At 73.4% G+C, this 57,193-nt stretch carries 46 protein-coding genes (1 of these 46 only partly in view); 17 read left to right on the top strand and 29 right to left on the bottom strand.

Annotated features, from left to right (window positions below; genetic code table 11):
* Positions 1-58 precede the first annotated feature (58 nt).
* Complete coding sequence (gene def, locus E2B92_RS04280; protein WP_185923646.1) at positions 59-604, top strand: peptide deformylase; 546 nt, start codon at positions 59-61, stop codon at positions 602-604.
* A gap of 112 nt (positions 605-716) precedes the next feature.
* On the opposite strand, the gene E2B92_RS04275 is transcribed toward def, so the two are convergent.
* Positions 717-1,370, bottom strand: coding sequence for a TetR family transcriptional regulator (locus tag E2B92_RS04275; RefSeq protein ID WP_126887076.1), 654 nt, complete (start codon positions 1,368-1,370; stop codon positions 717-719).
* 135 nt (positions 1,371-1,505) lie between these two features.
* Here E2B92_RS04275 and E2B92_RS04270 point away from each other — a divergent pair, with 135 nt between their 5' ends.
* A complete protein-coding gene (locus E2B92_RS04270; protein WP_126887075.1) occupies positions 1,506-2,741 on the top strand; it encodes an acyl-CoA dehydrogenase family protein in 1,236 nt (411 codons plus the stop codon).
* Between the two features lie 65 nt (positions 2,742-2,806).
* Here the strand turns inward: E2B92_RS04270 and E2B92_RS04265 are convergent, their stop codons facing one another.
* From E2B92_RS04265 to E2B92_RS04245, 5 genes are all read right to left on the bottom strand, one after another.
* Positions 2,807-3,730, bottom strand: a complete 924-nt coding sequence (locus E2B92_RS04265; RefSeq protein WP_235023679.1) for a carbohydrate ABC transporter permease — start codon at positions 3,728-3,730, stop codon at positions 2,807-2,809.
* Entirely contained in the window at positions 3,727-5,058 is a 1,332-nt protein-coding gene (locus E2B92_RS04260; protein ID WP_126887074.1) for a carbohydrate ABC transporter permease, read from the bottom strand. The genes E2B92_RS04265 and E2B92_RS04260 overlap by 4 nt, the downstream gene beginning before the upstream one ends.
* A 5-nt stretch (positions 5,059-5,063) precedes the next feature.
* Positions 5,064-6,389 carry an ABC transporter substrate-binding protein gene (locus E2B92_RS04255; RefSeq protein WP_235023678.1) on the bottom strand — a complete coding sequence of 442 codons (1,326 nt, stop codon included), beginning with the start codon at positions 6,387-6,389 and terminating at the stop codon, positions 5,064-5,066.
* A complete protein-coding gene (locus E2B92_RS04250) occupies positions 6,386-8,077 on the bottom strand; it encodes a glycoside hydrolase family 13 protein (RefSeq protein ID WP_126887073.1) in 1,692 nt (563 codons plus the stop codon). The genes E2B92_RS04255 and E2B92_RS04250 overlap by 4 nt, the downstream gene beginning before the upstream one ends.
* A 201-nt stretch (positions 8,078-8,278) precedes the next feature.
* Complete coding sequence (locus tag E2B92_RS04245) at positions 8,279-9,553, bottom strand: ABC transporter substrate-binding protein (protein ID WP_126887072.1); 1,275 nt, start codon at positions 9,551-9,553, stop codon at positions 8,279-8,281.
* Positions 9,554-9,678: 125 nt separating this feature from the next.
* Between E2B92_RS04245 and E2B92_RS04240 the strand changes: the two genes are divergently transcribed.
* The 3 genes from E2B92_RS04240 to E2B92_RS04230 are packed head-to-tail and all read left to right on the top strand — an operon-like array spanning position 9,679 to position 13,241.
* Positions 9,679-10,194 carry a PadR family transcriptional regulator gene (locus E2B92_RS04240; RefSeq protein ID WP_126887071.1) on the top strand — a complete coding sequence of 172 codons (516 nt, stop codon included), beginning with the start codon at positions 9,679-9,681 and terminating at the stop codon, positions 10,192-10,194.
* Positions 10,191-10,949: an ABC transporter ATP-binding protein gene (locus tag E2B92_RS04235; protein ID WP_126887070.1), complete on the top strand. Its 759-nt coding sequence runs from the start codon at positions 10,191-10,193 to the stop codon at positions 10,947-10,949. The genes E2B92_RS04240 and E2B92_RS04235 overlap by 4 nt, the downstream gene beginning before the upstream one ends.
* A gap of 6 nt (positions 10,950-10,955) precedes the next feature.
* Positions 10,956-13,241, top strand: a complete 2,286-nt coding sequence (locus E2B92_RS04230) for an ABC transporter permease (protein WP_126887069.1) — start codon at positions 10,956-10,958, stop codon at positions 13,239-13,241.
* A gap of 31 nt (positions 13,242-13,272) precedes the next feature.
* On the opposite strand, the gene E2B92_RS04225 is transcribed toward E2B92_RS04230, so the two are convergent.
* On the bottom strand, positions 13,273-13,959 hold the full coding sequence (locus E2B92_RS04225) for an esterase/lipase family protein (protein ID WP_126888862.1): 687 nt from the start codon (positions 13,957-13,959) through the stop codon (positions 13,273-13,275).
* Positions 13,960-14,208: 249 nt separating this feature from the next.
* On the opposite strand from E2B92_RS04225, the gene E2B92_RS04220 reads away from it, so the two are divergent.
* A complete protein-coding gene (locus E2B92_RS04220; protein WP_126888861.1) occupies positions 14,209-14,742 on the top strand; it encodes a thermonuclease family protein in 534 nt (177 codons plus the stop codon).
* A 26-nt stretch (positions 14,743-14,768) separates the two neighbouring features.
* Here the strand turns inward: E2B92_RS04220 and E2B92_RS04215 are convergent, their stop codons facing one another.
* The 4 genes from E2B92_RS04215 to E2B92_RS04200 all read right to left on the bottom strand — a co-directional run bounded on the left by E2B92_RS04215 (position 14,769) and on the right by E2B92_RS04200 (position 19,528).
* On the bottom strand, positions 14,769-15,518 hold the full coding sequence (locus E2B92_RS04215) for an alpha/beta fold hydrolase (RefSeq protein ID WP_126888860.1): 750 nt from the start codon (positions 15,516-15,518) through the stop codon (positions 14,769-14,771).
* 43 nt (positions 15,519-15,561) lie between these two features.
* The gene (locus tag E2B92_RS04210; protein WP_126888859.1) at positions 15,562-16,047 is read right to left on the bottom strand and encodes a glutathione peroxidase; all 486 of its coding nucleotides are present in this window, start codon (positions 16,045-16,047) and stop codon (positions 15,562-15,564) included.
* Between the two features lie 76 nt (positions 16,048-16,123).
* Positions 16,124-16,990 (bottom strand): acyl-CoA thioesterase, encoded by an 867-nt coding sequence (locus E2B92_RS04205; protein ID WP_126888858.1) that lies wholly within the window; start codon positions 16,988-16,990, stop codon positions 16,124-16,126.
* A gap of 24 nt (positions 16,991-17,014) precedes the next feature.
* Complete coding sequence (locus E2B92_RS04200; RefSeq protein WP_126888857.1) at positions 17,015-19,528, bottom strand: DEAD/DEAH box helicase; 2,514 nt, start codon at positions 19,526-19,528, stop codon at positions 17,015-17,017.
* Between the two features lie 123 nt (positions 19,529-19,651).
* Between E2B92_RS04200 and E2B92_RS04195 the strand changes: the two genes are divergently transcribed.
* Together E2B92_RS04195 and E2B92_RS04190 are read left to right on the top strand one after the other, a co-directional pair.
* The gene (locus tag E2B92_RS04195) at positions 19,652-20,443 is read left to right on the top strand and encodes a metal-dependent hydrolase (protein WP_126888856.1); all 792 of its coding nucleotides are present in this window, start codon (positions 19,652-19,654) and stop codon (positions 20,441-20,443) included.
* Positions 20,444-20,490: 47 nt separating this feature from the next.
* Positions 20,491-22,500 carry a flavin monoamine oxidase family protein gene (locus E2B92_RS04190; RefSeq protein WP_133087390.1) on the top strand — a complete coding sequence of 670 codons (2,010 nt, stop codon included), beginning with the start codon at positions 20,491-20,493 and terminating at the stop codon, positions 22,498-22,500.
* 40 nt (positions 22,501-22,540) lie between these two features.
* Here the strand turns inward: E2B92_RS04190 and E2B92_RS04185 are convergent, their stop codons facing one another.
* Positions 22,541-24,331: an ABC transporter ATP-binding protein gene (locus tag E2B92_RS04185; protein ID WP_126887363.1), complete on the bottom strand. Its 1,791-nt coding sequence runs from the start codon at positions 24,329-24,331 to the stop codon at positions 22,541-22,543.
* Positions 24,328-26,103, bottom strand: coding sequence for an ABC transporter transmembrane domain-containing protein (locus E2B92_RS04180; protein ID WP_126887364.1), 1,776 nt, complete (start codon positions 26,101-26,103; stop codon positions 24,328-24,330). The genes E2B92_RS04185 and E2B92_RS04180 overlap by 4 nt, the downstream gene beginning before the upstream one ends.
* A gap of 189 nt (positions 26,104-26,292) precedes the next feature.
* On the opposite strand from E2B92_RS04180, the gene E2B92_RS04175 reads away from it, so the two are divergent.
* Positions 26,293-27,891 (top strand): peptide-N4-asparagine amidase, encoded by a 1,599-nt coding sequence (locus E2B92_RS04175; RefSeq protein WP_185923664.1) that lies wholly within the window; start codon positions 26,293-26,295, stop codon positions 27,889-27,891.
* Between the two features lie 52 nt (positions 27,892-27,943).
* Here E2B92_RS04175 and E2B92_RS04170 read toward each other — a convergent pair whose 3' ends face one another.
* A complete protein-coding gene (locus E2B92_RS04170) occupies positions 27,944-29,368 on the bottom strand; it encodes a Gfo/Idh/MocA family protein (RefSeq protein WP_126887366.1) in 1,425 nt (474 codons plus the stop codon).
* A gap of 329 nt (positions 29,369-29,697) precedes the next feature.
* Between E2B92_RS04170 and E2B92_RS04165 the strand changes: the two genes are divergently transcribed.
* Positions 29,698-30,690: a hypothetical protein gene (locus E2B92_RS04165; protein ID WP_126887367.1), complete on the top strand. Its 993-nt coding sequence runs from the start codon at positions 29,698-29,700 to the stop codon at positions 30,688-30,690.
* 9 nt (positions 30,691-30,699) lie between these two features.
* Here E2B92_RS04165 and E2B92_RS04160 read toward each other — a convergent pair whose 3' ends face one another.
* Together E2B92_RS04160 and E2B92_RS04155 are read right to left on the bottom strand one after the other, a co-directional pair.
* The gene (locus E2B92_RS04160; protein ID WP_126887368.1) at positions 30,700-33,621 is read right to left on the bottom strand and encodes an FAD-binding and (Fe-S)-binding domain-containing protein; all 2,922 of its coding nucleotides are present in this window, start codon (positions 33,619-33,621) and stop codon (positions 30,700-30,702) included.
* Positions 33,622-33,652: 31 nt separating this feature from the next.
* Positions 33,653-34,102, bottom strand: coding sequence for a MarR family winged helix-turn-helix transcriptional regulator (locus E2B92_RS04155; RefSeq protein WP_126887369.1), 450 nt, complete (start codon positions 34,100-34,102; stop codon positions 33,653-33,655).
* Between the two features lie 94 nt (positions 34,103-34,196).
* On the opposite strand from E2B92_RS04155, the gene E2B92_RS04150 reads away from it, so the two are divergent.
* Entirely contained in the window at positions 34,197-36,005 is a 1,809-nt protein-coding gene (locus E2B92_RS04150) for an ABC transporter ATP-binding protein (protein WP_126887370.1), read from the top strand.
* Between the two features lie 360 nt (positions 36,006-36,365).
* Positions 36,366-37,232, top strand: coding sequence for an endolytic transglycosylase MltG (mltG, locus tag E2B92_RS04145; RefSeq protein ID WP_126887371.1), 867 nt, complete (start codon positions 36,366-36,368; stop codon positions 37,230-37,232).
* 25 nt (positions 37,233-37,257) lie between these two features.
* Here mltG and E2B92_RS04140 read toward each other — a convergent pair whose 3' ends face one another.
* Positions 37,258-37,815, bottom strand: coding sequence for a TetR/AcrR family transcriptional regulator (locus E2B92_RS04140; protein WP_126887372.1), 558 nt, complete (start codon positions 37,813-37,815; stop codon positions 37,258-37,260).
* Between the two features lie 93 nt (positions 37,816-37,908).
* Between E2B92_RS04140 and E2B92_RS04135 the strand changes: the two genes are divergently transcribed.
* Positions 37,909-38,511, top strand: a complete 603-nt coding sequence (locus tag E2B92_RS04135; RefSeq protein ID WP_126887373.1) for a DUF2867 domain-containing protein — start codon at positions 37,909-37,911, stop codon at positions 38,509-38,511.
* A 193-nt stretch (positions 38,512-38,704) separates the two neighbouring features.
* Here the strand turns inward: E2B92_RS04135 and E2B92_RS04130 are convergent, their stop codons facing one another.
* Positions 38,705-39,793 carry an FAD-dependent oxidoreductase gene (locus E2B92_RS04130; protein WP_126887374.1) on the bottom strand — a complete coding sequence of 363 codons (1,089 nt, stop codon included), beginning with the start codon at positions 39,791-39,793 and terminating at the stop codon, positions 38,705-38,707.
* Positions 39,794-39,840: 47 nt separating this feature from the next.
* Positions 39,841-41,043 carry an NAD(P)/FAD-dependent oxidoreductase gene (locus E2B92_RS04125; protein ID WP_133087389.1) on the bottom strand — a complete coding sequence of 401 codons (1,203 nt, stop codon included), beginning with the start codon at positions 41,041-41,043 and terminating at the stop codon, positions 39,841-39,843.
* A 97-nt stretch (positions 41,044-41,140) separates the two neighbouring features.
* Between E2B92_RS04125 and E2B92_RS04120 the strand changes: the two genes are divergently transcribed.
* Positions 41,141-41,563, top strand: coding sequence for a YjbQ family protein (locus tag E2B92_RS04120; protein WP_126883410.1), 423 nt, complete (start codon positions 41,141-41,143; stop codon positions 41,561-41,563).
* On the opposite strand, the gene E2B92_RS04115 is transcribed toward E2B92_RS04120, so the two are convergent.
* Positions 41,536-43,806 (bottom strand): MMPL family transporter, encoded by a 2,271-nt coding sequence (locus E2B92_RS04115; RefSeq protein WP_126883409.1) that lies wholly within the window; start codon positions 43,804-43,806, stop codon positions 41,536-41,538. The two genes, E2B92_RS04120 and E2B92_RS04115, sit on opposite strands and share 28 nt — an antisense overlap.
* A gap of 326 nt (positions 43,807-44,132) precedes the next feature.
* Between E2B92_RS04115 and E2B92_RS04110 the strand changes: the two genes are divergently transcribed.
* Positions 44,133-45,395 (top strand): sensor histidine kinase, encoded by a 1,263-nt coding sequence (locus E2B92_RS04110; protein WP_160159734.1) that lies wholly within the window; start codon positions 44,133-44,135, stop codon positions 45,393-45,395.
* A complete protein-coding gene (locus E2B92_RS04105; protein ID WP_126883407.1) occupies positions 45,392-46,069 on the top strand; it encodes a response regulator in 678 nt (225 codons plus the stop codon). The genes E2B92_RS04110 and E2B92_RS04105 overlap by 4 nt, the downstream gene beginning before the upstream one ends.
* Positions 46,070-46,176: 107 nt before the next feature.
* Here the strand turns inward: E2B92_RS04105 and E2B92_RS04100 are convergent, their stop codons facing one another.
* The 5 genes from E2B92_RS04100 to E2B92_RS04080 form a co-directional block, all read right to left on the bottom strand.
* Positions 46,177-48,111 carry a phenylacetate--CoA ligase family protein gene (locus E2B92_RS04100; RefSeq protein ID WP_126883406.1) on the bottom strand — a complete coding sequence of 645 codons (1,935 nt, stop codon included), beginning with the start codon at positions 48,109-48,111 and terminating at the stop codon, positions 46,177-46,179.
* Entirely contained in the window at positions 48,108-48,527 is a 420-nt protein-coding gene (locus E2B92_RS04095) for a hypothetical protein (protein WP_126883405.1), read from the bottom strand. The genes E2B92_RS04100 and E2B92_RS04095 overlap by 4 nt, the downstream gene beginning before the upstream one ends.
* 41 nt (positions 48,528-48,568) lie before the next feature.
* On the bottom strand, positions 48,569-50,953 hold the full coding sequence (locus tag E2B92_RS04090) for a TIR domain-containing protein (RefSeq protein ID WP_126883404.1): 2,385 nt from the start codon (positions 50,951-50,953) through the stop codon (positions 48,569-48,571).
* Positions 50,954-51,142: 189 nt separating this feature from the next.
* Positions 51,143-52,120, bottom strand: coding sequence for a 2-hydroxyacid dehydrogenase (locus E2B92_RS04085; protein ID WP_126883403.1), 978 nt, complete (start codon positions 52,118-52,120; stop codon positions 51,143-51,145).
* The gene (locus tag E2B92_RS04080; protein WP_126883402.1) at positions 52,117-53,286 is read right to left on the bottom strand and encodes a lactate 2-monooxygenase; all 1,170 of its coding nucleotides are present in this window, start codon (positions 53,284-53,286) and stop codon (positions 52,117-52,119) included. Before E2B92_RS04080 ends, E2B92_RS04085 begins: the two co-directional genes overlap by 4 nt.
* A 200-nt stretch (positions 53,287-53,486) precedes the next feature.
* On the opposite strand from E2B92_RS04080, the gene E2B92_RS04075 reads away from it, so the two are divergent.
* Entirely contained in the window at positions 53,487-54,776 is a 1,290-nt protein-coding gene (locus tag E2B92_RS04075; protein ID WP_126883401.1) for an ATP-binding protein, read from the top strand.
* A gap of 22 nt (positions 54,777-54,798) precedes the next feature.
* On the opposite strand, the gene E2B92_RS04070 is transcribed toward E2B92_RS04075, so the two are convergent.
* The 4 genes from E2B92_RS04070 to E2B92_RS04055 form a co-directional block, all read right to left on the bottom strand.
* Positions 54,799-55,041 (bottom strand): DUF2087 domain-containing protein, encoded by a 243-nt coding sequence (locus E2B92_RS04070; RefSeq protein ID WP_235023698.1) that lies wholly within the window; start codon positions 55,039-55,041, stop codon positions 54,799-54,801.
* Between the two features lie 215 nt (positions 55,042-55,256).
* Positions 55,257-55,940 (bottom strand): HAD family hydrolase, encoded by a 684-nt coding sequence (locus E2B92_RS04065; RefSeq protein ID WP_126883399.1) that lies wholly within the window; start codon positions 55,938-55,940, stop codon positions 55,257-55,259.
* A 35-nt stretch (positions 55,941-55,975) separates the two neighbouring features.
* The gene (locus tag E2B92_RS04060; RefSeq protein ID WP_126883398.1) at positions 55,976-56,461 is read right to left on the bottom strand and encodes an Lrp/AsnC family transcriptional regulator; all 486 of its coding nucleotides are present in this window, start codon (positions 56,459-56,461) and stop codon (positions 55,976-55,978) included.
* A gap of 37 nt (positions 56,462-56,498) precedes the next feature.
* On the bottom strand, positions 56,499-57,193 hold the 3' end of the coding sequence (locus tag E2B92_RS04055; RefSeq protein ID WP_126883397.1) for an MMPL family transporter. 1,762 nt of this gene lie beyond the right edge of the window; 695 of the gene's 2,457 nt are visible here — the last part of the coding sequence; the start codon falls outside the window, past its right edge — the gene reads right to left on this strand; it ends in the stop codon at positions 56,499-56,501.

Here is a 57,193-nt window from a genome sequence, read left to right as displayed (position 1 = left end):
GCCCGAACCGCGCCACCTGCTGAAACCGTCCGGGGCGGTGGAACGTACGCTGGACGCCATGCGAAACCGGCCGATCCCCGGCAGTTCCGGCCATGTACGAGCCATGACCCTGCTCGGCGACCCGGTCCTGCACACCCCCTGCGAGCCCGTCACCGACTTCGGCCCCCGGCTGGCCCGGCTCATCGAGGACATGTTCGCCACGATGTACGCCGCCGAGGGCGTCGGCCTCGCGGCCAACCAGATCGGCGTGGCCTCGCGGGTCTTCGTCTACGACTGCCCCGACGACGAGGACGTCCGCCACCTCGGCCACATCGTCAACCCGCGCCTCGTGGAGGCGGACGGGGTGACCGTGCGCGGCGCCGAGGGGTGCCTGTCCCTGCCGGGCCTCGAGGCGGGTACGGAACGTTTCGACCGCGCGGTCGTGGAAGGCGTCGACCTGCTGGGCGCCCCGGTGCGGGTGGAGGGTACGGGTTTCTTCGCCCGCTGCCTCCAGCACGAGTGCGACCACCTGGACGGCACGGTGTACACGGACCGCCTCACCGGCTGGCGCCGCGCGAAGGCCCTGCGGGCGGCACGCCGCGCGAAGTGGGCCGCCCGCGCCTGACGCCCGCGCCCGGGCCTCCGGTCGTCCCGCGCTCCACGCGGCGCCCCGGACGTCACGCGCCCTGCGCGGCGTCCTCCGCCGGACGCCCCGGCGGTGCGCGGCGGCCCCGCCGTCAGAACCCCGGGCCGCCCGTCCTGTCGTCGACCTGCTCCAGCCGGCCCCACAGCAGGTCCGCCAGCCCGCGCACCAACTCCTCGCGCGTACAAGGGCGTTCGCCGAGCCACCAGTCGCCCGCCGCGTGCATCATGCCGACGATCCCGTGGCCCCAGACCCGGGCCAGCACCTCGCTGTTCGGGCCCAGGTCGACGCGCTCGGCGATGACCCGGGCCAGCTCCTCGCCCATGCGGCGCAGGACCGGCGCCGAATGGCGCCCTATGTCGAAACCCTGCTCCGACTGCTGGCCGGCGCCGGCGTCCTCCGACGGGTGCATCAGGAACCGGTACACCTGCGGGCGGGCCTCGATGGCGGCGAGATAGGTGTCGAGCGTCGCCTCCACCCGCTCCCGCCGGTCGGCCGGCGCGTCGAGCGCCGACTGGAGGGCGGACAGCAGGGCGTCCGTGTGGCGCTTGGCGAGCGCGCGGTACAGGCCGCCCTTGTCGCCGAAGTGGCGGTAGAGGATCGGTTTGGTGATGCCCGCCTCGGCGGCGATGGCGTTCATGGACGCCTGCGGTCCGTCGCGGAGGACCACGCGGTCGGCGGCCTCGAGCAGCTCGCGTCGCCGCTGGTCGGCCGACCGCTGCTGGTCGGTCCGGTGTGTGGTCTCCATAGCGTGTCTCCCCGCCCGTGCGATGTCCCTAAGACCTGCGCAACGTAACACCCGCCCCCTCGGCACTGCCGGTTGACAGCGGCTACTTACCGGTAACAGACTGCGGTTACCGCAAGTAACACGCCGGGAGGGAACATGGCCGAGTTCACGTTTGAACTCAACGACGACCAGAAGCAGGTCCGTGACTGGCTGCACGGCTTCGCCAAGGACGTGATCCGACCGGCCGCCTCCGAGTGGGACGAGCGGGAGGAGACCCCCTGGCCGATCATCCAGGAGGCCGCCAAGGTCGGCATCTACTCCCTCGACTTCTACGCCCAGCAGTTCTTCGACCCCACCGGTCTCGGCATCCCCCTGACGATGGAGGAGCTGTTCTGGGGCGACGCCGGCATCGCCCTGTCCATCGTCGGCACCGGCCTGGCGGCGGTCGGCGTCCTCGCCAACGGCACCGAGGAGCAGATCGGCACCTGGATACCGCAGATGTACGGCGACCCCGACGACGTCAAGGTCGCCGCCTTCTGCTCCTCCGAGCCCGACGCGGGCTCGGACGTCGCCGCCATGCGCACGCGCGCCGTGTACGACGAGGCCAAGGACGAGTGGGTGCTCAACGGCACCAAGACCTGGGCCACCAACGGCGGCATCGCCAATGTCCACGTCGTCGTCGCGGTCGTCGACCCCGGGCTCGGCTCCAAGGGCCACGCGTCCTTCATCGTCCCGCCGGGCACCCCGGGCCTGTCCCAGGGGCAGAAGTTCAAGAAGCACGGCATCCGCGCCTCCCACACCGCCGAGGTCGTCCTCGAGGACGTCCGGGTCCCCGGCTCCTGCCTGCTCGGCGGCAAGGAGAAACTGGACGAGCGCCTCGCCCGCGCACGCGAGAAGGCCGCGAAGGCCGGGCCGGGTGGCGAGCGCGTCAAGAACGCCGCCATGGCCACCTTCGAGGCGTCCCGCCCCGCCGTCGGCGCCATGGCCGTGGGCACCGCGCGCGCCGCGTACGAGGTGGCCCTCGACTACGCCAGGACGCGCGTGCAGTTCGGCCGCCCCATCATCGACAACCAGGGCGTCGCCTTCCAGCTCGCCGACATGCGCACCCAGATCGACGCGGCCCGCCTGCTGGTCTGGCGCGCCTCCTGGATGGCGACCACCGGCAAGCCGTTCACCTCGGCCGAGGGCTCGATGTCGAAGCTGTACGCCAGCGAGGTCGCCAAGAAGGTCACGGCCCAGGCCGTCCAGATCCTCGGCGGCAACGGCTTCACCCGCGAGTACCCGGTGGAGCGGATGCACCGCGACGCCGCCATCTACACGATCTTCGAGGGCACGAGCGAGGTCCAGCGCCTCGTCATCGCCCGCACCCTGTCGGGCATGCCGATCCGCTGACCGCGCGCCCGGACGGGTGGCGGGGCGCCTCCCCCGTGTGAGGCGCCCCGCCCGTCCGCGTGACGTCACTTGACCGAACCGGCCATCACGCCCTGGACGAAGTGCCGCTGGAAGGCGAAGAAGACCACCACCGGCACGATCAGGGACAGGAAGGCACCCGGCGCCAGGACGTCGATGTTGCTGCCGAACTGCCGCACCTGCGACTGGAGTTCCACCGTCAGCGGCTGGGAGGAGCTGTCGGCGAAGAGCAGCGCCACCAGCATGTCGTTCCACACCCACAGGAACTGGAAGATCGCCAGGCTCGCGAGGGCGGGCCGGCCCACCGGAAGCACCAGTTGCGTGAAGATGCGCCACTCGCCACCGCCGTCCATCCGCGCGGCCTCCAGCATTTCACGCGGGATGTCGGCGAAATAGTTCCGCAGCAGGAAAATCGCGAACGGCAGCCCGTACGCCACGTGGAAGAGCACCACGCCCGGGATCGTGCCGAACAGGCCGAGCTGCCCGAAGAGCTTGGCGACCGGCAGCAGACCCACCTGGACCGGCACCACCAGCAGGGCCACCACCAGCAGGAAGATCCAGTCCCGGCCGGGGAACTCCAGCCAGGCGAAGGCGTATCCGGCGAGCGCCGCGACGACCACGACGAGCACGGTCGTGGGCACCGAGATCAGCACCGTGTTCCAGAAGGCCCGGGTGATGCCGGCGTTGCCCAGCAGCGCCGTGTAGTTGTCGAAGGAGAGCTGGGCGGGACTGGTGAGCGCGGTCCACCAGCCGCTCGCGGCGTTGTCGTTGGCCGACCGCAGCGAGGACAGCAGCAGCCCGGCCACCGGGGTGATCCAGACCAGGCCGACGACGGCCAGGAACGCCTGGACCAGCCCGCTGCCCAGCCACCGGCGCAGCCGGCCGCCCGGCGGCCGGGTGGCCGCGGGACGGGCGGGCGGTGCCGGCGGGGCGGACGTCTTCGTCTCGGGTGCGGTGACGGTCGCGCTCATGACTGGCTCCTGCGGAAACGGCGGACGTTGAAGACCATGGCCGGGATCACCAGCAGCAGGAGCAGCACGCCGAGCGCGCTGCCGAGCCCCTGGTTGTTGCCGCCGCCGAAGGAGACCAGCCACATCTGGGTGGCCAGCACGGTGGCGTCCTCCTGCACCGGGCCGGGCGCGATGATGTAGATGAGGTCGAAGACCTTCATCACATTGATCACCAGGGTCACGAACACGACCGTCAGCACGGGCGCCAGCAGCGGCACGGTGATCCGGCGGAACACCTGCCACTCGCTCGCCCCGTCCATCCGGGCCGCCTCCAGCGCGTCGCGCGGCAGCGACGACAGTCCGGCGCCGATGAGCACCATGGCGAAGCCGGTCCAGATCCACAGGTACGCGCCGATGATCGCCGGGGTGACCAGGGCGGGACCGAGCCAGGAGACGCCCTCGTACGGCGGGGCGAAGTTCGCCGCGGGCAGCCGCACGGTGTACGAGCCGTCCGTGAGGCCGGCGAAGCGGAACGAGCCGTCGGCCGCCGTGGTCGCCGTGGCGACCGCCTCGCCGTCCCGGACCGCCTCCACGGTCATCCCGGGCAGCCCGCGCTCGGCCGGGTCGATCACGCCCGGCCGCCCCCCGCCGCCGGGCGTGAAGTCCAGGTAGACGACACCGCCCACCTCGCCCGGACCGGCCTTCGCCGAAGACGCGCTCTCGGCACCGGCCGGCACCTCCTTGGGCGGCACGCCCACGAACCCGAGGTTCACGGTGTCGCCGGGGGAGACGGCCTCGGCGGTGCCGTACGACCCGTCGGCGGCCTTCTTCAGGCCCTGCCCGTCCCGGGCCCGGGCGGCCGGGTAGGAGGAGGTGTCCTCGAAGGCGTCGTGCACGGTGACGACCGCCGCGTTGAGGACGCCCTTGTCGGGGTCCTCCTCGTAGGCGAGCCGGAAGATGATGCCCGCCGCCAGGAAGGAGACGGCCATCGGCATGAACAGCAGCAGTTTGAACGCGGTGGCCCAGCGGACCTTCTCCACCAGCACGGCCAGGATCAGGCCGAGCCCGGTGAGCAGTGTCGGGGCCACGACGACCCAGATGGCGCTGTTGCGGATGGCGGTCAGCGTGGCCGGGTCGCGGAACATCTCCGCGTAGTTCTCGCCGCCGACGAACCGGGTCCCGGCCGCGTCGAAGAAGCTGCGGCCGACCGAGAACACGACGGGGTAGACGACCAGCGCGCCGAGGAGCAGCAGCGCCGGCAGGACGAAGGCCACGGCGATGGTCCGCCGGCGGCGCTGTGCGCGCCGCCGGGGACTCGCGGCCCCCACGGGAGTGGTGAGGGTGGTCATGGTGGTCAGCCCTTGTACGCCTTGGCCGCCGCGGCCTCGAGCGCCGCCGCGGTGGCCGCCGGGTCGGACGGGTCGCGCAGGAAGTCCTGGAGCAGCTTCCACTCGCCGACGCCCTTGGTGCCGCCGAAGGAGGCCGGTGCCTGGTCGGACATGTCGAAGCGCACGGAGTCACCGGCGTCGATCAGGGACTTGGCCGTCTTGCGCAGCGTGTCGTCACCGTAGGAGCCGAGGTCCAGCTTCCTGTTCGGGGACAGGAACCCGCCCGCCTCCGCCCACACGGCGGCCGCCTCGGGCGTCGCGAGGTAGGCGAGGAACGCGTCCGCGGCCTTCTGGTTCTTGCCGTCCTTGAGGACGACGGCCGCGTCACCGCCGCTGACGACGGGGGCCTTGCCGCCCGCGACCGCCGGGAAGGGGAAGAAGGCCGCGTCCTTGCCGATGGTCTTGCCGAACTGGTCCTTGGCTATGCCGGCGACGAAGTCGCCCTCGTACACCATGCCGGCCTCGGGGTCGGGGCCGAAGACCTTCTCGACGGAGCCGGGGAAGTCGGTGCCGAGCGCGCCCTTCTGGCCGCCCGCGATCAGCTTCTGGTCGGAGAACAGCTTCCCCAGGGTGGTGAGGGCCTTCACCACGGTCGGGTCGGTCCACTTGATCTCGTGCTGGGCGAGCTTGTCGTACTTCTCGGGGCCGGCCTGCGAGAGGTAGATGTTCTCGAACCAGTCCGTGAGCGTCCAGCCGTCCTCACCGGCGACCGCGAAGGCCGGCAGGCCCGAGTCGGAGACGGCCTGCCCGGTCGTGAGCATCTGCTCGTACGTCGCCGGTGCCGTGACGCCCGCCTGTTCGAAGGCCTCGGGGCTGTACCAGACCGTCGACTTGTGGGCGGCCTTGAAGTACAGGCCGTACAGCTTGCCGTCGACCGAGCCGTACTTCGTCCAGACGGGCGCGAAGTTGGTGTGGACGGCGTTGATGGTGCGGTCCGGGAGAGGCTTGAGCCAGCCCTTCTTGGCGAACTGCTGGAGCACGCCGACCTGCGGGACCATCACCACGTCGGGGGCGTTGCCGCCCTCGATCTTGCTGCCGACGACCGTGGAGACGTTGTCGCCGGTCGAGGTGAACTGGGTCTTGGCGCCGGTCTTCTCGGTGAAGGCGTCCAGCACCTTCTGGAAGTTCTTCTGCTCGGCGCCGGACCAGACACCGGCCACGTTGAGGGTCTGGCCGCTGAGCTCCTTCGTTCCGCCGCCCGCGCTCACCGGGCCGCCGCCGCAGGCGGTCGCCCCGAGGGCCAGGGTCAGCGCCGAACAGCACGCCATCGCCATCCGTCGTCGTGTCATCATCGTGATACCTCCGAGGTGGTGTGGTCACCGGTCCACCAGGCGGCGGTGGAACCGGGCAGTACGCCGGCCGGGCAAGGGCCGCTGGACAGCAGGGGGGCGCCGGAGACCGGCGCGGGCACCGGGTCGGCGGTGAAGTTGACGGCGCAGACGAGGCCGTCGCCGCGTTCGAAGGCCAGGACACCGGGCGGTGACTCCAGCCAGCGCAGGGTGCCCTCGCCCAACTGCGGCAGCCCGCGCCGCAGTTGCAGGCCCTCGCGGTACAGGTGCCAGAACGAGCGCGTGTCGGCGAGCGCCCGGTCGGTGGCGTGCTCGGCGAACCAGCCGGGCTGCGGCAGCCACGGCTTGGCGCTCTCCGCGCCCGTGCTGAACCCGAACGGCGAGGCGTGCCCCGACCAGGGCAGCGGCACACGGCACCCGTCGCGGATGCGGGCCCGGCTGCCGGTGCGCCGGAAGATCGGGTCGGTGAGCACCTCGTCCGGCAGGTCCACGACCTCCGGCAGGCCCAGCTCCTCGCCCTGGTAGATGTACGCGGCGCCGGGCAGCGCCAGCATCAGCAGCGCGGCGGCCCGTGCCCGGGCGGCGCCCAGGCCGCTGCCCTCGGTTCCGGACTCGCCGTACCGGGTCACCGTGCGCACCTGGTCGTGGTTGTTGAGCACCCAGGTGACGGTGGAGCCGGTGCCGGCGATGTCGCGGATCGCGTCGTCGATGACCGTACGGAAGCTGTCCGCGCCCCAGGGGGCGCTCAGCAGGTCGAAGAAGAACGCCTGGTGCAGCTCGTCGGGTCGGACGTACTTGGCGTGCTCACGGGCGCTGGGTACGGAGACCTCGCCGACGAGCAGCCGGTCGCGGCCGTCACGGTCCGTGTACTCCTCGCACACCGCGCGCCAGTGGCGCCACACGTCGTGCACCTCGGGCTGGTTCCAGGCGAGCGGGTTGACGGAGTCGCGGGTGCGGGCGTCGGCCTCGGGGTCGGGGGAGTCCGGCAGGTCGGGGTGCTTGAACAGCCCGGCGGCCACGTCGATGCGGAATCCGTCCACGCCCCGGTCCAGCCAGAACCGCAGGACGTGCTCGAAGTGGGCGCCCACCTCGGGGTTGCGCCAGTTCAGGTCGGGCTGCTCGGGCGTGAACATGTGCAGGTACCACTGGCCGGGGGTGCCGTCCGGCTCGGTGACCCGGCTCCAGGCCGGGCCGCCGAACATGGCGTGCCAGTTGTTGGGCGGCACGTCCCCGCCGGGGCCGCGGCCCTCGGCGAAGTGGAACCGGGCGCGGGCCTCGCTGCCCGGTCCGGCGGCGAGCGCCTCGCGGAACCAGGCGTGCTCGCTGGAGCAGTGGTTGGGGACGATGTCCAGCAGCACCTTGATGCCGAGCCGGTGGGCGTCGGCCACCAGGCGGCCGAACTCGTCCAGGTCGCCGAAGACGGGGTCCACGTCGCAGTAGTCGGCGACGTCGTAGCCGTGGTCGGCCTGCGGTGACGGGTAGAAGGGGCTCAGCCAGATGCCGTCGACGCCGAGCTTCTTCAGGTACGGCAGGCCGGCCCTGACCCCGGCGAGGTCGCCGATGCCGTCGCCGGTGCTGTCCAGGAAGCTGCGGACGTACACCTGATAGATCACCGCGTCACGCCACCAGGGGTGGGCGGACCGGTGCGTGAGGTGCTGCGAGAGGCCGTCGTTGGCCGGTGCTGTGAGCATCACCCGTTGACCTGTTTCTTCGTGAAGGGGTGCGCGCCATCCAGAGCGGGTAGCGGTTATGCATGCATGTTAAGTAGGCGTGACGAGAGGGTGTCAACGATGCTGCCGAAAACAGCGAAAGTTCAAGGCTTATGTACCGATATGTCCCATGCCTCGGCAGGGTTCGGTTACCTAACGGGTAACTACAGGAGAGGTCTCAGGTCAGCGGCGGTGCGCGATGGCCGCGAGTTCCCCGGCCAGCCGCCGCACGGCCGCCTCGGGCGTCTGGCGCTGCGCCATCGCGTCGTGCGCCACGGCCTGCACGGCCAGGCTGACCTGCTCGTAGTGCGGGCTCTTGGGGCGCGGCGCGGCCGTCAGCACGCTCGCGCGCAGCGCGGGCAGGTAGGGGAAGCGGCGCACCAGCGCGGGCTCCCCGTACAGCGCCGCCCGCACCGGCGGCAGCGCGCCCTCGGTCAGCACCCGGCGCTGCACCGGCTCGCTCGTGAGGTACGCGATGAGGTCGCGCGCCGACTCCGGGTGCCGTGCGTGGCTGCTCACCGCGAGGTTCGACCCGCCCAGCACGCTCGTGCCCGGCCCCTCGGGCCCCGGCAGCGGCACCGCGCCGAACTTCCCCGCCACCCGCGAGTCCGGTCCGGACGCGCCGGCGTAGGCGTACGGCCAGTTGCGCAGGAACAGCAGCCGGCCGTCCTGGAACGCCCGGCGCGACTCCTCCTCGGTGTAGCCGAGCGCCTCCCGGGGAATCCAGCCGTCCCGTACGCCCCCGGCGAGGAAGCCGATCCCGGAGCGGGCGGCGGCCGAGTCCACGGTGACCCGCTCGCCCTCGTCGCCGAGGATGGTGCCGCCCGCCGAGTAGACGGCCTCCGCGGCGTTCACCGTCAGCCCCTCGTACGGCAGGAACTGGCCCGCGTACCCCTCGAGGCCGTACCGCGGGGCGATCGTCCGGGCCTGCCGCCGGAGCTCCGCCCAGGTGCGCGGCGGCCGTTCGCCCTCGCGCTCCAGCACGTCCTTGCGGTAGAAGAGCATTCCGGCATTCGTGACATACGGGACGGCGTACAGCTTGCCGTCGTACGTCGCCGTGTCCACCACCGGCGGCAGGAAGCTGCTCAGCGGGAAGCGCCGCCGGTCCACCGGTGCGATCCACCCGGCCGCGGCGAACTCCGACGTCCACGCCACATCGATGTTGAGGACGTCGAACCGGCCCGCTCCCGACCGCAGGTCCGTGATCATCTGGGCCCGGGTCTCGTCCGCCGAGTCCGGCAGCTCCACCAGCGTGACCTTCTCGCCCGGGTGCGCCCGGTTCCAGCCGTCGAGCACCCGGCCCAGGTAGCCGGTGAGGTCACCGGCCGTCGCCAGGGTCATCGGGCCCCGCCCGCCGCCGGGCGCCCGGTCCGCCGGAGCGGCCCCGGAGGCCGCGTACCCGGTCATAATGACCATGACCACGAGGAGACCCCTACCCGCGGCACGTATCCACCGCATAGGTTCCTCCCAGTGCACCCGGCGCAAGACATCGGCGTCCGCGTCTGCGGGCATGTATACCCGTTAGGCATGGGCGATACTAGAGCCCACATCACACCGGGAGCACGTGGAGGAGGACAGCACGGGTGCGCCTTCCCCTCCTCGCACTCCTCGCGCGCGGCCCCGCCCACGGCTACGAGCTCAAGCAGGACCTTGAGCAACTGCTGGGCGCCGCGTACCCTCCCACCAACGTCGGCCAGATCTACGTGACGCTCGGCCGGCTGGAGAAGTCCGGGCTCATCGAGGGCGAGGAGATCGCCCAGGAGAGCCGGCCCAACAAGAAGATCTACCGTCTCACCGAAGCCGGGCAGGAAGCCCTGCGCGCCTGGTTCGAGGAGACGGCCGACGAACCGAGGGTCCGGGACGAGTTCTTCATGAAACTCGCCCTCGCCCCGCGCACCGGGCTCGCCGACCAGATCGCCCTCATCAACAGACAGCGACGCGAGTACCTCAACACCATGCGCAACCTCTCCAAGCTGGCCGCGACCGAAGACCGCGACAACCGCATGGCCCACCTCCTCATCGAGGGCGCCATGCTGCACCTCCAGGCCGACCTGGACTGGCTGGAGCGGTGCCAGGAGGAACTGGAGGACCTGCGGTGACGGACGGTTCCATACCCCTGCTGCGCGCCGAGGGCCTCGTCAAGACCCACTACGGCGAGGGCGCCCCCGCCCACGCCGTCCGCGGCGTCGACCTCTCCGTACGCCACGGCGAGTTCGTCGCGATCACCGGCCCCTCCGGCGCCGGGAAGTCCACGCTGCTGCACCTGCTCGGCGGGCTCCAGCGCCCCGACAGCGGCTCCCTGTGGCTTGACGGAGAGCGCACCGACGACTACGGCGAGGCGCGGTGGGCCACCGAGCGCCGCCGCAGCATCGGCATCGTCTTCCAGTTCTTCAACCTCGTCTCCAACCTCACCGTCGCCGACAACATCGAACTCCCCGCCCTGCTCGCCGGCACCTCCGCCCGGCAGGCCCGCGCCGAGCGCGAGAAGCTGCTCGCCGAGCTGGGCCTGGAGGGCAAGGCCCGCAGCATGCCCGGCGAACTGTCCGGCGGCGAGCAGCAGCGCGTCGCCCTCGCCCGCGCCCTGGTCAACCAGCCGCGCCTGCTGCTGGCCGACGAACCGGCCGGCAGCCTCGACAGCAAGGGCACCCGCGAGGTGATGCGGCTGCTGACCCGCTACCACCAGCGCGGGCAGAGCATCGTTCTCGTCACCCACGACGCCCGCCTCGCCAGCGCCGCGGACCGGGTGATCAGCTTCTTCGACGGCCGCATCGCCGACGACGCCGCACTGGGCGGGACGCCCCGCCGCGGCACCGGCCTGCCCGGCGTGCTCGAACTGAACGAGCTGAAGGACTGACCGGCGGTGCGGGCCATGCTGCGCTGGGCGCACGCCGATCTGCGGACCCACCGGGGCGAGGCGCTGTTCCTCGTCGCCGCCACCGCCGGCATCGTCGCCTCCCTGCTGCTCGCGACCGCCCTGTTCGGGTACGCCACCAACCCCTGGCAGCGGGTGTTCACCCAGTCCCGCGGCGCCCACGTCTGGCTGCACACCGGCCCGGCCGCCGACACCGGCCGGCTCGCCGCGCTCGACGGTGTCGCCGCCGTCTCCGGCCCGTACCGCACCGCCACCACCACCGCCGCCTCGCGCGGCGCCCGCGCCGGTGTGGAACTGCGCGCCACCGGCGCCGGCCTGCCCGCGACCGGCCGCCCCCTGATCACCGCCGGCCGCTGGCTCGACCCCGCCACCCCCGACGGCGTCGTCCTCGAAGCCGGGCTCGCCCGTGCCCTGTGGGCCGAACCCGGCGACCGGGTCACCGTCACCGGCCGCACCCTGACCGTCCTCGGCGTCGCCGAGACCGCCGAACGCCGCTACCGCCCCGGGGAGCGGCCCGGCACCGTCTGGGCCCTGCCGCGCGCCGTGCCCGGGGACCGCACCGCCGGCCAGGTCGTCGGGCTGCGGCTCGCCGACCCCGACGACACCGACTACACGGTCCAGCGCGCCGTCACCGCGATCGGCGCGGGCGCCGTCAACGACGTCTCCACCTGGCAGCAGGCCCGCGCCGAGGCGCAGGGCGACACCAAGCTCCTCGGCCAGGTGCTCGGGCTCTTCGGCATCGGCGCCCTGGTCGCGGCCGCGCTCGCCGTGTTCGGTGCCATCGCCACCCGGGTGCGCGGCCACCTGCGGGACATCTCGGTCCTCAAGGCCGTCGGGTTCACCCCCGGCCAGGTGGTGCGGATCTTCCTCGTCCAGCACCTGGCGTTCGCCGTCCTCGGGGCGGCCCTCGCCGTGCTGCTCGTGCGGACGCTGGGCGGCCGCCTGCCGGGCCGGCTCGGTGACGCGGTGCAGGTCTGGCAGGGACTGCCCGGCCACCTGCCGGCCCTGCTGCTGGTCCCCGCCGCGGCCGTGCTGTTCATCGGGGCGGCCACCTGCCTGGCGGCCTGGCGGGCGGGCCGCGTGCCGCCCGTACCGGTGCTGCCCCCGGCCGCCGCACCGGGCGGGGGCCTGTCCGGCGCGGCCAGGAAGGCGCTCGGACTGCGCGTCCCGCCCGCCCTGGTCCTCGGCTGGCACCGCGCCTTCGGGCGCGGCCGGCGGGCTCCGGCCACCATCGTGCGCCTCGCGCTGCCGCTGCTGCTGATCACCGTGGCGCTCGGCGCGTGGACGACCATCGAACGGTTCGACAGCCGCCCCGAGCAGCTCGGCCTCGCCGCCGCGCTCACCGCCCGCCCCGACTCCACGCTCACCGACCGCGAGGCGGCCGCCCTCCTCGCGGCCAACCCCGGCGTCCGGGCCGCTCACCCCGGCCTGGAGGTCGCCGCCCTGGTCCCCGGCCAGACCGGCACCATCGCCCTGCGCGGCCTCGGCACCCGCGAGCGGCCCTACCCGTACTCCATCGCGGAGGGCCGTGCCGCCCACGGTCCCGACGAGGCCGTCGCCGGGCAGGGCCTGCTGGACCTGCTCGGCGCCCACGTCGGCGACTGGGTACGGCTCACCGTCGGCGGCCACCCGCAGGTGCTGCACATCGTGGGCCGCAGCATCGAACCGGAGAACGGCGGCCGGGTCGTCTCCACCTCGCTGGACACCCTCCGCGAGAACGACCCCGCGCTGCGCCCCAGCCTCTACCAGCTCCAGTTGCGCCCCGGCGCCGACCCGCGCACGGTCGGCGCCGAGCTGGCCGACGCCTCCGGGGGACGGCTCGACGTCCACGAGGTCACCAGCCCCGCCGACCGCCTCTCCGCCCTGCGTGGCGTCGTCGCCGGACTGATCGGTGTCCTGGCCCTCATCGGCCTCACCGAGCTGTCCACCGCGATCGGCGGCACCGTACGGGACGGCGAACGCGACCTGCTCGCCCTGAAGGCCATCGGCCTGTCCCCGCGCCAGATCACCACGGTCACCGTCACCGCCATCGGCTGCACCGCCCTCGCCGCGGCCCTCGCCGGCACCGCCCTGGGCGTCCCCTTCGCCCACTGGCTGATCGACCACGAGGCCCACGCCACCGGCATAGGCGCCGGCATCGCCCAGGCCCCGCCGCCGCTGCACCTGCTGGCCCTCACCGCGGCCGCCGTCACCGGCGCGCTCGCCCTCGCGGCCCTCCCCGCCGCCCGCGCCACCCGCCGCCGTCTCGCGGACACCCTCAGCGCCGTCGCGTGACCGGGCGGGCGGGCCCGGGCGGGCGTGGCCGTCAGCGGTTCACGAAGTCCCTCACCTGTCCGTAGACCACCGGGTCGCTGCCGAGGGCGCTGTGCCCCAGACAGGCGGTACGGGTGTTGGTGGCGCCGCTCAGGGAGACGCTGCTGTCGGGGTTGATGAAGGTGTCGCAGGGCGACCACCAGGTGGCGTGACGCGTGCCGTCGGGGGTCTCGTCACCCGAGTTGAGGGCGGCGAGGAAGGAGGAGCCGATGCGCATCTCCCCGCACGACGTGTCGTAGCACGAGTTGGCCGCGTCCGTGCCGTGGTTGGGACCGCCCAGGGAGACCCAGGCGTCGGTCTTCCCGCTGCCGCCGAGGGTCTTGGTGTAGTGGCGGCTCGACAGCCCGCCCATGGAGTGCGTGACGATGTCGACCTTCGCCGCCCCGGTCGCTTCGAGCAGCCGGTCGACCTCCGCGGCCAGTTCCCGCGCGGTGGTGGCATTGGACTGGCGCCAGTCGTAACTCCACTGCCGCAGATGGGTGGAGGGCCAGCCGTCCGCACGGAATCTGTCGGCCATGGTGTTCCAATAGGACCCGGACGAGCTGTACCCGTGGACGAAAAGGACGGGATCACCACCCGGGGCGTACGCGGACGCCTGGGCGGCGGCCCCGGCCGGGGCGGCGGTGATGGGCGCGAACAGGACGCTCGCAACGGCGACGGCCAGCAGGTTCTTCTTCATGACCTACCTCGGTGAAGGGGCGCGTGGGGGGCGCGAGAGGAGGTTACTGGCCAGTATGGCCGGGAAGTCAATGGCCGTGCACGAAGCAGCCGCAAGAAATTCCGTGCCGTAATTCCGCTCCATTCCGTAGCGTTATTCAAAACCGACGGAAATGCACGGACGAACCCACGGCCCGAAAGCACGCTCGCGCGCCCCGACGGCCGGTGCTGTACTGAGAAGGACGGACAACCCCTGAGGAGAGGGGGCGTCATGCGTCCTTCCCCCTGGAGCCGCCGCGGCCGGACCGGTGTGGTCGCGGCCGCCCTCACCACCGCCGTGGGCCTCGTCACCGTCGTACCGGCCGGCGCGGACGAGTCACCGCCCACGAGGCAGCGCGGACCGGTCGTGCTGCGCGTCATCGACGGCGACACCCTCGAAGTGCGGGGCGACGGCCGGGTCATCCCCGACGGGACCGTCGCACGCGTGCGCCTGCTGGAGATCGACACGCCCGAGAGGGGCGAGTGCTTCAGCCGTGAGGCCACCGCGCGGACCGCCGAACTGCTGCCCGTCGGCAGCCGACTGCGCACCGAGCGGGACGTCGAGCTGAAGGACCGCTTCGACCGGTACCTGCTCTACGTGTGGAACGACGAGGACGTGTTCGTCAACGAGTCCCTCGTCCGCAGCGGCCATGCCACCCCGGTGCTGTTCGAGCCCAACGACAAGTACTGGCCCACCATGACCACGGCCGAGCGGGCCGCCCGCCGGGCCGGGGCGGGGCTGTGGTCGGCGTGCCCCTCCCGCTGAGCGTCCGCCGGTGACCCCGCGCGGCCCTACGCGCGCAGGAAGTCGAGCAGCAGCTCCGTGACCGCGGCGGGCCGTTCCAGGCTGGGCAGGTGACCGGCCCAGGGCAGCTCGACGTGGCGGGCGTCCTTCAGGACGTCGGGGAGCCCGGCGGCGATGTGCCGGAAGTCCACGAGGTCGCGCCCGCCCGACACGGCGAGGGTCCGCGCCCGGACCAGGCTCAGGTCGACGTCGTAGGTGATCCGCGGGAACCGCTCCGTGACGGCGAGCTGGACGTCGAAGGCGTGGCGCTGCATCCGGCCCACCGCCTCCCGGGCGGGCGCGTCGGCGTCCGGGCCGAGGAAGGTGCCGACGTTGAGGTCCACCGCCCCCGCGACGTCCCCCGCCTCCAGCAGCGCGTCCTCCCGCTCGGCGAACGCCCGCAGGCCGGCGGACGGTTCACGGCCGGCGAGCGCGGTGCACAGCAGCACCAGGTCGCTCACCCGGTCCGGGTGGCGGGCGGCCACCTCCAGGGCGACCCGGCCGCCGTACGAGGAGGCGACCAGTGCGGCGCGCTCGATGCCGAGGGCGTCCATGAGGTGCAGCACGTCCTCGGCATCGTTGTGCGGGCCGTCCGGCGCGGGGGTCTCGCCGAAGCCCCGGAAGTCCGCGCGCACCACCCGGTGACCGGCGGCGAGCAGGTCCGGCCACTGCGGGTCCCACATCCGCCGGTCGCACACGCCGGAGTGCAGCAGGACCAGTGCGGGGCCGTCCCCGGCCACGTCATAAGAGATCGTCATCCGGGGAACACTACGCGGCAGGCACCGCACGCGCCCACCGATATCAGGCGGGCAGCGCCGCCTCGACCGCCGCGACCAGCTCGGCCGCCTCGGGCTCCGTGCGGGGACGGAACCGGGTGACCTCGCCGCCCGGGGCGACGAGGAACTTCTCGAAGTTCCACTGCACGTCACCCGCCTCACCGCCGGCGTCCGCCACCCGCGTCAGCTCCGCGTACAGCGGGTGCCGGCCGTCGCCGTTCACGTCCGTCTTCTCCAGCAGCGGGAACGTCACGCCGTACGTCGCCGAGCAGAACGTCCCGATCTCCTCCGCCGTGCCCGGCTCCTGGCCGCCGAACTGGTTGCACGGCACGCCCAGCACCGTGAAGCCCCGGTCGCCGTACGTCTTCTGGAGCCGCTCCAGGCCCTCGTACTGCGGGGTCAGCCCGCACTTGGAGGCCACGTTGACCACCAGGACGGCCTTGTCCTTGTACTCGGCCAGGGTCGTCGGCTCACCGGACAGGGTGCGCAGCGGGATGTCGTACAGGGACATGCGGGACTCCTCCTCGAAGGGGCGCTGCCGAAGGGCAGCCAACACGGTCGATGAAAACATGCCGGGCCGGCGGGGCTCAGCGGCGGCGGAACAGACCCTCCTGCACCACCGACACCAGCAGCCGGCCCTCGCGGTCGTAGATCCTGCCCCGGGCCAGGCCCCGGCCGCCCGTCGCGATCGGGGACTCCTGGTCGTACAGGAACCACTCGTCGGTCCGGAACGGACGGTGGAACCACATGGCGTGGTCCAGCGAGGCCATGTCGAACCCCCGCGGCCCCCACAGCGGTTCGACGGGGATGCGGACCGCGTCGAGCAGGGTCATGTCCGAGGCGTACGTCAGCGCGCACGTGTGGACCAGCGGGTCGTCGCCCAGCGGGCCCACCGCGCGCATCCACACCGCGCTGCGCGGGTCCGCCTCCTTGACCTCCTCCGCCGTCCAGCGCAGCCGGTCCACGTACCGGATGTCGAACGGCTGGCGGCGCGCCATCCGCTCCAGTGCCTCGGGCAGCGCGCCCAGGTGCTCGCGGATCTCGTCCGTGACCGAGGGAAGCTCCTCCGGCCCCGGGAAGTCCAGGCGCGGCGGAAGCTGGTGCTCGAAGCCCGCCTCCTCCGGCTGGTGGAACGACGCCGTCAGGTTGAAGATCGTCTTGCCGCGCTGCACCGCGGTCACCCGGCGGGTGGTGAACGACCGCCCGTCCCGCACCCGTTCCACCTGGTACACGATCGGCACGCCCGGGGTGCCCGGCCGCAGGAAGTACGCGTGCAGCGAGTGGACCGGCCGGTCGCCCTCGGTGGTGCGGCCGGCCGCCACCAGGGCCTGGCCGGCGACCTGCCCGCCGAAGACCCGTTGCAGGGACTCCTGCGGGCTGGCGCCACGGAAGATGTTGACCTCGATCTGCTCCAGGTCGAGCAGGTCGACGAGCCGCTCGGCGGGGTTCGTCACAAAAGCTCCTTCACACGGGAGGACTTACAACTGGCCGACGTCGGTGACGCGGACGACCGCCCGGCCCTCCTCGTCCGAGGCAGCCAGGTCCACCTCCGCGCTGATGCCCCAGTCATGGTCGCCGCTGGGGTCGGCGAAGGTCTGCCGGACGCGCCACAGCCCGTGCGCCGGGTCCTCCTCGATGGAGAGCAGCTTCGGACCGCGGGCGTCCGGGCCGGTGCCGAGGTCGTCGTACTCGTCCCAGTACGCGTCCATCGCCTCCGCCCACCGCTCCTCGTCCCAGCCCGACTCGGCGTCCATCTCGCCCAGCTCCCGGAGCTGGTCCAGCGCGGCCAGCTCCACCCGGCGGAACATCGCGTTGCGCACCAGGACCCGGAACGCACGGGCGTTGGCCGTGACCGGCTTGACCTGGTCGGCCTTCTCCTGGGCCTCCTCGGCCGTCTCGACCTCCGGGTTGGCGAGCTGCTCCCACTCGTCCAGCAGGGAGGAGTCCACCTGCCGCACCATCTCGCCCAGCCAGGCGATCAGGTCCTCGAGGTCCTCGGTCTTCAGGTCGTCCGGGATGGTGTGGTCCAGCGCCTTGTACGCGGACGCCAGGTACCGCAGCACGATGCCCTCGGTGCGCGCCAGCTCGTAGAACGACGTGAACTCCGTGAAGGACAGCGCCCGCTCGTACATGTCACGGATCACCGACTTGGGCGACACCGGGTGGTCGCCGACCCACGGGTGGGACTTCTTGTACGTGTTGTACGCGTGCCACAGCAGCTCTTCGAGCGGCTTCGGGTACGAGACGTCCTGGAGCCGCTCCATCCGCTCCTCGTACTCGACCCCGTCCGCCTTCATCGCGCCGACCGCCTCGCCGCGCGCCTTGTTCTGCTGGGCGGCGAGGATCTGGCGCGGGTCGTCCAGCGTCGACTCCACCACCGACACCATGTCGAGGGCGTACGACGGCGACTGCGGGTCCAGCAGGTCGAACGCGGCGAGCGCGAACGTGGACAGCGGCTGGTTCAGCGCGAAGTCCTGCTGGAGGTCGACGGTGAGCCGGATCGTGCGGCCCTCGGCATCGGGCGTGTCGAGCTGCTCGACGACCCCGCCGTCCAGCAGCGAACGGTAGATCGCGATGGCCCGGCGGATGTGCCGGAGCTGGTTCTTGCGCGGCTCGTGGTTGTCCTCCAGCAGGCGGCGCATCGCCTCGAAGGCGTTGCCCGGCCGGGCGATCACCGACAGCAGCATGGTGTGCGTGACGCGGAAGCGGGAGGTGAGCGGCTCCGGCTCGGAGGCGATCAGCTTCTGGAAGGTGTTCTCCGTCCAGCCGACGAAGCCCTCCGGCGCCTTCTTGCGCACCACCTTGCGGCGCTTCTTCGGGTCGTCGCCCGCCTTGGCGAGCGCCTTCTCGTTCTCGATGACGTGCTCGGGCGCCTGCGCGACCACGAACCCGGCCGTGTCGAAGCCCGCGCGTCCGGCCCGGCCCGCGATCTGGTGGAACTCCCGGGCCCGCAGCGTGCGCACCCGGTTGCCGTCGTACTTGGTGAGCGCCGTGAACAGCACCGTGCGGATCGGGACGTTCACCCCGACGCCCAGGGTGTCCGTGCCGCAGATGACCTTCAGCAGGCCCGCCTGCGCCAGCTTCTCGACCAGGCGGCGGTACTTGGGCAGCATGCCCGCGTGGTGCACGCCGATGCCGTGACGCACGTACCGCGAGAGGTTCTTGCCGAACTTGGTGGTGAAGCGGAAGTTGCCGATCAGCTCGGCGATCCGGTCCTTCTCCTCGCGGGAGCACATGTTGATGCTCATCAGCGACTGCGCCCGCTCCACCGCCTGCGCCTGCGTGAAGTGGACGATGTAGACCGGCGCCTGCTTGGTCTCCAGCAGCTCGGTCAGCGTCTCCGTGATGGGCGTCAGCTCGTACTCGTAGGAGAGGGGCACCGGCCGGGTCGCGGAGCGGACCACCGAGGTGGGACGGCCGGTGCGGCGCGTGAGGTCCTTCTCGAACATCGAGACGTCGCCGAGCGTCGCCGACATCAGCACGAACTGTGCCTGCGGCAGCTCCAGCAGCGGGATCTGCCAGGCCCATCCCCGGTCCGGCTCGGCGTAGAAGTGGAACTCGTCCATCACGACCTGGCCGATGTCCGCGTCCTTGCCGTCACGCAGCGCGATCGACGCCAGCACCTCCGCCGTGCAGCAGATCACGGGCGCGTCGGCGTTCACGGACGCGTCGCCGGTCAGCATGCCCACGTTCTCGGTGCCGAACAGCTTGCACAGGTCGAAGAACTTCTCCGACACCAGCGCCTTGATCGGCGCGGTGTAGAAGGTCACCTGGTCATGGGCGAGCGCGGTGAAGTGCGCACCGGCCGCGACCAGGGACTTTCCGGAGCCCGTCGGGGTGGAGAGGATCACGTTCGCACCCGAGACCACCTCGATCAGCGCCTCCTCCTGCGCCGGGTACAGGGTGATGCCCCGCTCTTCGGCCCATGACGAGAAGGACTCGAAGAGGGCATCGGGGTCGGCGTCCGGCGGCAACTGATCGATAAGGGTCACGCCCCCATCTTGCCTTCCTCACCCCCGGAAGGGGGAACCGGCCGGTCGTACGAAGATCACGAACGGTAGGCTGTCCCGTCGACCGGGGCGGGCGACGACGGCACAACGGGGCGGGGTACGCACATGATGGGACCGGCACACTCACTCTCCGGCGCGGCGGTGTGGCTGGGGGTGGGGGCCGCGACCGCCGCGGCGGGCCACCCCATGCCGTGGCCGGTGCTCGTCGTGGGGGCCCTGATCTGCGCGGGCGCGGCGCTGGCGCCCGACCTCGACCACAAGTCGGCGACCATCTCGCGCGCCTTCGGCCCCGTCTCGCGCGCGCTCTGCGAGATCGTCGACAAGCTCTCGTACGCCGTCTACAAGGCCACGAAAACGCGGGCCGACGCCCGCCGGAGCGGTGGCCACCGCACCCTCACGCACACCTGGGTGTGGGCCGTGCTGTGCGGGGCGGGCGCCTCCGTGCTGGCGGTCACGGGCGGGCGCTGGGCGGTCCTGGCGATCCTCTTCGTCCACCTGGTGCTGGCCGTGGAGGGCCTGCTGTGGCGGGCGGCCCGGATGTCCAGCGACGTCCTGGTGTGGCTGCTGGGCGCCACCAGCGCGTGGATCCTGGCGGGCGTCCTGGACCAGCCCGGCAACGGCTCCGGCTGGCTGTTCACCGCGCCGGGGCAGGAGTACCTGTGGCTGGGCCTGCCGATCGTGCTGGGCGCCCTCGTCCACGACATCGGCGACGCCCTGACCGTCTCGGGCTGCCCGATCCTGTGGCCGATCCCGGTCGGGGGCAAGCGGTGGTACCCGGTGGGCCCGCCGAAGGGCATGCGGTTCCGCGCGGGGAGCTGGGTGGAGCTGAAGGTCCTGATGCCGGCGTTCATGCTGCTCGGCGGCGTGGGCGGGGCGGCCGCGCTGAACTTCATCTGATCGTCCCGTTCGGGTGAACGGGGCGCGAAGCCGCTCCACGGAACTGCATGATCCGCTTTCTTCGGATCATGGATTCCGCACCTCTGACACGCCGTCAATTCACCTCCGCTGCAGGAACGGTGGCTGCCGCCGCCGCCCTCCCGGCCGTCACCGCGCCACCCGCCGCGGCGGCGCCCGGCCCCCGCTCCGGCGCCGCCGGTTCCACCGCCGACCGCTCCACCGCGGCCGGTTCCGGCGCCACCGGTTCCACCGCCGACCGGGAGAGATGCCTCGCCGTCGCCCGCGCCCTGCTCGTCCTCGACGAGGACGGCACCCCCCTCGTCCCGCGCTACGAGAAGATCCTGCTCGGCGCCGGACTGCCCAAGCGGCCCTCCTCGCCCAAGAAGGTCCTGGTCCTCGGCGCGGGCCCGGCCGGCCTGACCGCCGCGGCCCTGCTCAAGCGCGCCGGCCACCACGTCACCGTCGTCGAGGCCAACGGCAACCGCGCCGGCGGCCGCATCAAGACCTTCCGCACCGGTGGCCACGAGAACGCCGCCCAGCCGTTCGCCGACCCGAAGCAGTACGCCGAGGCGGGCGCCATGCGCATCCCCGGCAGCCACCCGCTCGTCATCGGGCTGATCGACAGGCTCGGCATCGAGCGGCGCCCCTTCCACTACGTCGACTCCGGCCCCGACGGCAAGCCCCGGTACCGCACCTGGATCCGCGTCAACGGCATCAGCGCCCGCCGCGCCGACTACGCCAGGGACCCCCGGGCGATCAACCGCTCCTTCGGCGTGCCGGAGAAGTACGAGACCGTCCCGGCGGCCGCCATCGTGCGCGCCGCCCTCGACCCCGTACGCGACGAGTACAGCACCCGCCGCCCCGACGGCACCCGGGCCGACAAGCCGATGCCCGAGCTGCTCGAAGGCTGGGCCAGGGTCGTCCAGCGGTTCGGCGACTGGTCGATGCACCGGTTCCTCACCGAGTACGCCGGGCTCGACGAGCGCACCGTCGACCTGATCGGAACCCTGGAGAACATGACCTCCAGGCTGCCGCTGTCGTTCCTGCACACCTTCATCAGCCAGGCCCTCATCAGCCCCGGCACCGCCTTCCACGAGCTGACCGGCGGCACCGCCGTCCTCGTCGACGCCCTCCTCGGCCAGGTCCGCGACGAGGTCCGCTTCGACCGGCGCGTCACCCGCATCGAGACCCGGGAGGAAGGCGAGCGGGTGGTCGTCGACACCGTCTCCGAGGGCCGCGGCGGCAAGGTCGTCCGCGAGCGGTTCACCGGGGACGCGGCGATCGTGACCATCCCCTTCTCCGGTCTGCGGCACGTCCAGATCTCCCCGCAGCCGTCGTACGCCAAGCGCCGCGCGATCCAGGAGGTGCACTACGACAGCGCCACCAAGGTCCTCCTCGAATTCAGCCGCCGCTGGTGGGAGTTCGACGAGGACGACTGGCGGCGCGAACTGGACGCCATCGAGCCCGGGCTGTACGACCGCTACCGCAAGGGCCAGGTGGCGCACGACGGCCGCCTGCTCGGCGAGCACCCCTCCGTGCCCCGGGGCCACCTCTCCGACGACCAGCGCACGCTCTACGCGGCCAACGCCTGGGTCACCCGCGACCAGCCCGAGGCCGCCGGGATCGTCGGCGGCGGCTCGGTGACCGACAACCCCAACCGCTTCATGTTCCACCCCTCCCACCCCGTCCCCGGCAGCCCCGGCGGAGTCGTCCTCGCCTCCTACAGTTGGGCCGACGACGCCAGGCGCTGGGACGCCTACGACGACGAGGCCCGCTACGCGCTCGCCCTGCGCGGCATGCAGGAGGTCTACGGCCGGCGGCTGGAGGTCTTCTTCACCGGCGTCGGCCGCACCCAGAGCTGGCAGCGCGACCCGTACGCCTACGGCGAGGCGTCCGTCCTGCTGCCCGGCCAGCACACCGAGATCCTCCTCGACATGCGCACCCCCGAAGGCCCCCTCCACTTCGCCGGCTGCCACACCTCGGTCAAACCCGCCTGGATCGAAGGCGCCCTGGAATCCGCGGTCCGCGCGGCCCTGGAGGTGCACGGCACCCGCTGACGCCACGCCCCGGGGCCGGGACAGCGCCCGGCCCCGGCCCCTACCCGTGCCAGGACCGCCACAGGGACGCGTACGCGCCGTCCGCGGCGACCAGGGTGTCGTGGGGGCCCAGTTCGGTGATCCGGCCGCCCTCGACGACCGCGATCAGGTCCGCGTCGTGGGCCGTGTGGAGCCGGTGCGCGATCGCCACCACCGTGCGGCCCTCCAGTACCCGGGCCAGGGAACGCTCCAGGTGGCGGGCGGCGCGCGGGTCGAGCAGTGAGGTGGCCTCGTCCAGCACCAGGGTGTGCGGGTCGGCCAGCACCAGGCGGGCCAGCGCGACCTGCTGGGCCTGCGCCGGGGTCAGCGCCAGGCCGCCCGAGCCGACCTCGGTGTCCAGCCCCTCGTCCAGCGCCCGCGCCCAGCCGTCCGCGTCGACCGCCGCGAGGGCCGCCCACAGGTCGGCGTCCGTCGCGCCCGTCCGCGCCAGCAGCAGGTTGTCCCGGAGCGTGCCGACGAAGACGTGGTGCTCCTGGTTGACCAGCGCCACGTGCGCCCGGACGCGCTCGGCGGGCATCCGGGACAGCTCCGCCCCACCGAGGGTGACCCGCCCGGTGCGCGGGGCGTAGATCCCCGCCAGCAGCCGGCCCAGCGTCGACTTGCCCGCGCCCGACGGGCCGACCAGGGCAAGCCGTGTTCCCGGCGCCACCTCCAGCGACACCCGGTGCAGCACGTCCACACCCTCGCGGTAGCCGAACCGCACCTCGTCCGCGCGCACGTCGCGCCCGTCCGGGCGCACCGCCCCGTCGCCGCTCTCCGGCTCGATCTCCCGCACGCCCACCAGCCGGGCCAGCGACACCTGGGCCACCTGGAGCTCGTCGTACCAGCGAAGGATGATCCCGACCGGCTCCACCAGCATCTGCGCCAGCAGCGCGCCCGTGGCGAGCGCGCCCACGGCCATCCAGCCGTTCAGCACGAACACCCCGCCGATCATCAGGACGGCGGCCAGGACGGTGGTGTGGGTGACGTTGATGACCGGGAAGAGGACCGAGCGCAGGAAGAGCGTGTACCGCTCCCAGGCCGTCCACTCCTTGATCCTGCGGTCCGACAGCGCGACCCGCCGCGCGCCGAGCCGGTGCGCCTCGACCGTGCGGCCCGCGTCGACCGTCTCGGCCAGTCCGGCGGCGACCGCCGCGTACCCGGCGGCCTCCGACCGGTAGGCGGCGGGCGCCCGCCTGAAGTACCAGCGGCAGCCCGCGATCAGCAGCGGCGCGGCCACCAGCACGGAGAGCGCCAGCGGCGGCGCGGTCACCGCGAGGCCGCCGATCAGCAGCCCCGCCCACACGACGCCGATGGCGAGCTGCGGCACGGCCTCCCGCATGGCGTTGGCCAGCCGGTCGACGTCGGTGGTGATCCGGGACAGCAGGTCACCGGTGCCCGCCCGCTCCAGCACGCCCGGCGGCAGCGCCACCGACCGTACGAGGAAGTCCTCGCGCAGGTCGGCCAGCATCTCCTCGCCGAGCATCGCGCCCCGCAGCCGCACCAGGCGGACGAACACCGCCTGCACGACCAGCGCGGCCGCGAACGCGCCCACGGTCACCGGGAGGTTCAGGTCCCGCGTGCCCGCCGCGAGCCGGTCGACCAGCGCACCCAGCAGGTACGGGCCGACCATCGAGGCGACGACCGCGACCGCGTTGACGGCGACGAGCACGGCGAACGCGGTGCGGTGGCGGCGCAGCAGGTCCGTCACGTACGCCCGGACCGTCGCGGTGGTGCCGACGGGCAGCGTGGTGGTGGACTCGGGGGCCGCCGGGTCGTACGCGGGCGGCGCCATGCCGGTCGGGGCGCTCATGCCGACTCCTCGATGTCCACCAGGGCTTCCTCCTCGGTCTCGCGGGTGACCACCGCGCGGTAGCGCTCCTCGGTGGCCAGCAGTTCGCGGTGCGTGCCCACCGCCACCGCCTCGCCCTCGTGGACCAGCACCACCCGGTCCGCCAGGTCGAGGAGCAGCGGCGACGACGCCAGCACCACGGTCGTACGGCCGGTGCGCAGCCGCTGGACGCCCGCCGCGACCCGCGCCTCGGTGTGCGCGTCCACCGCCGACGTCGGCTCGTCCAGCACCAGCACCTCGGGGTCGGCGACCAGCGACCGGGCCAGGGCGAGGCGCTGGCGCTGGCCGCCCGACAGCGACCGGCCGCGCTCGGTGATCCGGGCGCGCATCGGGTCGCCGCCGCCGTCCGCCGACGCCTGGGCGAGCGCCTCCAGCACGTCACCGCACCGGGCGGCGGCCAGGGCGTCCCCGGCGGCGACCCGGCCCGACGACGGGACGTCCAGCAGTTCGTGCAGGGTGCCGGACAGCAGCACCGGGTCCTTGTCCTGGACGAGGACGGCGGAGCGTGCCGCGTCGAGCGGCAGCGCGTCCAGGGGCACCCCGCCGAGCAGGACGGAGACATGGCCCTCCGGCTCCTGGGAGGGGTGCCCGCCGAGCCGGTCGGCCAGCGTCCCGGCGAAGTCCGGGTCGCCGCAGACCACGGCGGTGAGCCCGCCCGCCGGGGCGAGCAGCCCGGTCACGGGGTCGTAGAGGTCACCGCCCGGCCGCTCGTGCGCGTCCGTCACGGTGGCTGTCGTGGTGCGTGTCAGGGCGAGCACCCGGGCGGCGCGGGTGGCGGAGGGGCGGGAGAAGGAGTAGGCCATGGCCAGTTCCTCGAACGTGCGCAACTGGTGGTGGGTGAGGGTCACCGCCCCGTACACGGTGACGAGTTCGCCGACCGTGACCCGTCCCTCCAGGGCGAGCTTCGCCCCGTACAGCACCACCACGACCAGCAGCAGCCCGGGCAGCAGCACCTGGACCGCCGCGATCAGGGCCCACATCCGGGCGCTGCGCACGGCGGCCCGGCGCACCTCCTGGGAGGCCGCCCGGTAGCGGCCGAGGAACAGCTCCTCCCCGCCGATGCCGCGCAGGACGCGGAGCCCGGCCACCGTGTCGGAGGCCAGCTCGGTGGCGCGGCCGGCCTTCTCCCGCTGCACGTCGGCGCGGCGGGTGGCGCGGGGGAGCAGCGGGAGGGCGGCGAGGGCCACCACGGGCAGGCCGACGGCGACGACGACGCCGAGGGCCGGCTGGTAGAGGACGAGGCCGGCGCAGACCAGGAGCAGCGTGGTGGCCGCCGCGGCGAACCGGGAGAGCACCTCCACGAACCAGCCGATCTTCTCGACGTCCCCGGTGGAGACGGCGACGACCTCGCCGGCGGCGACCCGCCGGGTCAGCAGCGCGCCCAGCTCGGCGGTCTTGCGGGCCAGGAGTTGCTGGACGCGTGCGGCGGCCGTGATCCAGTTGGTGACCGCCGTACGGTGCTGCATCGTGTCGCCCACCGCGATGGCCGCGCCGAGCAGGGCGATCAGGGCGCCGGCCCGGGCGAGGCCGCCGCCCGAGCCGTCGACGACGGCCTGGACGGCGAGCCCCACGCCGAGTGGGAGTCCGGCGATGCCGAGGTGGAGCAGCAGGCCCCACAGCAGGGTCCTGACCTGGCCGCCCCACTGGTTGCGGCCCAGCCACAGCAGGAAGCGGGTGCCGGACCTGACGTCGGGGTCGCCGGGATCTGCGTACGGGAGTTGGTGAATCTGCATGACGTCCCAGAGGTTCCGTCGGCGGGCGGGGGTGGGTGGGCAGCACGGAGCGGCGGCCGGAAACCGTGCAAGGTTCGCCTTCCGGACCCGGGCACGGCAATCGATTTTCCGGTGGACCGTACGGAACGAGCCACGGTTCACGGCCGCCCTCTGGTGCCGAACGCGCGCCCCGCGCTTCACTCCCGGCCCATGGGACAACGAAAAGTCATGAGCATGCTCACCGCCGCGGTGCTGGCCCTCACCGCGCCGTTCTGCTCCGCCCCGGCCGCCTCCGCCGCACCACCGCCGCCGCCCGCCGAGTTCGGCAGCGACTGGCACGATCCGGTCACCGCCGCTCCGCCCGTACCCCGGCCGGCCGGCGCACCCACCTGCGACATGACCCTCGCCCAGGCGCAGTTCCGCGACTTCACGCCCTACCGGGGCACCTACACGCCCCCCGAGGGCTGCGGCGACCGGTGGAGCACGGTCGTGCTGCGGCTCGACGGCAGGGTGAAGGGACGGCAGTACGACCGGCTCGGCCACCTCGCCATCGGTGGCGTCGAGGTCTTCCGCACCTCCACCCCGCAGCCGTCCCCCGACGGCATCACCTGGTCGGTGGAGACCGACATCACCCGCTACAGCGACACCCTGCGCCGCCCGCAGTCGGTCGAGATGCTCATCGGCAACGTCGTCGACGACACCCACACCGGCGTCATCGACGTCACCGTGACGCTCACGTTCTACGCCGGGACACCCGCCCCGGCCGCCGGCGTGCCCGACCGGGTCATCCCGCTCAACACCCCGTCCCTTACCACCCCGCGCAACACCGAACGCGTCCTCGCGGAGGTGTACGCCACCGGCTCCGGCGGCGGCTGCGAGGAGTACTGGTACCTGACCGTCCCGGACACCGCGCCCTACACGTGCAAGGCGGCCGGCGGGCCGCACCGCGAGGTGCGGATAGCGGTCGACGGACGGCTCGCCGGGATCGCCGCCCCCTTCCCTACGGTCTGGACCGGCGGCTGGTCCAACCCCTTCCTCTGGTACGTGATCCCCGGCCCCCGCGCCTTCGACGTCCGGCCCGTCCTCTACGACCTGACGCCCTTCGCCGCCCTCCTCAACGACGGCCGCCCGCACCGCGTCGAAATCTCCGTCGCCGGGGTGCCCGCCGGGCAGACCGGCTGGTCCGCACCCACCAACGTGCTCGTCTGGCAGGACGAGGGCAGCAGCGTCGTCACCGGCGCGCTGACGCGCCACCAGGAGACCGCGCCCACCGGCTCCTCGGTGTACGCACCCGGCCCGGAGCACCGCGTCGACACCTCGGCGGCCCACCGGCTCACCGTCTCCGGCCACCTCGACACCTCGCACGGCCGCGTCACCACCACCGTCACCCGGTCCGTCACCGGCACCTCCGTCCACCGCTGGACCGACGGCGAGACCCGGGACGCGCTGACGGCGGCCTGGCGGGACGACGAGACCGTCGTCCGGGGCGGGAGCACCACCCGCACCCACCGCACGTACACCATGGACGGCGAGACGACGCTCGGCGCCGGGGAGCGGCTGCGCACCGTCCTCGCCCTCGGCGACCGCGCCGACACCCTCGTCCTGCGGGACGGCGAACGCCCGCGCCGGACACGGCTCCACGCCACGTACGCGGGTGACGCGACGTACACCACGGGCGTCCCGCGCGACCAGCGGCACGCCGTCGGCACCAGCTCCGCCCGCCACCGGCTGTACGGCCCCGGCGGCTGCTACGACCGGAGCCTGACGACGGTCCAGGGGACGCTGACGGAGGACCGCCGCCGCTGCTGACGTGCGGCGGGGCCCGGCCCGGTCGCCCGGCGCGGACCGGGCCCCGCGGCCCTCACTCCGGCCGGACCGAGTCCACGCCCGGCCGGGCCCTCGTCCACTCGCCGCGCGTGAAGTCGGGTATCCGCTGCGGCGCGCCCTTCGCCTTGACCGAGGCGTGGCTCAGCGGTACCGGCGCCGTCCAGGTCGCCCCGTCGTACACGTCGAAGTCCGGGACCAGGCCGAGCCGCATGCACTGCATCAGCCGGTACACCATGATGTAGTCCATCCCGCCGTGCCCGCCGGGCGGGTTGGCGTGCTCCCTCCACAGCCAGTGGTCGAACTCGTCCGCGTACGCCGAGAAGTCCGCCCACTGGTCGTCGTCGTGGTCCGGCTCGATGTATATGCGGGCCGGGTAGTCCTCGAAGACGCCCTTCGTACCGCCCAGGCTGTTGATCCTGCTGTACGGGTGCGGGGTGGACACGTCGTGCTCCAGCCGGATCACCCGGCCCCTGGCGGTCTGCACCATGCTGATGGTGCGGTCGCTCTCGATGTACGTCTCCTTCCAACTGGGGTCGCCCGGAGGCATGTTGGCCTCGCGGTACTCGGCGAGACCCAGCGCGGGCGTGCCGAAGCTGCTGATGCTGACCGCGCGGTCGCCCCGGTTGACGTCCATGTAGTTGGCGACGGGCGCGAAGCCGTGGTTGGGGTACAGGTCGCCGCGCAGCCGGGTGTGCCACAGCCGGCGCCAGGGGCCCTCGTAGTACGTCGGCGAGAACATCAGGCCCCGCAGGTCGTGGTTGTACGCCCCGGCCCCGTGCAGCAGTTCGCCGAACCTGCCGGCGTGCGCCATGCGCAGCACCCGCATCTCGTTCCTGCCGTAGCAGCAGTTCTCGAGCTGCATGCAGTGGCGGCGGGTGCGCTCGGAGAGGTCGACGAGCTCCCACAGCTCGTCCAGCCGCATGGCGAGGGGGCACTCGACGCCGACGTGCTTGCCGTTCAGCATCGCCGTCTTCGCCATGGCGAAGTGGACGTCCCAGGGGGTCGCCACGTAGACGAGGTCGATGTCGCCGCGCTCACAGAGCCGTTCGTAGTCGTTCTCCCCGCCGGCATGGATGGCGGGCGACGGCTGCCCGGCCCGCACCACCTTGGCGGCGGCCTGCTCGGCCTTGGCCTTCACGGGGTCGCAGACGGCGACCACACGGACGCCCGGCACGGCGAGGAACAGGTCGATCATGCTGCCGCCGCGGTTGCCGAGGCCGATGATCGCGACGCGGACGGTGGAGCGCCGCTCGAAGGGCACGCCGGCCATGGTGCGGCCCTGGCGCGGGGGAGCGGCGGGGGCCTCGACCGGGCCGGTCCCGGCGGCGGCAGCGGTGCCGCTCAGCGCGCCGAGCCCCAGTCCGGCGGCGCCCGCCACCCCGGCGGTGGTCCGCATGACGGACCGGCGGCTGGGGGTGTCCTGGCCCCGGTCCTGGTTCCCGGGTGCTGCGTCGTTCATCGAACCTCCAGTGCGTTGTGTGCGCGGCTGGTTCATGAATCCCGGCAAGGACCCTGGCCGTTGGGGTTGGTGATACGCAAGAGGGCTGGTTGGACTCTCGTTCCGAACACATGGACTCTTCTGCGGGCATGGCGCGATGGCGTTCACGCCGAGCCCTGGACGCCGCCGCCCGCCGGTCCCGGCCGGCCCCGCCCCGGCCGCGCGGCGCGCGGCGGGGGTTTCGGTCGTTCTCCCCCGCCATCCGGCCAACGCCCCGCCGGAGAAAGGCCGTTCGCCTAGGATCCCGGCCGACGCGCACACCGGCCGCCCAAGGGGCACTCGGGGGACACATGTCCAAGGAACCGACCGTTCCCGTCGGTCTCGTGGAGGACCTGCCACTGGCGGTCAGCCGCAACCCGGGGACGACGCTCTTCTCCGTCATCTCCAGCACGTTCGGCGACGCCGCCCACGGAACACCCCCGGAATGGCGCCGGGCCGTCCGCGCCGCCGCGCCCGCCGGTGCCGCGGCCACCGTGCGGGCGCTGCTCACCGCGAGCCACCCCTGGGCGCCGGACTCCCTCGCCCTGACCTCGGCCGTCGGCGCCGGGGCGGCCACGCCGGTCGCCGAGGAACTAGACCGCCTCGACCCGGACGCACTGCTGGGGGACCTGGGGGAGCGGTACGGCGAGCACCTTCCCGCCGCGTGGCGCCGGGTGGCGGACCGCCCCGGGGAGTTCCTCACCGCCTACCGCACCCTGGCCCGGTCCGTCTGGGACGCCTTCGCTCCGCTGTGGCACCAGGCGGACGCGCTGCTCGGCCGCGAAGTGGAACGCGTCGGGGCCGCAGCCGTCACCGGCACCCTCGGCACGGTCGTCAACGACCTCGGTGCCCCCGTCCGGTACGCCGACGGCCGGGTCCACCTGCCGCACACGTGCCCGCGGCACGCGGCCGGGACCGGGCGGCGCCGGCTGGTGCTCGTCCCGCTGGCGTCCGGGTTCGGTGCCTGCACGTACAGCGCCGAGGACCCCGGGCTGATCTGGATCGGCTACCCGCTGCCGGGACTGGGCCGGCTCGGGCACCGGACCGGGGAACGGCACCCGCCGCCCGCACAGGACCGCCTCGACCTGGTGCTCGGCCCGGTCCGCGCCGCGCTCCTGCGCCAGGCGCACCGCCGGCCGTCCGTGTCGGAGGCCGCGCGGCACGCCCACATCACCGTCAGCACCGCCACGTACCACTGCGACCTGCTCACCCGGTCGGGGCTGCTGCGGCGGCTGCGCCACGGCCGGGAGACCCGCCTGTGCCTCACGGACGACGGCGCGGCCCTGCTCGACCTGCTGGCATGAGCGTGAGCGTCAGGGGCGCGTCGCGGCCTCCAGGTGCAGCAGCACCGAGTGGTACGGGCGGCCCGTCGCGTGGTGCATGCCGATCTCGCACATGCGGTTGGCCGAGAGGTACGCGTCGAAGGTCCGCGCCGTCACCTCCGCCGCCTCCCGGGCCGTCGCCGCCTCCGTCAGCTCCGGGTGCAGCAGCCCCCGGTCGCCCGCGAAGGCACAGCACCCGGCGTCGTCCGGCACGACGACCTCCTCCGCGCACGCCGCCGCGAGCTCCGTGAGCCGGTCCTCGTCGCCCAGGTGCCGCATCGCGCACGTGGGGTGGACGACCGCCGACGCGGCCCTCCGCCGTACCGTCAGGTGCGGCAGCAGGTCGCCGGCGGCCCACACCACCGCGTCGACCACCGTCAGCTCCGCGTGCAGCTCGCGCTGGTGGGCGCTCAGGTACGGCACCACCTCCCGCCCCAGGCCCAGCGCGCAGGACGAGGCGTCCACGACGAGCGGCAGCCTGCCGCCCGCCGTCCAGCCCCACGCGGCCTCCACCACCCGGCCGGCCATGACGCGGGCGCCCTCCTCGTACCCCTTGGAGTGCCAGATCGTGGCGCAGCACGTGCCCGCCACGTCGTCCGGGATCCACACCGGCTTCCCCGCCCGCGCCGACAGGGCGACCACCGCCTCGGGCAGGGACGGCCCGTCGTGGCCGGCCGGCTCCCCGAAGATCCGGTTCACACAGGCCGGGAAGTACACGGCGGCCGCGCCCGCCCGCTCCGTGGCGGGCAATCCGGCGGCCGCGCCGGGGAGTTCCGGCAGCCACCCGGGCACCAGCTCCGTCCGTACCGCCGTGCGCAGCAGCCCGGTGACGGCCGCCGGGAGCCGGTCGCCCAGCCGCCGCCCGGTGGCCACCGCGAGCCGCGCCGAGGACTCCACCGCCGCGAACCGCCGCGCGGCCCGTGCCGCCATCCGCTCCTCGCGCGGCGAGTGCCGGGCGTGCCGCAGCCGCTTCATCAGCGCCCCGGTGTCGATGCCGACGGGGCAGGCCAGCGCGCACGTCGAGTCGCCCGCGCAGGTGTCCACCGCCGCGTACCCGTACGCCGCGAGCAGGCCGTGCTCTACGGGGGAGCCGGGGGTCTGCCGCATCATCTCCCGGCGCAGCACGATCCGCTGGCGGGGTGACGTCGTCAGGTCCGTGCTGGGGCAGGTCGGTTCGCAGAAGCCGCACTCGATGCAGGCGTCGGTGAGCGGCTCCACCCTGGGCACCGTCTTCAGGCCGCGCAGGTGCGCCCGCGGGTCCCGGTCCAGGACGACCCCGGGGGCGAGCACGCCCTCCGGGTCGAGGGCCCGCTTCGTCCGCCACATCAGCTCCGTGGCCGCGGGGCCCCACTCCAGCTCCAGGAACGGCGCGATGTTCCGGCCGGTGGCGTGCTCGGCCTTGAGGGAGCCGTCGAACCGTTCGACGGTCAGCTTGCAGAAGTCGTCCATGAACGCGGCGTACCGGTCCACGTCGTCCGGGTCGGCCGGGTCGAAGGCGAGCAGGAAGTGCAGGTTGCCGTGGGCCGCGTGACCGGCGACGGCGGCGTCGAAGCCGTGCTCCGCCTGGAGCCCGAGCAGCGCCTCGCACGCCTCGGCCAGCCGCGACGGGGGCACCGCGAAGTCCTCGGTGATCAGCGTCGTACCGGACGGGCGGCCGCCGCCCACGGCGGCGACGAACGCCTTGCGCGCCTTCCAGTACCCGCCGATGGTGCGGGCGTCCCGCGTGAACCCGTTGGTCACCGACGGCACGGGCGCCACCGTCCCGACCTCCTCAAGGACGCGCGCCGCCGCCCGCTCGTACTCCTCCAGCGCCGCCGTGTCGGGCGCCCGGAACTCCACCAGCAGCGCCGTGGCCGGCCCGGGCAGGTCGGCCCAGTCGGCCGGCACCCCGTCCACCCGCACGGAGGACCGCAGCGTGTTGCCGTCCATCAGCTCCACCGCGACCGCTCCGGCCTCGGTGAAGCGCGGCACGGCGGCCGCGGCGGCCGGCAGCGACGGGAAGAACAGCAGCGCCGCCGCGACCTCGCGGTCCAGCGGCAGGGTGTCGAACACCACCTCGGAGAGGAAGCCGAGGGTGCCCTGCGAGCCGACCATCAGCCCGCGCAGGATCTCGACGGGGGTGGCGCCGTCCAGGTAGGCGTCGAGGCGGTAGCCGTTGGTGTTCTTCAGCTCGTACTTGGCGCGGATGCGGGCCGTCAGCTCCGGGTCCGCCTCGATCTCCGCCTTGATGGCGAGCAGTCGCGCGCACAGCTCCGGCTCGGCGCGCGCCAGGGCGTCGTCGGCGTCCGGGTCACCCGTGTCGACGACCGTCCCGGACGGCAGCACCACGGTGAGGGAGGCGACCGTGCGGTAGGAGTTGCGCGCCGTGCCGGCCGTCATCCCCGACGCGTTGTTGGCGACGACCCCGCCGATCGTGGCCGCCACGGCGCTCGCCGGGTCGGGGCCCAGCACCCGGCCGTACCGGGCGAGGGCGGCGTTGGCCCGGGCGACGGTGGTGCCCGGCCGGAGCCGGACGCGGGCGCCGCCGTCCAGCACTTCGACGCCCGCCCAGTGCCTGCGCACGTCGACCAGGATGTCCTCGCCCTGAGCCTGGCCGTTGAGGCTCGTCCCGGCCGCCCGGAACACCACCTCGCGGCCCTTCTCGTGCGCGTACGCCAGGAGCGCCGAGACGTCGCCGGCGTCCTGCGCGACCACCACGATCCGGGGCACGAAGCGGTAGGGGCTGGCGTCGGAGGCGTACCGGACGAGGTCGGAGACCTGCCAGAGCACCTTGTCGGGCCCGAGCAGGGCGGTCAGCTCCTGGCGCAGCCGTCCGGGTGAACCCTCCGCCACCAGGTCGGGGACCCGGTCGTGGGACGGGCCGTGGTGCGTACCGGGGCGGAGGGCGTCGGGTTTCGGCTCCAGCAGCGGCATGTCACGGTCCCCTCGGCGGGCGGCACGGGCGTCAGCAGCGCCGCTCCGGCACTCCGTCGACCAGAGCGGACAGCAGGCCGCCGAGCACCTCGCGCTGGTCGGCGGTCAATGGAGCAAGGATGTCCTCTGCCGCGGCCCGGCGCGCGCTGCGGAGCTGCCGCAGCGTGTCACGGCCGGTGTCGGTCAGCTCGATCCGCACGACCCGGCGGTTGGCCGGATCGGGGACGCGGCGCACCCGGCCGCTCGCCTCCAGGCCGTCCACGAGGCTGGTGACGGCGCGGGGCACCACCTCCAGACGGGCGGCGAGGTCGGCCATGCGGGGCGCGTGGTCGTAGTGCGCGACCGTACGGAGCAGCCGGGACTGGGCGGGGGTGATCGCTATGTCGGCGGACTCGAGCTGCCGCTTCTGGCTGCGGTGGAGGCGCCGGGTGAGCCGGAGCAACTGCTCCGCCAGCAGGCCGTCGGCGTCGGGGGAGTTCATGGCCGGATGGTATCAGGACCATGTTCATTGTGAGGTTAGGTAACAATGAGCTAAGCTCTCGAACGCCACCGCACCCGACTCTCCGAAGGAGCTCATGCGCATTCACGCGGAGTCCACCTGGACGCCCCCGCCGCCCGGTCCGGACCAGCCCCCGGCCCAGATCCGGCGCATCCTGCGGCTCTTCCGTCCCTACCGCGCCCGGCTGGCCGTGGTCGGTCTGCTCGTCGCCGCCTCGTCCCTGGTGTCCGTCGCCTCGCCCTTCCTGCTCCGCGAGATCCTCGACACCGCGATCCCGCAGCAGCGCACGGGCCTGCTGACGCTCCTCGCCCTCGGCATGATCCTCACCGCCGTGGTGACCAGTGTCTTCGGCGTGCTGCAGACGCTGATCTCCACGACGGTCGGCCAGCGCGTCATGCACGACCTGCGCACCGCCGTCTACGGCCGGCTCCAGCGCATGCCGCTCGCCTTCTTCACCCGCACGCGCACGGGCGAGGTGCAGTCCCGCATCGCCAACGACATCGGCGGCATGCAGGCCACCGTGACCTCCACCGCCACCTCCCTCGTATCGAACCTGACCGCCGTCGTGGCCTCCGTCGTCGCCATGCTGGCGCTGGACTGGCGGCTGACGGCCGTCTCGCTGCTCCTGCTGCCGCTGTTCGTGTGGATCAGCCGCCGGGTCGGCCGGGAGCGCAAGAAGATCACCACGCAGCGGCAGAAGCAGATGGCCGCCATGGCGGCCACCGTCACCGAGTCGCTCTCGGTCAGCGGCATCCTGCTGGGCCGGACGATGGGCCGCGCGGACTCCCTCACCCGGTCCTTCGCCGCCGAGTCGGAGCGCCTGGTCGGTCTCGAGGTGCGCTCCTCGATGGCCGGCCGCTGGCGGATGTCGACGATCGGGATCGTCATGGCCGCCATGCCGGCGCTCATCTACTGGGCGGCCGGGCTCGCGCTCCAGAGCGGCGGGTCCTCCCTCTCGATCGGCACCCTCGTCGCCTTCGTCTCGCTCCAGCAGGGCCTGTTCCGGCCCGCCGTGAGCCTGCTGTCGACCGGGGTGGAGATCCAGACCTCCCTCGCCCTCTTCCAGCGGATCTTCGAGTACCTCGACCTCCCGGTGGACATCACCGAGCCCGACGACCCGGTCCGGCTGGACACCGTCCGCGGTGAGGTCCGCTTCGAGGACGTCGGCTTCCGGTACGACGCCAAGAGCGGCGAGACGCTCAGCGGGATCGACCTCACCGTGCCGGCGGGCGGCAGCCTGGCCGTCGTCGGGCCCACCGGCTCCGGCAAGTCCACGCTCAGCTACCTGGTGCCGCGGCTGTACGACGTCACCCGCGGCCGCGTCACGCTCGACGGCGTCGACGTGCGGGACCTGGACTTCGACAGCCTCGCCCGGGGGGTGGGCGTGGTCTCCCAGGAGACGTACCTCTTTCATGCCTCGGTCGCCGACAACCTCCGCTTCGCCCGCCCGGAGGCGACGGACGAGGAGATCGAGGCGGCCGCCAGGGCGGCCCAGATCCACGACCACATCGCCTCGCTCCCCGACGGGTACGACACCCTGGTCGGCGAGCGCGGCTACCGCTTCTCCGGCGGGGAGAAGCAGCGCCTCGCCATCGCCCGGACCATCCTGCGCGACCCGCCCGTGCTCATCCTGGACGAGGCGACCAGCGCCCTGGACACGCGCACGGAGCACGCGGTGCAGCAGGCGATCGACGCCCTCTCCGCCGGCCGTACCACCATCACCATCGCCCACCGGCTCTCCACCATCAGGGAGGCGGACGAGATCGTCGTGCTCGACGGCGGCCGTATCGCCGAGCGCGGCACCCATGAGGAACTGATGGAGCGCGACGGCCGCTATGCCGCCCTGGTGCGCGGGGACGCCGAGCTGGAACCGGCCGCCTCCTGACGCGACGGCGCCGCCGCTCCCCTGGGACGGGGGAGCGACGGCGCCGGGGGAAGCAGGCGTCAGACGAGCCAGCCGACGAAGTGGAAGACGCCGGCGAGCAGGTCGGTGATGACGTTCATGTGGTGCGTTCTCCTTGTGCGTCACGTGCGTTGTGGGACATGCGCAACCGAGGTCTGCAGCCCGTCGCCTGCGCACCACCAGCATCAGGCGCCGCAGGGGGGCGGGGCGGGAGAACGCCCGGCGATCATGCGTTCGGGCGAACAACCGCGCCTGTGTTCGTGTGTTCGCCCGCGGCGTCCCGGGCGCTGTCGAATGTCGCAATTGCCGGGTTCCATGGCCGTCGCGGGTTAGCGTGCCCGCATGGTGAACGAGTCCCCGCAGGGGTCCCCGCAGGGCACGCCCGGGCGCAGGCCCCGTATGACCCGCCGCGGCCGGCTGGCCCTGGGCGCGGGCCTGGTCGTCGTCGTGGCAGCGGCGGTGCTGGTGCCGCTGCTGCTGCTCAAGGAGCCCCCGGCGCCGCCGCCCCCGGAGAAACCGGTCATGCTGCTCATCCCCGAGGGCTGGCGGGCCAGTCAGGTGTACGAGGCGGTCGACAAGGCGGTCAAGGCGCCACCCGGCACCGCCCGGCGCATCGCGGAGTCGGGCACGCTGAAACTGCCGGACGACGCGCTGGGCAACCCCGAGGGGTTCCTGTTCCCGGCCACGTACCCCGTCTACCGGAAGACGACCGCGCGCGGCCTGCTCGACTACATGGTCAGGACGGCGGGCGAGCGGTTCGGCCCGGACCGCGCCGTCACGGCCGCCGGGCGCGGAGGTGTGAGCCTCTACCAGGCGGTGACCATCGCCAGCGTCGTCCAGGCCGAGGCGGACACCCCGGAGGACATGGGCAAGGTCGCCCGGGTCGTCCACAACCGGCTCGCCCAGGGCATGGCGCTCCAGATGGACTCGACGCTCAACTACGGCCTCGGCCGCTCCACGCTCGACACGTCCCACGCCGACACCCGGATGGACAACCCGTACAACACCTACAACCGCCAGGGCCTGCCGCCCACGCCCATCGGCAACCCCGGCGAGCAGGCCATGCGCGCCGCCCGCACCCCGCCGCCCGGCGACTGGCTCTACTTCGTCACCGTGCGGCCCGGCGACACCCGGTTCACCGCCGATTACGCCGAACACCAGCGCAACGTCCAGGAGTTCAACGAGCAGCGCGCGGCGGCGCCGAACTGAGGCCCCCGGGCCGTCTCCCGGGCGGTCAGCGCAGGAGCCACTTCCTGGTGAGCTCCAGCACCTCCGCGCGGCTGCGGCCGCCGTGGTCGGCGGCGACGAAGTGGTTGCCGATGCGCAGCGAGAAGGTGATCAGGCAGCGGACCTCCACGTCGTCCGCGTCCGCGCAGAAGGAGCCGAACAGGGACCGCATGTACTCCATGCGCCGGTTGTCGACCCGCTTGAGGCGCTCCGCCACCGTCTCGTCGCGGCGGGCCCAGTCGCGGATGGCGAGTTCGGCGGTGGTGCTCGTCATCCGGCTGTCGCCCGATCCGGCGATGGTGAACAGCCGCCCCAGCCTGGTCCTGGCGTCCCCGCCGTCGCGCTCGACCCGCTCGATCACGTTCTCGGTGACCTCGCGCTCCCAGGTGTCCAGGATCTCGGCCAGCAGTGCGTCGCGGTTGCGGAAGTACCCGTAGAAGCCGCCCTTGCTGACGCCGAGCGCCTGGGCCAGCGCCTCGATCCGGACGGCTTCCGGGCCGCCGGCGGACAGGGCCCGCAGCCCCTCCTCGATCCACTTGCCCCGGGGCGTGCGGGCGATCGCCATGGTGTGTCTCCGCTCACGTCTTCCTGATCTATACGGGGGCGTATAGATATGGCTAGTCTTATCTGTACGGCATCGTATAGAAGGGGCCAGCGCATGAGACTCCCCAGCACCGCCCACACCTCCCGCCCCTGGCGGATCCACGAGATCGCCCCCGACTTCCACCTGGAGGACGTCTGGGCGCTCCCGACCCCGGGCGGCCCCGACGACCTCCCGCACCTGGTGCGCCAGATCACGGAAGGGACGGGCGACGGGATAACCGTCTCCTCGCCCGTGTACCGCGCGCTCTTCGCCATCCGCTGGAAGCTCGGGGCGCTGCTCAACTGGGACGCGTCCGGCGCCGGCCTCGACGCCCGGGTCCCCACGCTGCGCGACCGCTTCCCGGCGGACCTCCTCGCGGCGCCCCGGGGGGACGATCCGTGTTCGGTCCCCTTCCGCTCGCTCTACCAGCTCCCCGACGAGTGGGCGGCCGAGATGGCCAACCGCACGGTGCACGCGGTGATGCACATCGGCTGGGTCCCGGACGGGGCCGGTGGCCACCGGGGCCAGATGGCGGTCCTGGTGAAGGCGAACGGCGTCTTCGGGCGCCTCTACATGGCGTGCATCAAGCCCTTCCGCTACGTCGGGGTGTACCCGGCGCTGTTCCGGGCCATGGGGCGCGCATGGCAGGCGAACGCCCACCAGAAGGCCGCGGGATAGGAGGCCCACGCGCCGACGGGGCCCGCCACGGGGGTGCGGGCCCCGCCGCGCGGAACGGACCGGTACGGCGACCAACGGGTGGGCGGCGGGTCCGGGCTGGTCACCGCAACCGGGGCCGCCGGTCCCATCCGGTCGGACCGCCACCCGGGCCGGACCAGGTCGGACCGCCACCCGCCGCCCGCCCCTCACCCGGTCAGACCGCCACGGGCTCCGCCGGCTCCCGCTCCTCACGCGCCAGGAGCCGGCGGATGTCGCGGACGGCGGCGCGGCCCGCGCGGTTGGCGCCGATGGTCGAGGCCGAGGGCCCGTACCCGACGAGGTGCACGCGCTCGTCGCGGACCGCCCGCGTCCCGTCCAGCCGGATGCCGCCGCCCGGTTCGCGCAGCCGGAGCGGGGCCAGGTGGTCGATGGCCGCGCGGAAGCCGGTCGCCCACAGGATGACGTCCGCCTCCACGGTCCGGCCGTCCTTCCAGGCCACCCCCGTCGGGGTGATCCGGTCGAACATCGGCAGTCGGTCCAGGATGCCGCGCTCCCGCGCCCGCCGGGTCGCGTCGTTCAGTGGCAGTCCCGTCACGCTCACCACGCTCCGGGGCGCCAGCCCGCGCCGTACCCGGTCCTCGACCAGGGCGACCGCCGCCCGGCCCTGCGCCTCCCCGAACGGGCCCTCGCGCCAGACCGGCTCGCGCCGGGTCACCCAGGTCGTCCCGGCGGCCACCTCGGCGATCTCCATCAAGTGCTGCGTCCCCGACGCTCCGCCGCCCACCACGATCACCCGCTGCCCGGCGAGCCCGGCCGGCCCGGGATAGTTCGCGGTGTGGAGCTGGCGCCCCCGGAACGTCTCCTGGCCCGGGTAGCGCGGCCAGAACGGCCGGTCCCAGGTGCCGGTCGCGTTGATCAGGGCGCGTGTCACGTACGTCCCCTCCGAGGACTCCACGAGCAGGCGCCCGTCCCCGCCCTCGCGTACGGCGGTGACGCCGGCCGGCCGGTGCACCCGGAGCCCGAACCTCTCCTCGTACCGCGCGAAGTACTCGCCGATCACCTCCGACGAGGGGCGGCCGTCGTCGGCGCCGGTCAGCTCCATGCCGGGCAGCGCGTGCATCCCGTGCACCTTGCCGTACGTCAGGGACGGCCAGCGGAACTGCCAGGCGCCGCCCGGACGCGGGGCGTGGTCCAGGACGACGAAGTCGCGGTCCGGCTCCAGCCCGGCACGCCGGAGGTGGTACGCGGCGGAGAGCCCCGCCTGGCCCGCACCGATGACGACCACGTCCACGAGATGGTTCATGTTTCTACTAACCAGGGCCGCCCCGTGGATCTTCCCGTGTCCGGGTCTCAGATGACGTGGGCCTCCGGCCGGACCCGGTCCGGCGCCCCGCCCCCGAACCGGTCGGCGGTCAGCGGCCCCACGTCGAGGAACGGCGCACGGCCCAGGTACAGGTCGCGCACCACCTCGCCCACGGCCGGCGCCTGGAGGAAGCCGTGCCCGGAGAAGCCCGTCGCGTACAGGAACCGGCCGACGCCCGGGGCCTCGCCGATCAGCGCGTTGCGGTCGGGCGTCGTCTCGTACAGCCCCGCCCACCCGCCGGTCACCGGCACGTCCACGAGTGCGGGCACGCGCCGGGCGGCCGCCTCGCGGAACGGCTCCAGCCACTCCTCGCCGAACTCCCGCCCGAACCCCGGCTCCTGGCGCGGATCGGACAGGCCCAGGACCAGGCCGCCGGCGCCGTCCCCGTGGAAGTACAGCGTCGAGCCGTAGTCCAGCGTGAACGGCACCCGGGGCGGGGCCGGGTCCAGGCGTCCGGTCAGGGCGATCTGCCGCCGCAGCGGGGTGACGGGCAGGTCGACCCCCACCATCGCGCCGACGCCCCGCGACCAGGCCCCGGCGGCACAGACCACCGCCCCGGTGCGGACCGTCCCGGCCGATGTGCGCACCGCGCGCACCGCACCGCCGGACGTCTCGATCCCGGTGACCTCGCACCGGGTGGCCACCGTCGCCCCGAGCGCGGTGGCGCCCCGCAGGTAACCGGTGACGGCCGCACGGGGAAGCGCGTACCCGTCGGCGGGGGAGTGCGCGGCGGCCACGATCGACGACGGCTCGACGTACGGGCACAGGGCGTGCGCCTCCCGGGGGCTCAGCAGCCGGCTCGGCACGCCGTACGCGTGCTGCACCTCCATGCCCCGCCGGAAGACCTCCACCTCCGCCTCGTCCCCGAGCAGGAACAGGTACCCCACCCTCTCCAGCCCGATGTCCGCCCCGGGCCGCTCCCCGAACGCCCGCCACGCCTCCAGGCTGCGCTGCCCAAGCCGTACGTTGACCGGGTCGGAGAACTGCGCCCGCACCCCGCCGATCGGCTTGCCCGAAGACCCCGACGCGGGCGTGTCCCGCTCCACCACCAGCACGCGCCCCACCCCCGCCTCGGCCAGATGGAAGGCGACGCTCGCCCCGATCACCCCCGCACCGATGACCACGACATCGACAGCACCGGGTAACGGCGGTTCGCCTGAACCACCGGGCGACGCAACGTTGATCGTCATGCCCCCATCGTGACCGCCGGCCCCCCTCCCGTCCATGGCGCCCCACCTGACACGCCGTCTCCCGCGACGCGCACCCGCCCGATGCCACCATGGGGGCATGAGCGACGCATTCACCACCCGTACGCTGCGGATCACCACCGGCAACCGCGAGACGGTCCACGACCTGACCGGCGCCTGCGCCTCCTTCCTGCGGGAGGTGGCGGCGGGCCGGGACGGCCTGCTGAACGTCTTCACCCCGCACGCCACCACCGGCGTGGCCATCCTGGAGACCGGCGCGGGCAGCGACGACGACCTCCTGGCGGCCCTGCACACCCTGCTCCCCGCCGACGACCGCTGGCAGCACCGCCACGGCAGCCCCGGCCACGGCCGCGACCACGTCCTGCCCGCCCTGGTCCCCCCGCACGCCACGATCCCGGTCGTCGGCGGCGAAATGGCCCTCGGCACCTGGCAGTCGGTGTGCGTGGTCGACACCAACAAGGACAACCCGGACCGTCAGGTGCGGTTGAGCTTTCTCGGATAGTCCGGAAGCGGGCGCGACAGCGGGAGCTCCTCCCCGTCGTACGGAGTGCGGGGCCCGGCGTCCCGCCCGCCCGCGGGCCGCGTCCCGTCCTTCCGGCCTCGCGCCCCGCGCACCGGCCACCACATGCCCCGGCCCAGCAGTGCCGCGGCCGCCGGGACGAGGAGGAGCGACAGGACGAAGGAGGACAGCAGGATGCCCAAAGCCGTGGCGAAGCCCATCTGGCGGGTGGAGGCGTCCGCGTTCACCGCGAGGCTGCCGAAGGAGGCCGCGAGGACCACACCGGCCGTGGCGATGGCCGGTGCCGTGTGCCGCACCGCGCGGGCCACGGCGGCACGGGCCGCGCCTCCGTGGGCCATCTCCTCACGCAGGCGGTCACTGATGAGGATGTTGTAGTCGGTGCCCAGTGCCACGACGAACAGGAACAGCACCAACGGCAGGACGAAGTTCACCCCCGGCTCCCCGCCGATGTGCTGGAAGACCAGGGCGGAGGCGCCGAACGTCGCCGCGAAGCACAGCCCGACCGAGAGCATCAGCACCACCGGGGCCGCCAGGCTGCGCAGCAGCACCACCAGGATCAGCGCGATCAGTGCCGCGGCGACCGGGAACACCGTCCGCAGGTCCCGGTCGACCGCGGTCGCCACATCGGCGAACACGGCCGCGGTGCCGCCCACGTGTGCGGTGGTACCGGGCGGCGTCGCCTCCCGTACGGCCTGCCGCACCGGTCCCGCCACGAGGTCCCGGGCACGCTGGGACTGGGAGTCCACCGTCAGATAGGCGTCCAGCCGGGCGGCGTCGCGGTCGGTGTCGAGCACGGGCGCGGCCACCTCGCCCACTCCGGCCACCCCCGACAGGGCCCGGCGCAGGACGTCCAGCCCGGCGGGGTCCAGGGTCCGGCCGTCGCCGGCGGTGACGTACACCGTCGTCGGGTCGGACACCCCCGCCGGCAGGGCGCCGGCGATCTCCCGCGCCGTCGCGGCGGCCGCCGTGTCGTGCGGGGTGCCGCCGGTTCCGAAGTCCATGCGGACGCCCGCCGCGCCGGCCGCGAGCGCACCGAGGAGGGCGACCGACGCCACGAGCACCAGCAGCGGACGGCGCGCCACCAGCTCGCCGGTACGGGCGGCCGGACCGGTCCGCCCGGTCTTCGAGAGGATCCGCGAGGGCCAGAACATCCTCCGGCCGGTCACCGCCAGCAACGCCGGCATCAGGGTCAGGCTCGCCACCAGCATCACCAGTACCGACACCGCCACCGAGGGGCCGAGCACCCGGAACTGCCCGAACGTGGCCACGCCGAGCGTCGCGAAGGCCGCCACGATCGTCAGCGCCGCCGAGGTCACCGCGGTGCCCACCCGCCCGGCCACGTCCGCGGCCACCACGCGGTGGTGTTCCTCCGGGCGCCGCCGCAGCTCCTCGCGGAAGCGGAACAGCAGGAAGAGGAAGTAGTCGACACCGATGCCGATCAGCACGGTGCTGATCATGCCCGGGGTGCCCGGGTCGAGCTCGAAACCGGTCAGGAGGGCCGCCCCCACGACCGTGCCGACGGCGGTACCCCCCACCACGGACACCGCGAACAACGGGATGAACGCGGCCATGACGCTGCGGAACACCAACACGTTGACCAGGACGATCAGCCCGACCACCAGCAGACCGGCCACGATCTGCGTGGTCTCCTCCGCGTCGGCGCGGTCCACCACGTCCGCCAGGCCCCCGGTGAACCCCGTACGCAGCCCCTCCGCGCCGAACTCCTGCTCGGCGCGGTCGTGGAAGACCCGGTACACGGACTGCGTGCCGGGGTCGGTGGAGTTGCCCCGCAGCCGTGCGCCGAGCAGCGCGAACGACCCGTCGGGAGCGGTCGTCACCAGTGCCACGCGGGGGACCTGGGAGTAGTCCTCGGAGATCCCCCGTATCTGCTCCTCCGTCCACGGCATCTCCAGGCGCGTCGCGCTCAGTTCACGCGCCACGGCCTCCACGCGCTTCCTGTCCGCGTCCTCCAGCGGCCTGCCGTCGCGCCGTGCCACCAGAACCGTCACCGTGTCGGCGTCGGGCTCCGCGCCGAACTCCTCCCGGGCGACCCGCAGCGCCGCGGCCGCGTCGTACTCCGGAGGCAGGAAACCGGCGCTGTCGGTGTGCGTCACGCGGAAGACGAGCGCCTGGCCCATGAGCGTCACGAAGATGCCGAGCACCGCCCACACGACGATGACCCGCCATGGTCTGCGGGTCGAGAAACCGGTCAGGGCACGGATCACGGGAGTCCTCCGGGAAGGGTACGGGCGCGAGGGGACCGCGGGGACCGTGGACGTTCGGCGCGGGGCCCCGTGCCGGGTCGTTCCGGCACGTGTCCAGCACATCAGCGGCGCCCGGCCCGCACCTCGGAGCCGGGGACGAGAAACCCGCTGGGAGCACGGGCCCGCACCGTCCGGCCGCTGGGAGCCTGCTCCCAGCCACGACTCCCTCCCGGTTCCGGCGCCACGGCCCCGGCGCACCGGCACCATGGGACACTCGGGGGACGAACCGCAGGTCATCGGGCCGCTGCGGCGGTCCCGGGGAACGCATGGATGTGCAGGGGGCGGGGATGGGACGGCGCGCGGACGAAACGCGCCCAAGTCGGGCGCGGGGCTGGGCGAGCGCGTCCGGCGCCGGGCTTCCGGACGACACGTCCGGGACGATCCCCGGTGAGGCCGGGGGAGGGAGCCGGCGCGGAGGGCCGGGGCTGTGGAGCCGCCCCGACGGGCTCGTCGCCGTCGGCGCCGCGGCCGTCGACCTGGTGGGCTTCACCGTCACCAGCCAGATGGACCGGGGCCACGTGCCGGTGGCCGGGTGCCTGGTCGTGGTCGCCACCTCGCTGTTCCTGCTGGCACGCCGCCGCGTGCCCCTGTGCGTCCTCGCGTGCGTCCTCGCGGGGAACCTGTCACTCACCTGGTTCAGCTCCGTGGGCCAGCACTACGGGGCGGCCACCGTCGTCGCCCTCTTCACCGCCGTACGTCACCACAGCGCCGCGGTCGGCGCGGCGGCCGTCGCCGGCTGTGTCGCGGTGCTCCAGTTCGTCCGCCCGGGACTGCCCGCGCCCTCCCTGATGGAGTTCGTCCCCAACGTCGTGTCCGCGCTGTTCGTGGCCGGCGCCGCCGTCGCGGTCGGCCGCTGGCAGCGCAACGCCGAGGCCCAGCGGCGGCTGCTCGCCGAGCGAGCCGTCTTTGACGAACGGCGCCGCATCGCGCGGGAACTGCACGACATCGTCGCCCACCACCTGACCACGATGCAGTTGCTCGCCGGAGGCGCCCGGGCCAACCTCGACCGGTCCCCGGCGACGGCCCGCGAGGCGCTCGTCACCCTGGAGGGTTCCGGCCGCACCGCCCTGCGCGAGATGCGCCACCTCCTCGACGTGCTGCGGGCCGGCGACGAGAACGACGAGGGCGAGACGACCGCACCGCAACCCGGCATCGGCGACCTCGACCGCATCGTCGGGGACAGCCGCCGCGCCGGCCTCCCCACCACCCTCACCACGGACGGCGACCCGGGGTCGCTTCCGCCCGGTGTCGCGCTCACCGTCTTCCGCATCGTTCAGGAGGCCCTCACCAACGCCCGCAGGCACGCGGGCGACGGCGCGCACGTCGATGTGCGGCTCGCCTTCGCCGCCCACGAGGTGCGGGTCGCCGTCACCGATGACGGTCCGCGTCCCGGCCGCCCCGTCGCACGCGGCTCGGGCCACGGACTCATGGGGATGCGTGAACGCGTCGCCCTCCACGGCGGCACCCTGCGAGCCGGGCCCGAGGGCGGGGGGTTCGCCGTCCGGGCCCGGCTGCCCCTGCCCACCGACCGCCAGGAGGCGTACGCGTGAGCGCGACCGTGAAGGTCCTCATCGCCGACGACCAGCCGCTCGTCCGCCGCGGACTCGCCCTGATGCTCGCCCCCGAACCCGGCTTCCAGGTCGTCGCCGAGGCCGCGGACGGCGCCGAGGCGGTCCGCCTCGCCCACGAGCACCGGCCCCACGTGGTCGTCATGGACATCCGCATGCCGGTCCTGGACGGCATCGCGGCCACCGAGCGGCTCACCGCCGAACTGCCGGACTGCCGGGTTCTGGCGCTGAGCACCTTCGACATGGACGAACACGTCGTGGGCGCCTTGAGGGCCGGGGCGTGCGGCTTCCTGCCCAAGGACATCTCGCCCGAGGACCTCGTCGCCGCACTGCGTGTGGTCCGCGACGGTGAGGCGATCCTCGCTCCGAGACTCCTGACCCGGCTCATCTCCCAGCACGTCACGGCCCCGGACCGCCGGGCGGCGCCCCCGGTGCCCTCCGGTGCCGAGGGGCTCACGCCACGGGAACGGGAGGTGTGGCGGCTGATCGCCGGCGGCTCGGACAACGCGGAGATAGCCGACCGGCTCGGTCTGAGCGCCTCCACCGTGAAGAACCACATCACCGCCCTCTTCGCCAAGCTGCGCGTCCGCGACCGTGCCCAGGCGGTCATCGCCGCCTACGAGACGGGCCTGGTGACGGCACGACGGGAGAGGTGAGCCACCCGGGACGAGGACCGGCACGGACGCGTGGGCGAGCCGGGTCGCCCCCTCGGCGGCGCCGCGCGCTCGCGCCACCACCGCAAGCGGTGCGCGTCGGTGCCGCGTCACAGGGAGTCCCGCAGCCGGCGTACGCAGGAGAGGGCGTCCAGCAGGAAACGGTCGGCTTCCGGTGTTCCGGCCATGGGAGGCGGCCGGTGCTCGCGGCCCACGGCGAAGGCATGCCCGATGTCCTCCGCCTGGGGCACCCCGGATTCGACCGCCAGCCTCAGGACGCTCCGTGCCGAGGTGACGCGGATGCCCTCGCACAGGAACGTATAGCGCAGCGCGTCGAGGCAGAAGCGTGAGGCCAGCCAGGCGTCGCGGAGGGGATCCGTACGCGTACGGTCGGCCGCGGTCACCCGCGTCCAGAGGATGTTCTCCGCGGTCTGCGCCCAGAACCTCCCCTCGGCGGCCAGCGCCTCACGCGTCGGCCATGCCACGCCGGCCCGCTCCAGGGAGCCCACGACGGGGTGGCGTTCCGACAGGAGCCGGCAGGCGACGAGGGGAGTCCGGGACACCGCTTCGGCCCGGGTGACATTCACTCGCAGGGTGGCCAGGCCCCGGTTCATGGCGGTGGCGCGGGAGCGCCAGTACGCGTCGTACGGGTCACCGGCCACGACAACGGTCATGTCGATGTCGCTGAAGCGGCTCACCGAGGCGGCATCGAGCGCCGATCCCGTGAGGGCCGCCGCACGGACGTCCGGCTCCCCGGCGAGAACCCTCCGGGCCCAGGCCGCGATCTCCTCGGGTGCCGGCAGGGCAGGCCCCGCGTACGGTGCCCCCGGCTCGCCCGCGGACCGTGCCGTGGACGCCGACGGCCCGCCCCGGTGCGGAGCCCCGGCCACCTGCCGCGTACGCACGGTCAGCTCGGCCCCGAGCAGGCTTCTGACCGCGGCGGCGACCACCGTGCGCTGCACGGGGGACGCCGGCCGCTCGTCCCGGTGTTCCAGGACGACCACATCGCCCTCGCGGACGACACGGGTCACGCCGAGATCGAGCTGCCGGCAGAGCTTGGCGAGGTCGATCATCCGCAGGCCCCGACCGCTCGGACCGGTCACCACCACGCGCTCGGACCGGGCCGACAACAGCCGCAGGCGGGGGCCGGTCCGCCCGCAGCCACAGGGGCCGTCGACCCGGACGCCCGTGTCTCCGGGCAGGTAGCGAAGCAGCGGCATCGCACGGTTCGCGAGCGGGGTCACCGCGATGTCACCGGCTACGCCGGCCGGCAGCACCTGCCCCGCGTCGTCGACCACTTCCACGAACGCGCCGGCCTCGTCCACGTGGTACGTGTCCGTACCCTCGCAGGCGTGTCCCGCGATGCCGGCTTCGGCGAGGGTGTACAGGGCGGTGACGGGACAGCCGAACGTCTCGGTCACCCGTGCGCGGACGTCCGCTGTGACGTGCTCCCCGGAGAGAACGACCAGCCGGGGCGGCACCAGGCGGCCGGGCCACCGGCGCAGGCGTGCGCACAGCGCGGCCATCACGCTCGGCATGGCGGTGATCACCTGCCCGGACAGCTCCTCCACCACTGCGGGACCGAACTCCTCGTCGGGCAACTGCCACGCGCGGCTGAGGTTCCATTTCGACAGGCCGATGCCGGGCGGGTCGGGCGCGACCGACGTACGGGACACGGACGCCAGATGGAGTGTCAGGTGGACGACCGAGAACCCGGAGCGGCCGCCGGCACAGCTCTCCACATGCCGCAGCAGCGAGGCGAGTTCCGCGCGCTGTGCCGCTTCGTCGACGACGATCTCCAGGGGGGCGCCGGTCGTCCCCGTGGTGTGGACGGTGCGCCAGCGCCGAGGGTCCCCCACCGCCGACCACAGGCGGGGCCGCTCCCGTCTGACCTGGTCCCGGCGGAGCAGGGGGAGCCGACGGAGCGCGGCGACCGCGTCGTCGGGGGTGACGGGAGCCGGGAGGAAGCGCGGCTGGTAGTACGGGACGTGGCGGCGCGCGTGTTCCAGGAGTTCGGCGAGCGCCGTGGTCGTACGGTCCGTCATTGCGGGAACCAATCGACGGCTTCGTGATCGACGTCCGAGAGAAACACGGACAGTTCCTCGATGTCATGACCGCTGGACACCCAGAAGTGGGAGAACGCCGCCACGTCACCGTCCCCCTCGGCCCGCCCTTGCGCACGTGACGGACGCAGAGCCTGACGCCGGTACTCCATCATCCTGATCAGCTTGAGCAGCTCCGCCGTCGACCCTCCCTCGGCGGACCACCGGCCCAGCAGGTCGGTCTGCAGCCTTTCGGTGTCGACGGCCGCCTCGGACCCGCCCGTGCCCCGCGCGGGCAGCAGCAGATACGTGATGAGCAGTGCACCCGTGTCCTTGCTCAGGCGGGAGGGGGCCGCCTCCAGAAACGCCCTGCGCAGGTAGCGCGGAACTCCGGCTCTGCGCAAGGCCGATGCCACCACCCGCGCCGGAGCGTGGCGTCGTGCGCCTCTCACCCACCACCTCATGCATCCGCCCGTCCTGCCCGGGGGCCCGCTCCCGGCCCCAGGTTCTCCAGGCGCCAGACGAGACGGTCCACCGCCGCCCGTACGGCCGGATCGTTCGCCCGGGCCAGCGCCGCCTGCCGCGCCACTTCGAGGGCCCGCGCGGACAAGCCCTGGCTCTCGTGGACCAGCGCGAGCGCGTGCAACGCCCTCGGCAGTTCGCCGAGTACCGACAGCGCCCGCATCTCCCGCACCACCCGTTCCAGACGTACCGCTGCCGCCTCGTTGTTCCCCTGACGGAAGTCGCATATCGCCAGGCTCGTCTCCGCGTCGGTACGGTGCCGAGGGTCGGCCTCCTCGCCTCCGGCCGCCAGAGCGGCACGATAGGCGGCCGCGGCCTTCCTGTACTTCCCCCGCCGCAGGTGGACGTTCCCCTCCAGCTTGTGCGCGATCAGCAGGCCGCCCGCGTCGCCGTCGCGCGTGCGCAGCTCCACGCATCCCTTCAGCTCCCGCAGCGTGGACGTGTCGTCCCCTTGCAGATAGGCGAGGAAGGCGCGCAGTCCTGCCAGGTCGCCGCGCAGGGACGTCGAGTCCAGGGCGCCCGCGAGGGTCTCCGCCTCACGTACCAGGTCCCAAGCGGCGCGCGTGTCGCCGAGCTGGCCCATCTTGCGCGAGACGCGGACACGCAGACGCACCCGCGGTGTCACGTCGCGCAGATGGTCGGCGGCGCTGATCAGCGCCCGGGCGAGCAGGACGTACTCCTTCCAGAAGCCGCCGGAATTCAGCCGGTCGAGGAAGCCCGGGGGGATCATCTCCTGCAGTGCGCGCCACTGCCCGGCGGTGACGAGCATGAGCGCCGTGCGCGGCAGCACACGGGCCAGGGGCGCGAGGGCGGTGTCGTCCGCCTCACGCACGGCCTCACCGAGCCGTGCCGCGACGTCACACAGCGCGGCTCGCCCGGCGGACGGGTCCGCGACGTCGAGCGCTTCCGCGACAAGCCGCGGCACCTCGATGCCTCCGGCCGCGTGACTGACCAGACAGCGCCCGGCAAGGTCGTGCAGGGCGGCGGTGAACCCCGGTGGGAGGGTCACTCCGGCCTCGAGCAGATCCGCGAGCGGCACCCGGTCGAGGGCGACGGCATGGGCCAGGGCGCCCCGGTGTGCGGCGGGCAGTCGGGCCACCACCGTGGCCACCAGGGCACGCGCGGAGAGCACGTCGACCGGCAGCCGGGAGTCGGTGAGCAAGGGCGCCGGAACGAACCGGGTGTGCGCCAGAAAGGTCCGCAGGGCGAGCGGATGGGAGAGGACGTCGTCCGGAAGCCGCGCGGTGACGTCCTCCGGTGCGACCGGCAGACCCATGCTCTTCGCCACGTGGGCGATGAACTCGTGGCTCTCCTTCGGCGACAGCGGGGGCACGGCCACGTGGACGGCCTCATGACCGGTGCCCAGGTGGCCGCGGGCCGTGGCCAGCACCACGGTGTCGGGCAGCGCCGCGAACGTCCGCAACACCGTGTCCGCGAACGGGCCGTCGATGAGGTCGTCCAGCAGCACCAGGAGCCGTTCGCCGGCCACGTGCCGCAGCAGGGCGGCGAGCGCGTCCGGCCACTCCTGCCGGTACAGGTCTTCCGCCGGGAGCCCCCTGCCGAAGGCCGTTTCCAGCCAGGTGTTGACCTCGTCGACGAGATAGCGCGGCTCCGCCGCGGCCGTCCCACCCATCGGCAGTGCGAGAACGGTCCGGTCCGAGCGGCACTCGTCCGCCACGTCGCACAGCACGGTGGTCTTGCCGACGCCCGGCAGCCCGTACAGCACGACGGGCGCCCCGCCGCCGGTGATGACGGCACCACGAGCCGCTTCCACGGCGGACACGCGGCGCCAGGTGCCCGCCGTGACGGTGAAGCGGGAACGGAAGTCCGTCGGAGCGGGCTTCGCCGGCGTGGAGGGCGCCGCCGGAGGCGGGGGACCCGGGGCCTGTCCCCGGATGCCCGCACAAAGGCGCTCGAAGACGCGTGCCTGCTCCAGGCCCTGACGGAAGTCGCAGTAGGTGAACCGCCCCAGGAAGGGCGCGGATCTCCAGGTCGTGTCGGCGGAGCCGGGCAGCAGCACGGGGAGGACGCGCATGGTGCGGCCCCTGACCCGTGCCTCGATCGCGGCGTGCACCTCCTCGTTCTGCCACGGGCCGACTCCCTGCGGTCCGCACATGACAAGACAGCACGGGCTGCTGTCCAGGGCCTCGATCAGGGCCTCCTGCCATGTCTCGCCCGGCACGAGACACCATTCGTCCAGGAACACCTCGAAGCCCTGCTCATGGAGCCTCTGGGCCAGTCGCCGCACGCTGTCCAGATCGGCGGAGTTGTAGCTGATGAAGGCGTCGTACGTCGGCGTGGGCCGCCGGGCTTCGTTCCGCACCGATGCTGGGTCCCCTCGATGGCTGTGCCCGGCGGTCCGTTATGAACCGCCGGGCAGCGAGTCGCGCCGACCTCCCGGGCCACGTCAGCGACGGATCGAGGCATCGGCACCCCTCAGCCTAGCCGGTGGACCGGAGGTCAACGCCCCTGTGCCGCACCCCCGTTCGGCCTGACCGGCGGGCCCGGACGGCTACGTGACGACGTCCCGGGGCGGCTTGCCGGAGAGGTGGCCGGCGACGTTCTCGACGGCCGCCAGGGCTATGCGGACCACCGTCTCGCGGGTGACGCCGGCCGCGTGCGGTGACAGGACGACGTTCGGGGCCTTGAGCAACCGCAGGGAGGCGGGAGGCGGTTCGGGGTCGAAGACGTCCAGGGCCGCTCCGGCCAGGGCGCCGGAGTCCAGGGCGTCCGCGAGGGCGTCCTGGTCGACGAGCGCGCCCCGGGCGGTGTTGATGACGAACGCGGTCGGTTTGAGCAGGGCCAGGCGGCGGGCGTCGAGGAGATGGCGGGTGGCGCCGGTGAGCGGGGCGTGGAGCGTGACGTAGTCGGCGGTGCGGAGCAGCTCGTCGAGCTCCAGGTGCCGGGCACCGCCGAGCAGGGCCTCCGTGTCGGGGGAGACGCGGCGCCGTCCGGCGTAGACGACGTGCATGCCGAACACCACGGCGCGGCGGGCGACTTCCCGGCCGATCGCGCCCAGGCCGACGATGCCGAGCGTCTTGCCGGACAGCTCGGTGAGCGACGGCCGCAGCCTCGGCAGCGCCCAGTCCCCGCCGGCCAGCGCGGTGTGGGCGGGCACCACCTGCTTGGCGAGGGCCAGCATCAGCGCGAACGTGTGCTCGGCGACGTTCTGCCCCTCCGCGCCGCTGGAGCCGATGGTGCACACCGGAACGCCCCGTTCGCGGGCCGCGGCCACGTCGACGTAGTCGTAGCCGTGACTGGCGCACTGCACCAGCTCCAGGTCCGGCGCGGCGGCGAGGTGCCCGGCGGTGACCGGCCCGAGCGCCGTGATGACGACGTGCGCCCCGCGCAGCGCCGCCGGATCCTCGCCGGTGGTCTCGACGACGGTGACGCGGGCCAGGCCGGAAAAGGCCCCGGCGAGCGCCTGACCGGCGGTACGGCCGCCCATGTGGGACGGGACGACGGCAAGCACGTTCTTCGGGTCGCTCACGCGGACTCCTCGATGAGGTCGTCGGGGCCCGGCGTGGCGGGCGTGGAGTGCCCGGCCAGGGCCAGGGTCAGGTCCAGTTCGGCGAGCAGGCAGCGGATGACGTGCTCGACGCCCGCCTGCCCGTCGAGGCCGAGCCCGTACGCGTACGGGCGCCCCACCAGCACCGCGCGGGCGCCCAGCGCGAGCGCCTTGACGATGTCGTCGCCCGTGCGGATGCCGCTGTCGAACAGCACGGTCAGCCGGTCGCCGACCGCCCCGGCCACCCGGGGCAGCGCGTCGGCGGCGGCGACCGAACCGGCCACCTGGCGGCCGCCGTGGTTGGACACCACCACGCCGTCCATCCCCGCGTCGGCGGCCAGCCGGGCGTCATCGGGGTGCAGGACGCCCTTGAGCACGATCGGGCCGTCCCAGTTCTCCCGCAGGAACGCCAGGTCGGGCCACGTCTTGGCCGGGTCGGCGAACATGCCCACGAAGTGCATCACGGCCGCGTTCGGGTCCTCGTGCACCGGCTTGGCCAGACCGGCACGGAAGGCGGGGTCCGTGAAGTAGTTGGCGGTACCCACCCCGTGCAGGAACGGCAGGTACGCCTGGTCCAGGTCGCGCGGCCGCCACGCCAGCAGCGGCGTGTCGAGCGTGACGAGCAGCGCGGTGAACCCCGCGGCCCTGGCCCGGTCCAGGAACGACCGGGTGACCTCCCGGTCCTTGGCCCAGTAGAGCTGGAACCACCGCTCCGCGTCGCCCATCGCCGCGGCGACCTCCTCCATCGGCGTGCTGGAGGCGGACGACAGCACGAAGGGCACCCCGTGCGCGGCGGCGGCACGCGCGGCGGCCGGCTCCGCGTCCGGGTGCATGATCGACAGCACTCCCACGGGCGCCAGCGCGAGCGGCGCCGGCAGCTCCCGCCCCAGGACGCGGACCGACAGGTCACGCTCGTGCACGTCGCGCAGCATCCGGGGCACGATCCGCCGCCGCGCCAGGGCCTCCCGGTTGGCGGCCGCCGTGCTGCCGCTGCCGGCGCTGCCCGCCACGTAGCCGACCGGGCCCGGGCCGAGGCGCCGCTCGGCGAGCTCCTCGAGGCGCGTCAGGTCCGTCGGCAGCCGTGGGACGGCGCCGGTCATGCCGTTCAGGTAGATCTCGTACTGGAAGTCCGCCCAGTGCTTCGCCATCCGCGGCTCCACCTCTCGCCCGGGAACACGTGTCCACGGGATCGTGACGACCGCACCCCCGCCGCGTCCACCGTCATGACGTCCGGCGTCCACCGCCACAACGTCGCAGTCGCGGCCACCGCCTTGTGCACCACGGCACAGGACCGGCCACGCCACCGCCCCTAGCCTCGCCGGAACAGCACGAACGAGGGGTGGTACCGGTGAACTGGCTGATCCACGACTACCGCGAGAGCGATCTCGCGGCCGTCGTCCACTTGATCGACACCACGGCCGAGCTGGGACAGGAGTCCGTGTTCTCACTCGCCGAGTGCATCGGCGCGCTGACGTCCCGCCAGCCGGCGGTCGTCGCCGTCCACCAGGGCGTCCCCATCGGGGCGGCGCTCGCCTGCGTGGCGGGGGAGCGGGCCTGGGTGATGCGCATCGCCATCTCGCCGGCCTGGCGCGGCCGGGGTCTGGCCAGCGCGCTGCTGGTGGAGCTGGAGAGGCGCCTCGTCGCCGCCCGCGTGGGGCGCATCGCCTACGTCCTGCCCGAGGAGGAACTCGTCGGCGAGGGCCTGCTCAACGCCGGCTACACACGCCAGCCGGCCGTGGCGTACTTCGAGAAGGTGGAGCCGCTGCACGGGCCCGCCGCCAACCTGCTGGAGGACCTCGGCGGCAGCTTCCTCCCCGGCGACCTGTGGGCCAAGGTCGCCGGTATGGAGGCCGAGAAGGACCTGATCGAGCGGCGTGTCGTCCTGCCGCTCGCCCAGCCCGAACGGGCCGCCCGGCACGGCGTGCGGCCGCCCCGCGCCATCACCCTGTTCGGGCCGCCCGGCACCGGCAAGACCACCTTCGCCCGGGGCATCGCCTCCCGGCTCGGCTGGCCCTTCGTGGAACTCCTGCCGTCCCGGCTGGCCGACGAGGGCAACCTGGCCGCCGCGCTGCGCAGCGCGTTCGCCCGTATCTCCGAACTGGAGCGGGTGCTCGTCTTCATCGACGAGGTGGAGGAGATCGCCCCCGTACGCACCGAACCCGCGCAGCCGGGCGGGATGCACGGGGTCACCAACGAACTCCTCAAGCTGATCCCCCGGTTCCGGGAGGGGGACGAGCGTCTGCTGGTGTGCGCGACCAACTCCATCCGGTCGCTCGACCCGGCGTTCCTGCGCCCCGGCCGGTTCGACTACCTCATCCCGATCGGTACGCCGGACAAGGCGGCGCGCGCCGCGATCTGGTCCCGGTACACCGACGGCCGGCCGGACGTGGAGGTGTCCGTCCTGGTGGCCGCCAGCGACCTGTTCACCCCGGCCGACATCGAGCACGCCGCCCGGATCGCCGCCCAGACGGCGTTCGAGCGCGACCTGGGCGGACTGGCCGAGCGGGGCGAGCCGGCGCGGACGCCCGGCGCGAGCACCGAGGACTACCTGGAGGCCATCGCGCAGTGCCGGCCCACCGTGACCCCGGAGATGATCGACCAGTTCGGCGCGGACATCACCGCCCACGCCCGGTTCTGACGCCCGGGGACGGAGGCGGACCCTAGGCGACCCGGTGGTAGGCGGCGCCGTCCCGCGTACGGGTCAGCATGCCGCCGACGACCAGGTAGCGGCGGAGTGCGGAACAGTCGTCGTGCACCGTGCGCAGCGCCTCGTTCACCTCGGGCTCGGTGTAGGACCGGCCCGGCTCGAACAGCGTCTCGGCGAGGTGGACGAGCAACTGCTCGCGGCGGGCCGGCTTGCGCGGGATGGCGGTGAGGCGGCCGCGGGAGAAGAGGGCGGACACCTGGTGCGACGGACCGGCCGGTGTGCCGGTGGGCGTGTCGGCCGAGGTGTCGGTCCGTGCACCGGTGGGTGTGCCGGTCGGTGCGTCGGCTCGTGTGGGGGTTCGTGTGTCGGACATGGCGGGAAGCCTCCCGCGCCGCCCGGTCACCCGGCAACGCGTTTTTCCACCGGGAGGGCGCGCGTCGGGCCGGGCGGCCCCGCCCGGCGGCCCACCCCCTAACGGCCCGCCATCACGAAGTCGTACGCCGCCCGTGCCGTGAACCGCGCCTGCCCGCCCCGCACCAGCAGCCCGGCGCCGGCGAACGCCGGATCGTCGGCCGTCCCGGGCACGTACGGCACCGCGACGCACCGCATCCCGGCCGCCGCTGCCGCCGCCGCACCGGGCGGCGCGTCCTCCAGCACGACGCAGTGCGCCGGCTCCACCCCGAGCCGGCGCGCCGCCTCGAGGAACACGTCCGGCGCAGGCTTGCCCCGTTCGACCTCCTCGGCCGACACCAGCGTGGTGAGGTACGCGTCAAGACCCGTGCCGCCGAGGACCGCCTCGATCGCGGCGCGCGACGAACCCGACGCGACGGCCATCGGCACACCCTCCGCGTGCAGCAGCTCCACGAACGCCCGCATCTCGGGGAACACCTCGGTCGCGGCCCGTGCCAGCTCCAGGTAGTGCCGGTTCTTCCCGGCCAGCAGTTCCTCGATCGGCGCGGCGATCCCGTACTCCTCCTTGAGCACCTCCAGCGTCTCGCGCGTCCCGATGCCGATGAAGTCGGTGTGGCGCTCCCAGCCGAAGCCGGTCACGCCGTAGCTCTCCAGGAGCCGGCGCCCCGCCTCGTAGTAGTTCGGCTCGCTGTCGACCAGCGTGCCGTCGAGATCGAAGATGACCGCGGTACGAGAGGTGCTCATGTTCCCCAGCATGCCAAGCCGTCCGCCGGGAGCACTCACCCCCGCCGCGGGCCCGCCGACCGGCCCACGGCCTCCACCAGCGGCAGCAGCCGGTGCGGCACGCGCTCCCGCAGCGCCATCTCCGTGCGCGTGCGCACCACGCCGGGGAGCTGGATCAGCCGCTGGATGACGTCCTCCAGGTGGCCGTTGTCCCGCGCCACGACCCGGGTGAGCAGGTCCCCGCCACCGGTGATGGAGAACGCCTCGACGATCTCGGGGACGGCCGCCAGCGCGTCGCCCACCTCGTCCAGGTGACCCTGGGTGACCTCGATGTGCACGAACGCGAGCACCGGGTGCCCCAGCGCGGCGGGGGAGAGCACCGGTCCCGTACCGGTGATCACCCCGTCCCGCTCCAGCCGGTCGAGCCGGGCCTGGAGGGTGCCGCGCGCGATGCCGAGGATGCGCGCGTACTCGCGCACGCTGGTGCGCGGCTGCTCGATCAGCAGCCGGAGGATGCGGGTGTCCAGCTCGTCGACGGCCACGGCCCTCAGCCCCCTTCCGGTACGGCGTTCCCTGAGGTCACCGTACCAATGGCCCACCTTCGGGCCCCTTGCCGGACAGCCATGACGGCGACCACCAGTTGGCCCGTCCGGCCAGCTTCATCACGGCCGGGACCAGCAGGCCGCGCACCACGGTCGCGTCCAGGACGGCGGCGAGGGCCAGCCCGACCCCGACGGCCTTCAGGAAGACCAGCCCGGAGGTCGCCAGCGCCACCATGACCACGGCCAGGATGGTGGCGGACCAGGTGAACAGACGGGCGGTGCGGTCCAGCCCGCGGGAGACCGCCGTCACCGTGTCCGCGCCCGCGCGGCGCTCCTCCACGATGCGGGACAGCAGCATGCACTCGTAGTCCATGGACAGGCCGAAGGCGACGCAGAAGGTCACCACCGGAAGCTGCACGTCCAGGCCCCCGGTCGTGACGAAGTCCCCCACGAGCCAGCGCAGATGACCCTCCTGGAAGACGAAGACCAGGGCGCCGAAGGTCGCGCACAGGCTGAGCGTGTTGAGAACCAGCGCCTTGACGGCCAGGACGGGCCTGCGCGTCAGCGCCAGCACCAGCGCGAACATGGACGCGCCGACCAGCGCCAGGGCCGTCCCCAGCCGCTCACCGATCGCCGCCCGCCCGTCGGCGACCCTGGCCGCGAACCCGCCCACCTGGGCGGGGACCGGCGCCGGCACGTCCCGGACCGCCTCGACGCGGTCGGCGGTCGCCG

It is taken from the genome of Streptomyces sp. WAC05374 (assembly GCF_004353505.1).
In the GTDB taxonomy this organism is placed as follows: domain Bacteria; phylum Actinomycetota; class Actinomycetes; order Streptomycetales; family Streptomycetaceae; genus Streptomyces.
This window is presented reverse-complemented; position numbering and strand designations above follow the sequence as displayed.

What these genes read in the sequence shown, in the direction of transcription:
- E2B92_RS04130 (WP_126887374.1), bottom strand. Translation starts at nt 39,793, where the DNA reads ATGAACCATCTCGTGGACGTGGTCGTCATCGGTGCGGGCCAGGCGGGG.
- E2B92_RS04125 (WP_133087389.1), bottom strand. Translation starts at nt 41,043, where the DNA reads ATGACGATCAACGTTGCGTCGCCCGGTGGTTCAGGCGAACCGCCGTTA.
- E2B92_RS04225 (WP_126888862.1), bottom strand. Translation starts at nt 13,959, where the DNA reads ATGAAGAAGAACCTGCTGGCCGTCGCCGTTGCGAGCGTCCTGTTCGCG.
- E2B92_RS04160 (WP_126887368.1), bottom strand. Translation starts at nt 33,621, where the DNA reads ATGCCGCTGCTGGAGCCGAAACCCGACGCCCTCCGCCCCGGTACGCAC.
- E2B92_RS04120 (WP_126883410.1), top strand. Translation starts at nt 41,141, where the DNA reads ATGAGCGACGCATTCACCACCCGTACGCTGCGGATCACCACCGGCAAC.
- E2B92_RS04275 (WP_126887076.1), bottom strand. Translation starts at nt 1,370, where the DNA reads ATGGAGACCACACACCGGACCGACCAGCAGCGGTCGGCCGACCAGCGG.
- E2B92_RS04265 (WP_235023679.1), bottom strand. Translation starts at nt 3,730, where the DNA reads ATGAGCGCGACCGTCACCGCACCCGAGACGAAGACGTCCGCCCCGCCG.
- E2B92_RS04110 (WP_160159734.1), top strand. Translation starts at nt 44,133, where the DNA reads ATGGGACGGCGCGCGGACGAAACGCGCCCAAGTCGGGCGCGGGGCTGG.
- mltG (WP_126887371.1), top strand. Translation starts at nt 36,366, where the DNA reads ATGGTGAACGAGTCCCCGCAGGGGTCCCCGCAGGGCACGCCCGGGCGC.
- E2B92_RS04210 (WP_126888859.1), bottom strand. Translation starts at nt 16,047, where the DNA reads ATGTCCCTGTACGACATCCCGCTGCGCACCCTGTCCGGTGAGCCGACG.
- E2B92_RS04180 (WP_126887364.1), bottom strand. Translation starts at nt 26,103, where the DNA reads ATGCAGATTCACCAACTCCCGTACGCAGATCCCGGCGACCCCGACGTC.
- E2B92_RS04140 (WP_126887372.1), bottom strand. Translation starts at nt 37,815, where the DNA reads ATGGCGATCGCCCGCACGCCCCGGGGCAAGTGGATCGAGGAGGGGCTG.
- E2B92_RS04175 (WP_185923664.1), top strand. Translation starts at nt 26,293, where the DNA reads ATGGGACAACGAAAAGTCATGAGCATGCTCACCGCCGCGGTGCTGGCC.
- E2B92_RS04220 (WP_126888861.1), top strand. Translation starts at nt 14,209, where the DNA reads ATGCGTCCTTCCCCCTGGAGCCGCCGCGGCCGGACCGGTGTGGTCGCG.
- E2B92_RS04255 (WP_235023678.1), bottom strand. Translation starts at nt 6,389, where the DNA reads ATGATGACACGACGACGGATGGCGATGGCGTGCTGTTCGGCGCTGACC.
- E2B92_RS04245 (WP_126887072.1), bottom strand. Translation starts at nt 9,553, where the DNA reads ATGCGGTGGATACGTGCCGCGGGTAGGGGTCTCCTCGTGGTCATGGTC.
- E2B92_RS04065 (WP_126883399.1), bottom strand. Translation starts at nt 55,940, where the DNA reads ATGAGCACCTCTCGTACCGCGGTCATCTTCGATCTCGACGGCACGCTG.
- E2B92_RS04080 (WP_126883402.1), bottom strand. Translation starts at nt 53,286, where the DNA reads ATGGCGAAGCACTGGGCGGACTTCCAGTACGAGATCTACCTGAACGGC.
- E2B92_RS04195 (WP_126888856.1), top strand. Translation starts at nt 19,652, where the DNA reads ATGATGGGACCGGCACACTCACTCTCCGGCGCGGCGGTGTGGCTGGGG.
- E2B92_RS04260 (WP_126887074.1), bottom strand. Translation starts at nt 5,058, where the DNA reads ATGACCACCCTCACCACTCCCGTGGGGGCCGCGAGTCCCCGGCGGCGC.
- E2B92_RS04150 (WP_126887370.1), top strand. Translation starts at nt 34,197, where the DNA reads ATGCGCATTCACGCGGAGTCCACCTGGACGCCCCCGCCGCCCGGTCCG.
- E2B92_RS04250 (WP_126887073.1), bottom strand. Translation starts at nt 8,077, where the DNA reads ATGCTCACAGCACCGGCCAACGACGGCCTCTCGCAGCACCTCACGCAC.
- E2B92_RS04215 (WP_126888860.1), bottom strand. Translation starts at nt 15,518, where the DNA reads ATGACGATCTCTTATGACGTGGCCGGGGACGGCCCCGCACTGGTCCTG.
- E2B92_RS04135 (WP_126887373.1), top strand. Translation starts at nt 37,909, where the DNA reads ATGAGACTCCCCAGCACCGCCCACACCTCCCGCCCCTGGCGGATCCAC.
- E2B92_RS04170 (WP_126887366.1), bottom strand. Translation starts at nt 29,368, where the DNA reads ATGAACGACGCAGCACCCGGGAACCAGGACCGGGGCCAGGACACCCCC.
- E2B92_RS04270 (WP_126887075.1), top strand. Translation starts at nt 1,506, where the DNA reads ATGGCCGAGTTCACGTTTGAACTCAACGACGACCAGAAGCAGGTCCGT.
- def (WP_185923646.1), top strand. Translation starts at nt 59, where the DNA reads ATGCGAAACCGGCCGATCCCCGGCAGTTCCGGCCATGTACGAGCCATG.
- E2B92_RS04155 (WP_126887369.1), bottom strand. Translation starts at nt 34,102, where the DNA reads ATGAACTCCCCCGACGCCGACGGCCTGCTGGCGGAGCAGTTGCTCCGG.
- E2B92_RS04165 (WP_126887367.1), top strand. Translation starts at nt 29,698, where the DNA reads ATGTCCAAGGAACCGACCGTTCCCGTCGGTCTCGTGGAGGACCTGCCA.
- E2B92_RS04100 (WP_126883406.1), bottom strand. Translation starts at nt 48,111, where the DNA reads ATGACGGACCGTACGACCACGGCGCTCGCCGAACTCCTGGAACACGCG.
- E2B92_RS04185 (WP_126887363.1), bottom strand. Translation starts at nt 24,331, where the DNA reads ATGAGCGCCCCGACCGGCATGGCGCCGCCCGCGTACGACCCGGCGGCC.
- E2B92_RS04190 (WP_133087390.1), top strand. Translation starts at nt 20,491, where the DNA reads ATGATCCGCTTTCTTCGGATCATGGATTCCGCACCTCTGACACGCCGT.